At 60.4% G+C, this 42,929-nt stretch carries 34 protein-coding genes and 3 pseudogenes; 19 read left to right on the forward strand and 18 right to left on the reverse strand.

The window, feature by feature from the left end:
* Positions 1 to 275, reverse strand: a pseudogene (locus ACI3K3_RS18645) (histone deacetylase); the annotation flags it as partial.
* A gap of 146 nt (positions 276 to 421) precedes the next feature.
* Between ACI3K3_RS18645 and ACI3K3_RS18650 the strand changes: the two are divergent.
* From ACI3K3_RS18650 to amyA, 5 genes and pseudogenes are all read left to right on the forward strand, one after another.
* Positions 422 to 1,615 carry a PAS domain-containing protein gene (locus ACI3K3_RS18650; protein ID WP_404916364.1) on the forward strand — a complete coding sequence of 398 codons (1,194 nt, stop codon included), beginning with the start codon at positions 422 to 424 and terminating at the stop codon, positions 1,613 to 1,615.
* Entirely contained in the window at positions 1,612 to 2,058 is a 447-nt protein-coding gene (locus ACI3K3_RS18655; protein WP_404916366.1) for a response regulator, read from the forward strand. The genes ACI3K3_RS18650 and ACI3K3_RS18655 overlap by 4 nt, the downstream gene beginning before the upstream one ends.
* Positions 2,059 to 2,096: 38 nt before the next feature.
* Positions 2,097 to 2,235: pseudogene (locus ACI3K3_RS18660) on the forward strand (DUF2256 domain-containing protein); the annotation flags it as partial.
* A 194-nt stretch (positions 2,236 to 2,429) separates the two neighbouring features.
* Positions 2,430 to 3,011: a DUF4142 domain-containing protein gene (locus ACI3K3_RS18665; protein WP_404916368.1), complete on the forward strand. Its 582-nt coding sequence runs from the start codon at positions 2,430 to 2,432 to the stop codon at positions 3,009 to 3,011.
* 83 nt (positions 3,012 to 3,094) lie between these two features.
* On the forward strand, positions 3,095 to 4,582 hold the full coding sequence (gene amyA, locus ACI3K3_RS18670) for an alpha-amylase (protein WP_404916370.1): 1,488 nt from the start codon (positions 3,095 to 3,097) through the stop codon (positions 4,580 to 4,582).
* 6 nt (positions 4,583 to 4,588) lie between these two features.
* On the opposite strand, the gene ACI3K3_RS18675 is transcribed toward amyA, so the two are convergent.
* The gene (locus ACI3K3_RS18675; RefSeq protein ID WP_404916375.1) at positions 4,589 to 4,900 is read right to left on the reverse strand and encodes a hypothetical protein; all 312 of its coding nucleotides are present in this window, start codon (positions 4,898 to 4,900) and stop codon (positions 4,589 to 4,591) included.
* Between the two features lie 179 nt (positions 4,901 to 5,079).
* Complete coding sequence (locus tag ACI3K3_RS18680; protein WP_404916377.1) at positions 5,080 to 6,141, reverse strand: SDR family oxidoreductase; 1,062 nt, start codon at positions 6,139 to 6,141, stop codon at positions 5,080 to 5,082.
* 91 nt (positions 6,142 to 6,232) lie between these two features.
* Here ACI3K3_RS18680 and ACI3K3_RS18685 point away from each other — a divergent pair, with 91 nt between their 5' ends.
* Together ACI3K3_RS18685 and ACI3K3_RS18690 are read left to right on the forward strand one after the other, a co-directional pair.
* Complete coding sequence (locus tag ACI3K3_RS18685) at positions 6,233 to 6,613, forward strand: winged helix-turn-helix transcriptional regulator (RefSeq protein WP_404916379.1); 381 nt, start codon at positions 6,233 to 6,235, stop codon at positions 6,611 to 6,613.
* 266 nt (positions 6,614 to 6,879) lie between these two features.
* Positions 6,880 to 7,101: a DUF6766 family protein gene (locus tag ACI3K3_RS18690; protein WP_404916381.1), complete on the forward strand. Its 222-nt coding sequence runs from the start codon at positions 6,880 to 6,882 to the stop codon at positions 7,099 to 7,101.
* Between the two features lie 41 nt (positions 7,102 to 7,142).
* On the opposite strand, the gene ACI3K3_RS18695 is transcribed toward ACI3K3_RS18690, so the two are convergent.
* Positions 7,143 to 8,960, reverse strand: coding sequence for a glycoside hydrolase family 15 protein (locus ACI3K3_RS18695; protein WP_404916433.1), 1,818 nt, complete (start codon positions 8,958 to 8,960; stop codon positions 7,143 to 7,145).
* An 11-nt stretch (positions 8,961 to 8,971) separates the two neighbouring features.
* Positions 8,972 to 10,087, reverse strand: coding sequence for a Gfo/Idh/MocA family protein (locus tag ACI3K3_RS18700; protein WP_404916383.1), 1,116 nt, complete (start codon positions 10,085 to 10,087; stop codon positions 8,972 to 8,974).
* A gap of 170 nt (positions 10,088 to 10,257) precedes the next feature.
* Here ACI3K3_RS18700 and ACI3K3_RS18705 point away from each other — a divergent pair.
* Positions 10,258 to 11,239: pseudogene (locus ACI3K3_RS18705) on the forward strand (SDR family oxidoreductase).
* A 304-nt stretch (positions 11,240 to 11,543) separates the two neighbouring features.
* Here the strand turns inward: ACI3K3_RS18705 and ACI3K3_RS18710 are convergent.
* A complete protein-coding gene (locus tag ACI3K3_RS18710; RefSeq protein WP_404916385.1) occupies positions 11,544 to 11,903 on the reverse strand; it encodes an SDR family oxidoreductase in 360 nt (119 codons plus the stop codon).
* A gap of 294 nt (positions 11,904 to 12,197) precedes the next feature.
* On the opposite strand from ACI3K3_RS18710, the gene ACI3K3_RS18715 reads away from it, so the two are divergent.
* The 6 genes from ACI3K3_RS18715 (at position 12,198) to ACI3K3_RS18740 (ending at position 23,544) form a co-directional block, all read left to right on the forward strand.
* A complete protein-coding gene (locus ACI3K3_RS18715; protein WP_404916387.1) occupies positions 12,198 to 15,005 on the forward strand; it encodes a TonB-dependent receptor in 2,808 nt (935 codons plus the stop codon).
* 12 nt (positions 15,006 to 15,017) lie between these two features.
* Positions 15,018 to 16,583 (forward strand): sulfatase, encoded by a 1,566-nt coding sequence (locus tag ACI3K3_RS18720; protein ID WP_404916389.1) that lies wholly within the window; start codon positions 15,018 to 15,020, stop codon positions 16,581 to 16,583.
* A gap of 721 nt (positions 16,584 to 17,304) precedes the next feature.
* Positions 17,305 to 17,748 (forward strand): ATP-binding protein, encoded by a 444-nt coding sequence (locus ACI3K3_RS18725; protein WP_404916391.1) that lies wholly within the window; start codon positions 17,305 to 17,307, stop codon positions 17,746 to 17,748.
* A gap of 455 nt (positions 17,749 to 18,203) precedes the next feature.
* Positions 18,204 to 19,715 (forward strand): ATPase domain-containing protein, encoded by a 1,512-nt coding sequence (locus ACI3K3_RS18730; protein ID WP_404916393.1) that lies wholly within the window; start codon positions 18,204 to 18,206, stop codon positions 19,713 to 19,715.
* A 1-nt stretch (position 19,716) separates the two neighbouring features.
* The gene (locus ACI3K3_RS18735; protein ID WP_404916395.1) at positions 19,717 to 23,103 is read left to right on the forward strand and encodes a PAS domain S-box protein; all 3,387 of its coding nucleotides are present in this window, start codon (positions 19,717 to 19,719) and stop codon (positions 23,101 to 23,103) included.
* 234 nt (positions 23,104 to 23,337) lie between these two features.
* Positions 23,338 to 23,544 carry a hypothetical protein gene (locus ACI3K3_RS18740; RefSeq protein WP_404916397.1) on the forward strand — a complete coding sequence of 69 codons (207 nt, stop codon included), beginning with the start codon at positions 23,338 to 23,340 and terminating at the stop codon, positions 23,542 to 23,544.
* Positions 23,545 to 23,713: 169 nt separating this feature from the next.
* On the opposite strand, the gene ACI3K3_RS18745 is transcribed toward ACI3K3_RS18740, so the two are convergent.
* On the reverse strand, positions 23,714 to 23,857 hold the full coding sequence (locus tag ACI3K3_RS18745) for a hypothetical protein (RefSeq protein ID WP_404916399.1): 144 nt from the start codon (positions 23,855 to 23,857) through the stop codon (positions 23,714 to 23,716).
* Between the two features lie 167 nt (positions 23,858 to 24,024).
* Here ACI3K3_RS18745 and ACI3K3_RS18750 point away from each other — a divergent pair, with 167 nt between their 5' ends.
* Positions 24,025 to 24,150, forward strand: coding sequence for a hypothetical protein (locus tag ACI3K3_RS18750; protein WP_404916401.1), 126 nt, complete (start codon positions 24,025 to 24,027; stop codon positions 24,148 to 24,150).
* A gap of 826 nt (positions 24,151 to 24,976) precedes the next feature.
* Here the strand turns inward: ACI3K3_RS18750 and ACI3K3_RS18755 are convergent.
* The 5 genes from ACI3K3_RS18755 to ACI3K3_RS18775 form a co-directional block, all read right to left on the reverse strand.
* Positions 24,977 to 25,432 carry a hypothetical protein gene (locus ACI3K3_RS18755; RefSeq protein ID WP_404916403.1) on the reverse strand — a complete coding sequence of 152 codons (456 nt, stop codon included), beginning with the start codon at positions 25,430 to 25,432 and terminating at the stop codon, positions 24,977 to 24,979.
* Positions 25,433 to 25,489: 57 nt separating this feature from the next.
* A complete protein-coding gene (locus tag ACI3K3_RS18760; RefSeq protein WP_404916405.1) occupies positions 25,490 to 25,714 on the reverse strand; it encodes a hypothetical protein in 225 nt (74 codons plus the stop codon).
* Positions 25,711 to 25,935 carry a hypothetical protein gene (locus ACI3K3_RS18765; protein WP_404916407.1) on the reverse strand — a complete coding sequence of 75 codons (225 nt, stop codon included), beginning with the start codon at positions 25,933 to 25,935 and terminating at the stop codon, positions 25,711 to 25,713. Before ACI3K3_RS18765 ends, ACI3K3_RS18760 begins: the two co-directional genes overlap by 4 nt.
* A 368-nt stretch (positions 25,936 to 26,303) precedes the next feature.
* On the reverse strand, positions 26,304 to 27,419 hold the full coding sequence (locus tag ACI3K3_RS18770) for an FAD-dependent oxidoreductase (RefSeq protein WP_404916409.1): 1,116 nt from the start codon (positions 27,417 to 27,419) through the stop codon (positions 26,304 to 26,306).
* 100 nt (positions 27,420 to 27,519) lie between these two features.
* Positions 27,520 to 29,889, reverse strand: coding sequence for a TonB-dependent receptor (locus ACI3K3_RS18775; RefSeq protein WP_404916411.1), 2,370 nt, complete (start codon positions 29,887 to 29,889; stop codon positions 27,520 to 27,522).
* A 131-nt stretch (positions 29,890 to 30,020) separates the two neighbouring features.
* Between ACI3K3_RS18775 and ACI3K3_RS18780 the strand changes: the two genes are divergently transcribed.
* Positions 30,021 to 30,938: a LysR family transcriptional regulator gene (locus tag ACI3K3_RS18780; RefSeq protein WP_404916413.1), complete on the forward strand. Its 918-nt coding sequence runs from the start codon at positions 30,021 to 30,023 to the stop codon at positions 30,936 to 30,938.
* Positions 30,939 to 30,964: 26 nt separating this feature from the next.
* Here ACI3K3_RS18780 and ACI3K3_RS18785 read toward each other — a convergent pair whose 3' ends face one another.
* The 4 genes from ACI3K3_RS18785 to uxaC all read right to left on the reverse strand — a co-directional run bounded on the left by ACI3K3_RS18785 (position 30,965) and on the right by uxaC (position 37,828).
* Positions 30,965 to 32,191, reverse strand: a complete 1,227-nt coding sequence (locus ACI3K3_RS18785) for an MFS transporter (RefSeq protein ID WP_404916415.1) — start codon at positions 32,189 to 32,191, stop codon at positions 30,965 to 30,967.
* Between the two features lie 35 nt (positions 32,192 to 32,226).
* Complete coding sequence (locus tag ACI3K3_RS18790; RefSeq protein WP_404916417.1) at positions 32,227 to 34,929, reverse strand: glycoside hydrolase family 2 TIM barrel-domain containing protein; 2,703 nt, start codon at positions 34,927 to 34,929, stop codon at positions 32,227 to 32,229.
* A gap of 74 nt (positions 34,930 to 35,003) precedes the next feature.
* Positions 35,004 to 36,347 (reverse strand): mannitol dehydrogenase family protein, encoded by a 1,344-nt coding sequence (locus tag ACI3K3_RS18795; protein ID WP_404916419.1) that lies wholly within the window; start codon positions 36,345 to 36,347, stop codon positions 35,004 to 35,006.
* A 62-nt stretch (positions 36,348 to 36,409) separates the two neighbouring features.
* Positions 36,410 to 37,828, reverse strand: coding sequence for a glucuronate isomerase (uxaC, locus tag ACI3K3_RS18800; protein ID WP_404916421.1), 1,419 nt, complete (start codon positions 37,826 to 37,828; stop codon positions 36,410 to 36,412).
* Between the two features lie 151 nt (positions 37,829 to 37,979).
* On the opposite strand from uxaC, the gene manD reads away from it, so the two are divergent.
* The 3 genes from manD to ACI3K3_RS18815 are packed head-to-tail and all read left to right on the forward strand — an operon-like array spanning position 37,980 to position 40,946.
* Positions 37,980 to 39,188 (forward strand): D-mannonate dehydratase ManD, encoded by a 1,209-nt coding sequence (gene manD, locus ACI3K3_RS18805; RefSeq protein ID WP_404916423.1) that lies wholly within the window; start codon positions 37,980 to 37,982, stop codon positions 39,186 to 39,188.
* Positions 39,189 to 39,212: 24 nt separating this feature from the next.
* Complete coding sequence (locus ACI3K3_RS18810; RefSeq protein WP_404916425.1) at positions 39,213 to 40,181, forward strand: sugar kinase; 969 nt, start codon at positions 39,213 to 39,215, stop codon at positions 40,179 to 40,181.
* Positions 40,182 to 40,193: 12 nt separating this feature from the next.
* Positions 40,194 to 40,946, forward strand: a complete 753-nt coding sequence (locus ACI3K3_RS18815; RefSeq protein ID WP_404916427.1) for a FadR/GntR family transcriptional regulator — start codon at positions 40,194 to 40,196, stop codon at positions 40,944 to 40,946.
* 461 nt (positions 40,947 to 41,407) lie between these two features.
* Here ACI3K3_RS18815 and ACI3K3_RS18820 read toward each other — a convergent pair whose 3' ends face one another.
* Both ACI3K3_RS18820 and ACI3K3_RS18825 read right to left on the reverse strand, forming a co-directional pair.
* Entirely contained in the window at positions 41,408 to 41,647 is a 240-nt protein-coding gene (locus tag ACI3K3_RS18820; RefSeq protein ID WP_404916429.1) for a hypothetical protein, read from the reverse strand.
* Positions 41,648 to 41,693: 46 nt separating this feature from the next.
* Positions 41,694 to 42,884 carry a DUF932 domain-containing protein gene (locus tag ACI3K3_RS18825; protein WP_404916431.1) on the reverse strand — a complete coding sequence of 397 codons (1,191 nt, stop codon included), beginning with the start codon at positions 42,882 to 42,884 and terminating at the stop codon, positions 41,694 to 41,696.
* Positions 42,885 to 42,929 lie beyond the last annotated feature (45 nt).

Here is a 42,929-nt window from a genome sequence, read left to right on the forward strand (position 1 = left end):
GAGAGCTGTGATCGCCGGGATATGCGCTTGTCGATCGCGAAACCGATCCGCCGCTGCTTGGCCATGGGCACCGAACAACCGATCACCTCGTCGACATAAATGGGGTCGTGGACAGCCTCGAGCCACTTTCGCGGCATCACTTCGGGCGTGTGGACCGTCATCGTCGCGCCGCTCTCGCCCAGCATCCGCATGACCAGCGCATACTTGTCATGCGGAAAAGTGCCCGCGCACTCGGTTTCGACCACGTAGCCAGGATGATGGACGACATGAAGCATGGCCTTACGGGTAGAACGCCTGGGCAACCAGGTCGAGCAGCATTGCACCCGCCTCGTTGCAGGCGGCCGGCTGCCTTGCGAGGCTTCCAGGAAAGCGAACCGCGCTCGATCGAGATCTGCCTCCTATCCTCGTGCCCTGTTATGCTTTGAAGGCAACCCGCCAAGGGAACCAACGTCGGCATATTCTGTTTGAGAAATTGCGCGATGCCCTCTGGCCTTCGCTGGAGGCGAAATTGAAGCAGAGTGACGACTGGCATCTAACCGACATTCTTAGCTACGAGCATGGACGCGGGGACCCGTTTGCCGCGGCGGTGCGCGCGACCCGCATGCCGATGGTCATTACTGATCCGGCGAAGGCCGATAATCCGATCGTTTTTTGCAACGAAGCGTTCCAAGCACTCACCGGCTATACCCGGGAGGAGATTGTCGGTCGCAATTGCCGATTCCTTCAAGGACCGGATACCAACGCCGACGCTGTCGCGCGCGTCCGCGAGGCGATAGAAAGCGGCCATGATGTCGATGTCGACCTCTTAAATTACCGCAAGGACGGCTCGACGTTCTGGAACGCTTTGTACATGTCGCCAGTACGCGATGACAAAGGCGTAATCCGTTTCTTTTTCGCGTCACAGATGGACGTTTCCGACCGCATCGAGGCGCAGCAGATCATCAGCGATCAGAAACTGCTCGTAGAACGCGAGGTTGATCGGCGCACGGCAGATTTGCGCGCTGCACTCGATGCGAGGACGCTCCTGCTTCACGAGGTCGATCACCGGGTAAAAAATAACCTGACAATGATCGGCTCCTTGCTGCGCCTCCAGGTGCGCACGATCGATGATCCCGGGGTCGCGGCAATTCTCGACTCCATGCTGGAGCGTGTCGATGCCTTGGCGGTCGTTCATCGCCAGCTTTACCAATCGACCGACCTGGCGCGCTTCGATCTGGGTACATTCGTCCATGGCCTCGCTACCGACGTAGTGGGCGCGAGCGGACGCAGCGATATCGTGCTGGACCTGACCACCCAGCCCTTGTTCGTGGATGCGGCCCATGCCTCCGCACTTGGGCTGATCCTCAATGAGATTCTGACCAATGCCATCAAACATGCGTTCGCCGACGGCCGATCAGGCCGGCTCAGCGTCCATGTCGAGCACAATATCGACCGCGGGATCATTCGGATTTGTGACGATGGCCCCGGCATTCCCTCAATCCACCGTACCAAAAGCATCGGCACTTCGATGATCACCCGGCTTGCCCGTCAGGCCCGGGCTGAAGCGACATGGGGCGACAACGCTCCTGGCACCTGTGTGACGATTACCTTTCCCCGTAGTGAGACGGAAGTATGAACGACGCCATGAACGTCCTGATAGTCGAAGACGAAATCCTCTTGGCCATGGACATCGAGGCCATAGTCGAAGACAGCGGCCACAGTGTGTTGGCCGAAGCCGGTGGCCTGAAGGATGTCGAGGCCCTGCCCGACGATATCGATCCCCAGCTCGCCTTCGTCGATATCCATCTCACCAACGGATCGAACGGTCTAGATGTTGCAAAAGTCATTCAAAAGCGCTGGCCCGAAGCGTTGATCATCTTTGTTACCGCCAACGTCGCCAAGATTCCGGAGGATTTCTCCGGCGCCCACGGCGTCATCGCCAAGCCGTTCTCCCATGCCGGCATCAAGCATGCACTCAGATATCTGGCTAATGGCGTCTTCGATCCGCCGCCCAGCTCCCCCATGCCTGCCAGCCTCATTCCATCGCCTCATCTGGAGCAGCGCTGGGCAGTGGCGTGAGGTTGGGCCAGTAGCATTCGGCGCAAAACAAACGCCACCTTCCGACCAAGACCTGCCTGACTTGCGGTCGTCTTTTCGCATGGCGAAAAATGGAAGCGCGAATGGGAGCAGGTGAAGTCCTGCTCTAATCGCTGTCGCAAAAACAAGAATTCATTGAACCCCGATGTTGGCCGATAAAGCGCATTTAAAAAGCATAGATGCCGAATTGACGGTATGCTTATCAATCTTGAATCATCACAACGTGCGCTTTTATAAATAGATCCAGACAGAAATACGATTGATAATTTTTCATGTTGACTATTTAGTTCATGGAACCTGCGCATTCCAAGATGCTTTTACCACCATCTACACAACAGATGCGGAGTATCTAAATGCGTTATGCGCTTGCTGCGGCTATGGCCGCCACCCTTCTCTCCCCCGCCGCCATGGCCCAGACGGTTTCGGGCATCGCGCATACCAATGCCGCCGGCGAAACGACGACCGTCTTCTCGGTCCAGCCCCGCACCCAGGTCTCGGCAACCGACTATGTGAAGATGACCGCCGATGCGCTCAATTACCGCATTGCCGCTTCGACGCTGGCCATGCGCAAGGCTGAGCGCGCCGATGTGAAGGCCTATGCCAAGGCGGACCTGATGACGGCGAAGAAGGAGCGCGATGCCCTCTACGCGGCGCTGTCGAACAAGGATCGCAAGATCACCCGGCCTTCGCTGACGCTGTCGTCGCAGAACGCCGCCTCGCTCGAACTGCTCAAGAAGAGCGACTCCAGCTTCGACAACCTTTACCTGACGCAGATGGCCGATGCTTCACCATCGATGTGGGCGCTTCAGAAGGGCTATGCGATGACCGGCAGCGATCCTGCGCTCAAGCAGGTCGCGGCCCTCGCCGTCCCCTCGGTCGAGACCGGCTATACCACCGCGCGTGGCCTGACACCGGCGGCGGTCGCAGCAAACTAAGCAGATCTGCCGCGGCAGAGAAAACGCCCGCTGTTCCCCGGCGGGCGTTTTCACGTCCACGCTCCTTGCTAGGAAAAATTTCGATGCTCGCTCGCACGCTCCTGCAGTTTTTCCACTGGTACACTCCCGAGGGCGGAAAGCTCTGGAGCGAGGTTGCCGATCAGGCCGAAAGCCTCTCGCAGATGGGCGTCACCGATGTGTGGCTACCCCCTGCCTACAAAGGCGCCTCGGGCGCCGCGTCGATCGGCTACGATACATACGATCTGTTCGACCTGGGCGAGTTTGACCAGAAAGGAACTGTTGCCACCAAATACGGTGATCTTGCCAGCCTGCAGAAGGCGACCCGATCTCTCACCGACGCCGGCGTCGGTGTGATCCATGATGTCGTTTTCAATCACAAGATGGGGGCTGACGAGACCGAGCGGGTCCATGTGCGCCGGGCGAACCCGGATGATCGTAACCAGATCGAGGACGAGGCTTTCGAAGCCTCGGCCTATACCCGCTTTACCTTCCCCGGGCGGCAGGGCAAGCACTCCAAGTTCATCTGGGACATGAAGTGCTTCAGCGGCGTTGATCATCTCGAGGACCCGGACGAGAACGGCGTGTTCCGCATCGCCAATGAATATGGCGCTGGCGAATGGAACGCGGAAGTCGACGATGAAGTGGGCAATTTCGATTACCTTATGGGATCGGATATCGAGTTTCGGAACAACGCCGTCTACGAGGAGCTCAAATTCTGGGGCCGCTGGCTGCCCGAGCAGGTAGCCTGCACCGGCTTCCGCCTCGATGCCGCCAAGCATATCCCTGCCTGGTTCTTTCGTGACTGGGTCGGTCATGTCCGCGAAACAGTGCACCCCGAGCTGTTCGTGGTTGCGGAATACTGGCATCCCGACATGGATGTCCTGCAGCGCTATCTCGATCAGGTCGACAAGCAGCTGATGCTTTTCGATGTCGCATTGCATCACCATTTCTACGAAGCTTCCAAAGCGGGCGGCGGCTTCGACCTGCGCACGATCTTCGATGGCAGCCTGACCGCCTCGATCCCGGATCATGCGGTGACACTCGTCTCCAATCACGACACCCAGCCACTGCAAGCGATGGAAGCCTCGGTTGAACCATGGTTCAAACCGCTGGCCTACGCTCTCATTCTGATGCGCGAGCAAGGCACGCCGTGCATCTTCTATCCCGACCTTTACGGCGCGAAGTACAGGGATAGCGGCGATGACGGAGAGACCCACGAGGTGGAAATGCCGGCGATCCCGTGCCTTCCCAAGCTCATCGAAGCGCGCAAGCGGTTTGCCCACGGCGCCCAGACCGACATCTTCGATGATCCGCATTGCATCGCGATCATCCGGGCCGGGACAGCTGAGGAACAGGGCAGTGTCACCATTTTGTCGAATGGCGAAGAGGCTCGCAAGACGGTGCCGGTGGGCGAAGGGCATGCCGGACAAGGCTTCCGCGATTATCTTGGTCATTGCGAGGAAGAGATTTTTACAGACGATGCCGGCAATCTCGAGGTGCGGGTAAATGGCGGCAGTGTTAGCGTCTGGGTCCGGAGCGACGCGATGTGAGCACGTTCACGGCGACGTCTTATCATAGCGTCCGGCAAAGCGCAGTTGGCGCACGATGCCGTTGAAAGCGGCGGTGACGCCCTGTGCCCTTCCGATCTCTTTTTTCTGCTGGGCCGCGTTCCTAGTGGAGTTCGATAGGGTAGTGCTCCGGGCATGCGCAAGGAGGCAGCACCGCGCCAGGCGTACCTCGCCGTCGACGCGCCTTTGCGCCGAAAGATTGACGGCCGGGCGCAGGATAGCGCCCCGGTCGGAGCCGTGCACATGGCGCAGCTCTGCCAGCGCGCCATAGACCTGCGAACTGCAGGTTATGGCCGTCACCCTTGCATATTCATCCGGTGCGATCGCCCGAGAACATTTCGTTTGGCCCCTCGGGCAAGTCATCCCGGTTTCAAGCGGATTGCGGATTTTGGCGCAATCGGCCGTTCACTGGCGGCTTAAGTAGTGACGGAATTGGTCGACTGTTGCCAGAAGGTTGGGAGCCAGATCCGGCAACGCGCTCAGGGGATCAGCCGATCAGCGCGAAGTCGCTGAAACAGAGCGAAGAAGGCATCAAGGGTCGGTTGATATCTTTCGAAACCAAGACGCCGGCTCTTGGACATGTCTGTCACGACCTCGATCGGCCTGCCCAAATCGGCATCGGTATGCCAGGGTGACGCAAGCCGTGAGAGATCCGGCTCCGTCAGCCCCTCGCGGATGGCGATCTCGCGCCACAGCGCAACGTCGCCGGCCATCTGCTGCTCCAGCGGCCGAACCGTGCCATCGAACGGCGTAGCCTCGATGCCGAACCATTCGGCGATGCGGGCCCACATCCACTGCCAGCGAAAGATGTCACCGTTGACCACATTGAATGCCTCGTCATGTGCGGCTTCGGTTTCCGTCGCCCACAGCAGGTGACGAGCAAGTTGACCGGCGTCGGTCATATCAGTGAGCCCAGACCACTGCGCGGCGGAACCCGGAAAGGTGAAAGGCCGCCCGGTCTCGCGGCATAGCGTCGCATAGACTGCCAGCGTCGTGCCCATGTTCATCGCGTTGCCCACCGCCAGGCCGATCACTGTATGCGGACGGTGTACGCTCCACGTGAACCCATCGCGCGCGGCAGCGGCGAAGAGTTCGTCTTCCTGCGCATAGTAGAAATTCTCGACGTCAAGGCGGCCCTGTTCTTCGCGAAACGGGGTCTGCGGCAGCATACCCTTCCCGTAGGATTCGAACGGCCCGAGATAATGCTTCAGACCGGTAACCAACGCGACGTGACGCGGTCCCTTAGGCTTTGGCAAGCCATCCAGCAGATTGCGGACCATGGCCGAATTGACGCGGATATTCTCCGCCTCGCTGTTCTGCCGGAGCCAGGTAGTGAGGAATACAGCGTCGGCGTCGATGTTCCGCAGTGCCTCGGCGGTCGCGGCGGCATCCTGCAGATCCGCCGCAACCGGCTGGACGCCCGCCTGGTCGATGGGCCGCCGCGCCAGGCCATGCACCGCCCAGCCTTGCTCGACCAAGAGCTCTGCGGTCGCGCTGCCGACGATGCCGCTAGCACCAACCACCAATGCCGTTTTCGTCATGAGTATCTCCTTACCGTCTACGAGCTAGGCATTCTCGCGCGGGAGGTCTAGACGGCACCATTCACGACCCCAGGCACCTAAAGGTAACCACATGAAGCCCGGAACGGCAGACGATGAATGGCGGGAGGATTGCGCGCCCCGCCGTGTGCTGGAATTGTTCGCCACCAAATGGACCAGCATGGTCCTGCACACGCTTCACGCCCGTCACGGCGGGAGAGCGCGCACTGGCGTGTTGCTGCGTAGTCTACCGGGAATTTCAAAGAAGATGCTGACGCAGACGGTGCGAGATATGGAGGCGAGCGGGTTGATCAGCCGGCATGTTCAGAGCGCCATTCCGCCGATGGTGGAATATCACCTGACGGATCTCGGTCGACGCTTCGTCGAGCCGGTCGAACTGCTGTATGGTTGGGGCAGAGAGAATGCAGACGCGCTGGACCTGCTGGTTCCCCGCGCCAGCTCACGGCGTTCCTAGCTTACTCCAGAAATCTACGCTGAACTGATCCGCCCTTCGCATAGACCCAATGACCTATCCTGCTGTGCGCGGATGTTAAGCGCGGCTTCCATGAACGACGTATATTTCCAGCGTTTCCAGAGCACAGCGCTTTTCGAAGTTAACGGATTTACCTTAGTTGTCTCGCTGCTGTTTGCCGGCTCGATGCTTGGCCAATGCCTCCCAGGCTGGCCGTCCCGATCGAATATGCGCGGCGTCACTGCAGCCGATCATAAGCCCTTTAGCCTATGGCAAGTCCGGAATTTCTCTCGAGCGTCTTCGTGAATTGGGAAGGCGAGCTTCTGCAGATCGCGACCTATCTCGTCTTCACTGCCCCCCTCATCCAGCGCGGTTCAGCCGGATCGGAGGATCCCGGCGCACCAGCGCGCCAGCAATCCTGCACTCAAGCCCGGTTCGGCAGCACCTTTTCGTACGGTCTTTGGGAATTGTTCTGGCGGCCCCGTTCCTAATGCTTTTTGGTCCCGGACTTGCTGGGGCGACCTTGGCCGCCTCAGCACTTGCTTTGCGCGCTCAATGTATCGAGCGCCATGATGTGGGCGAGGTGCGAAAGCCCCTGCGGCAGATTGCCGAGATAAGTTGCGGTATCCGGATCGACCATCTCGGAAAGAACGCCCAGGCCGCGCTGGATGGTCGGATCCAGTCGGGCGAGCATCGCCTCGGCCTGTTCGCGTCGACCCAGCAGGAGATGAGCTTCGATGATCCAGAAGGTGCATGCGAGGAAGCAGCCTTCTTCCTCCTCTGCCCCGCTATAGCGGTAATGCCAGGCTCCCCGGCCAAGCTCCCGGTCGATGGCATCGATCGTTTGCTCCATCCGGGAGTCTCCATCGAACCCGAACCGGACCATGAGCGCGAGTGAGGCGTCCAGGCGATCGGAACCGGGATGAAGCACGTAGGCTCCAAGCTTTTCCGACCAGCAGTTTCCGGTGATCCACTCGGCAATGCGGTCGCGTTCGCGCGACCACCGATCGCGGCAGGTGGTGGGAAGCTGGCCGGCATCGGCCAGATTCACGGCCCGGGCGAGCGCCTGCCAGCAGCTTACCTTGGACATTGTGTAATGCTGCAGGTCTTCAAGCTCCCAGATGCCGGAATCCTTCCGGCGCCAGCTATCCGCGCATTGATCTGCAAGATGGGAGAGCGTTTCGGCGCTGGAGGGATCGAGCACGTTTCCGCAGTCCACGAACCGCGCGGCGGTTTCAAAAATGTCCCCGTACACGCCGTGCTGGATTTGATCCGTCGCCACATTGCCGACCCGCACAAGTTCCGACCGGCGATAGCCAGGAACGTCGATCTCCCTCACTTGGGGCACGATCTCGCCGCCCAAGGTATAGCAGACGCGGTAGCCATGCTGGTCCAGCCTTTTCAGCAGCCAGGTGAAAGCCGCCTTGGCTTCAGGTTGCGCGCCGGCGGCCAGGTATGCCTTGATCGTGTAGCCGGCGTCGCGGATCCATGCATAGCGATAGTCGTAGTTCTTGCCGCCACCCGGACCCTCGGGAAGAGAGGTGGTAGCCGCTGCGGCGATAGCGCCCGAAGGCGAGAACAGTAACAGTTTCAGGGCCAGAACGCTGCGGATGAAGGCCGGCCGGTGTGGACCATTGTGGTCGATACGCTGCGCCCATACGCGCCATTCCGCATCGGAGATGTCGATCCGCTCATCGATCTCCGCAATAGGCGGCACAACCAGCGGCTCACCTTCGCCGGCGATTACCGCTATGATCTCGCGCTGGCCCGCTACAACGTCGAAAGCGCCGATTACCGAGTCGTCACTGCGGCTTACGTCAACGCCGCCAGAATGAAGCAGAAGACCCAGTACGTCGCCGACATGGAAAACCGCGTGACGCCCGATCTGCGACTGATAGGGGCTGGCGGCATGCCCGCGCCGACCCGGTCGCATCTCCACGTCGAAACGCATGCTTCCCTCGATACCATCGATCCGCCGGGCCAGTTCAGCCCAAGGCAGCCGCCCTGCCGTGCCGCTGTTGATGGACTCCGTCAGCTTCGCGCGGCCGGACATCGTCGTGAATACGGTTTCCAGGACGTTGCTGTCGGGAAGATAGCGACGCTCCGTTTCGAAAGGTTCGGCCGGGGTGATCGAAAAGCGGCCACCTTCCTCAGGGTCCAACAGCCTGTCGAACAGCGGAGGTGAATCCAGATTGGGCACACACCACCAGTCTATCGAGCCGTCGGAACCCGAAAGGGCGACGGTCCGGCCGTCGCCCAGGGCACCATACTGTTCCAGCGCGAGATACCCGTCCTGGCGAAGCTCCACTTGTCCACGACCGCGAGCGGCGGCCCGCACCTTTTCCAGCAGATGAGCCACGGTCAGGCCGACTGCGGAACGACGCTGATCAGCTTTTCTTTGGTCGGTTCCTTAGCGGGCTTCAAATGCAGAGCCTGATCCGCGTCGATCCGGCGATCCCGGCTGCGCGGCTCCAGCGTAACCGCATCGCCTGTTTGAAGCGAACGCTCGACCGCATCGAGAACGCGCATGTCGAGATAGCCTTCCTCGGCGTCGGCTTCAGGCTGACGATCCTGAAGGATGCAATCGGAGAAATACTGGGTCTCGTTGCCGAACTGCTCGACCGGGTCGAACTTGTGGACCTTGCTGCCTTCGGCTGTGGTCTCGGTGTAGGAGATGCCGACCTTGGGACCGAACATGAAACAGGGCGAGGCTTCGATCGTGGCTTTGGTGCCGATCAGCGTGAACCGTTCTGCGGGCGCGGTGGCATAGCTGACGGTGAACTGCGCCAGACGATCGCCGGGGAAGCGCAGCGTCACGGCGACGGTGTCGTCGAAATTGAACCCTCGGCCCGGCGTCTTCGTACCGATCGCATGCACCCAGACCGGCTCTTCCCCGAAGAGGTTGCGCACGGCATTAAGCGGGTAAGTACCCATGTCCGGGACGGGCCCGCCCCAATACCCGTTGTGCCCGCGTGAGTTTGCCTCGGCCACGTTCTGCGCGAATGTCGCGGTGAAAGCCCGCAGGTCGCCGAAATCGCCGTTGTGCGCGCGTGTGACCATTTCGACGGTCCCGGGCTCGTGGTGCAGACGATAGGCGATCATCAGCTTGGCCTTCGAGCGTTGCTGCAGAGCAAGGATCTGTTCCGCGTCGGCCAGGCTGGCCGCCGCGGGCTTCTCCAGCAAAACGTGGATGCCCGCTTCAAGCGCCGCGATGACGTAAGGTGTGTGCAGGGCATTTGGGGTTGCGATGTAAACTGCGTCGATTTCTCCGGAATTCAGCAGAGCCCCATAGTCGTCATATGACCAGGCTTTGATACCGTAAGCCTTGGCGAGGTCTTCTGCCTTGACCGGGTCGCCTGTTACCAGTGCGGTGAGTACAGAGTTGTGGGTGCGGGCGATGCCGGGCATGAACGCTTGCTGCGAGATCTGACCGCCGCCGACCACGGCATAGCGCACCTTTTCTTTGCTTCCGAACATGACAAAATCCTGTGCTGCGGGAGAGGTATCAGAGGCTAACGCTGCCTCTGCGCCATTGGTTGCGGTGCACAATGAACAGAGCCCAGGTCGGCTATTTTCGAGGAATGCGTCATGCGGCGAATGCATTCCAGCCTCGCTGCGTTGCAGAACAACCACCGGAGCAGAACACGATGAGCAATTTTCCAACTTCGCGTCGGGCTATACTGGGTAGCGCGGCGCTGGGACTGACCACCGCCGGAACCTCGATGCCGGGCATCGCAAAGGTAAGCGGCAGTAGAGCCCCGAGCCTCAGCGACCCGCGCACCAAGTACCGGCGTGAACCGTTCGCCGAGCAGCGCCAGCCCTGGCCGGCGCTCGCCGGCAGGATGGACCCAGGCCCGACCATGGCGAGACGAGCTACGAGGGATCGGGCAGGCTTACGGGTCGCAAAGCATTGATCACCGGTGGCAACAGCGGGATCGGCCGTGCGGCCGCCATTGCGTTCGCGCGGCAAGGGGCTGACGTCGCTATCAATTATCATCCTTCGGAAGAACCCGACGCACATGAAGTGGTCGATCTCATCCGCAAGGCGGGACGAAAGGCAGTAGCGTTGCCCCCGACATTTGCACGCGGGCCGCTTGTGAACAAACTGTGCGCCAAGCGATCGCTGAACTCGGCGGCATCGACATCCTCGTCAACAATGCGGCTTACCAGCAAAGCAAGGCGGACATCATGGACATCTCGGACGATCAGTTCGTGCGCACATACGAAACCAATGTCTATCACGTGTTCCGTTTCAGCAAGGCAGCGATGCCGCCCGGCGCCGTCATCATAAACACGGTGTCGGTCAACGCCTATGACCCGGGCGAGGAACTGACAGATTACGCCTCCACCAAGGCTGCAATCCTCAATCTCACCAAGGGCATGGCGAAGCAGCTGGCAAAGAAAGGCATCCGCGTGAACGCCGTATCCCAGGGTCCGATCTGGATTCCGCTACAGGTCGCGGGCGGACAACTGCCAGGGAAAATGGGAGAATTCGGGCAGGACACGCCCCTCGGCCGCGCTGGTCAGCCTGCGGAACTGGCCACGCTATTTGTCACCCTCGCCGCGGATCAGGCTAGCTACTCGACTGGAACGGTGGTCGGCGCTCACGGCGGTAAGGGTAATCCATGATCGCTACCCTGCGGCAACAAACTTCGCCTAAGTGGTCCCTTTGGCTGCCCCTTGAAACCCAGGCAACCTGATGGGCATCGGAGCGTGCGCAGCCAGGTTCAACAAATCATGGTCTGAACGCCGTGAGAGAGCTGTTTGGTTGGGACCAAAAGCGATGAACGAGACAAGAAGCTGCCATAAGCAAACATAATGACGAGCGACGCGTCTCAGCCGAAACCCGTCGCTCGTCTCAAGGCCGCAGGTACGACTTTTCGGCGGCCGACTTATCGGAGTGATGAGATCGAATGGAAGAGCGAAACGCCGCTCAGATCTGCGCGAGCCCGCCATCGGCGAACACTTCACTGCCGGTCATGAAGCTGCTGTCCGACATTGCGAGGAAGGCCGCGAGCGCGCGAATCTCAGACGGATCCCCGACATGGCCGATCGGCGTACCAGCTCTCATCTCGATCATCGCCTTTCTGCCGACCGCAGCGCTCGCGAGCTCGGTCAGCGTCGGCCCAGGCGGCAGCACGTTCACCCGGATGCCGGTGCCGCGCAGATCCTGCGCCCAGCTCCGCGCGAGATTGCGCACCGCCGCCTTGCTCGCCGAATAGACGCTGAACGCTGGCGTTCCCATGACGCCCGTCGTCGATCCAGCCAGGATGATCGAGCCACCCGGTGCCATCAGTCGATGGGAAACGCCCTGGTCCCTAATCCGCCGTGAAGTGGAAGAACCGCTTCTCGCAGAACAAGATTTCCTGTGGTGAGTTGAAATTTTCCTGCGATATCTGTGGCCCTGTCGAGGCGACAGCGTCAGACACCCCCCCTTCCGCTCAACTGACCGAAGACTCCAGCCTTGGAGTCATGGTGCGTGCAAAGGATAGCCATGTCTCTCTTAGTCGTCGCGGGTCCCCGCGCCGGGCGCTGTTCAGTGCCTGCAACATCCAGGCGATCGCCTGTCTCTTCCGGCGCTCGTTCCATGCACAATCACGCCGCCTCGAAATCGGTCCAGCAATCGCGGTGGCTGATCGGCGTGGCAGCCTCGGGACTGCTGTTCGCCTCCCCCGATGCAAACGCCGCGACAATTGACGAACGGGTCGGACAACCTCAGGGATCGGCGCAAACGCTGCCCGTCGCGGACGACGACCCGGGCCAGGACATCGTCGTCACTGGAATTCGCAGCGGTATCGAACAGGCCGTCCGGATCAAGCGCGACGCAGACAGCATCGTTGATGTCATAAGTTCGGAAGACATCGGCCGCTACCCGGACGTCAACGTTGCGGAATCGGTTCAGCGTATCAGCGGCGTGCAGATCAACCGAACGCGCGGCGAAGGGCGCAGCGTCAACATTCGCGGGCTTCCCGATACTTTCACGCTGGTCGCGCTAAATGGGCGCAGCGTGCCGAACGCGCTGAATGATCTTTTCGCGGGGTTCTCGCGGTCCTTCGATTTTTCGGCGTTGCCGCCGGAGTTCGTGCGCACGCTGGAGGTTTACAAATCTCCCACCGCCGATCTCGAGGATGGCGGCCTGTCAGGCACCGTAAACGTTCGCACGCCGCGCGCGCTGGACATCGGCCGCCGAGTGCTGACGCTCTCGGCGCAAGCGGAACATGAGAGCAATTCCGGTAAGGTTTCTCCCAGGCTTTCCGGCTTGTTCGCCGACAGCTTTCTGGACGGGAGGCTGGGTGTCACGCTTGGAGGATCCTACACCGAGCGTCGCCCACAAACCCATCAGGTCGAGACCGGTTGGAACACCGTTACCGAAGGGCAGGGCGTACCACTCGGCGGGGGCGCCGACGATCTCAACGGGGACGGCCGCATCGATCCAGGCCGTCTGGTGCGCATCCCCGGGCTCATCATCCACGACATGTTCACTGAGCGAAACCGGCGCCTCAGCGGCATCGCTTCGGTGCAATTCCGGCCGAGCGACCAACTCGAACTCTATGCCGACGCCTTCTACACCCGGGTCAAGGTAGAGGCGGTACGCCAGGAAAATTGGCAGAACTTCGCAGGATCCGGCGGTGTGATTGCATCAAAGACCCAGATCCTGGACGGAGTGGAAACGGCGACCGACTTCACCGTCAGCAATATCGATCTGCGCGACGGCGGGCGCTATCAAGACCGCAACGGCTATATCCGCTCCTTCGTGCTCGGCGGCAAGTTCGAGAGCGACGGCTGGACCATCGTCCTCGACGGATCCGAGCAGCGTTCCCGTCAGGTTCGCAACACGCTCAACATCGCCGACAGCATCACCGGTACCGTGCGCGTCGTGGCCCAACCCGGAGACTCAATCCCTAGCATCACCTATCTCGACGGCTTCGACGCTCGCAAACTCGATCCGAACAACTTCCGCCTGCTCAGCCTCAACGGCGAACTCGATCGCGTAACAAGTGACCGGCTCCGGGACGTCAAACTGGACGTTCGCCGCGACCTTGGCGACCGGGGCGTGACCTCGCTTCGGGCAGGTGTTAAGTACAGCGACCGCGCGGTCTATGCCGACAACAAGACCCTGACGATCGCCGCCGCCGGGGTTTCACAGCTTTATGGCGGTCTTCCGGCAGGGCCGCTGGCAGGATCTTATAGCGCGGCGCCCTTTATGATCCCGATCCGGCCGGGCTCCGGTTCGTTCCTGGGCAGCTACGACGGCGACGCTTCGTTTCCGCAATCCTGGCTGGGCTCCGACGCCAGGGGATTCGTGAAGAACTTCAGCAAGGAGCAGCTGATCGCGGCGGGCACGTACACCAACGACGCTACCGGGATTCTCGACGTCCAGGAGAAGACCCTGGCCCTCTATGGGCGGGCGGATCTGGCTTTCGGCAAGCTGACCGGCAACATTGGCCTGCGGGCGGTACGGACCAGCCAGACCACTTCGGGCGTAAGTCCCGATCTCAACGGCATCACCGTGGAGGTTGAAACGGGCATGACCACGCGTGTCCCCGCCGCGGCCCCGCTTGTGGTCAAGCGTTCCTATTGGGACTTCCTGCCGAGCGTGAACCTGAAGTTCGAGGCGACCGACAAGCTGCAACTGCGCTTCTCCGCCTCGCGCACGATCACGCGGCCGAACCTGGGGGACATATCTCCCACCACCACGGCCAACGGCAACGGCCTGACCGTTACCCGGAACAATCCCTATCTCGATCCATTCCGCGCCAACAACGTAGATGCCACGGTGGAATACTACTTCGGCCAGGACGCTCTGGTCGGCGCCTCCGTTTTCTACAAGAACCTCGAAAGCCTGATCAGGCGCGAAATCAGCATCCAGTCGCTGCCCGTCTCCTACATCCGCACGACGGGCACGACGACGATCCAGACCGATTTCACCGTCAGCCAGTTAGTCAATGGATCAGGCGTCGATCTGAAGGGTATCGAACTCTACTTCCAGCAGGCCTTCACCTGGCTGCCTGGTCCACTCGACGGCCTGGGCGTGATCGCCAACTACACCTTCATCGACAACAGCGATCCGAACCAGCTTACGGCCGCCTCAAAGCACAATTACAACCTGATCGGCTACTACGAGAAGGGGCCGGTGGCAGCGCGCCTGTCTTACTCTTGGCGCAGCAAGTATCTCGCCTCGGCGGCTACAGCCCCGGTCATGGGCCGGATAAACCGGGCTTTTGGCACACTGGATGCCAGCGTCAGTTTCCGGGTGACCCCGCAAGCGTCGATCGTGCTTGAAGCGGTGAACCTGCTCGATCGCGACGAGATCGTGGAATACACCACGGGACTGCCCGCGAACTACCTCGATTCCGGACGGCGCCTGTTCGGCGGCGTGCGCATGACTTTCTAAGGGAGACACGACATGGCTGACAGCTTCGATCGCCGCGGCATATTGCTGGGAGGCACCGGCGGTGCGTTTGGGCTCTACTCGTGGGCAGCGGGCGCCAAGACGGCGGGTGTAAACCCCTCCACGCAGGACCTCCGCCTAAAGCGCCGTCCTGGCGTGAAGCCGAAGAACATCCTGTTCATCCTCACCGACGATCATCGCTACGACGCAATGGGCTTCATGAAAGCTCAGGATTTTGGTGAGACGCCAACGCTCGACCGTCTGGCGCGCGAAGGGGCGCACTTCCGCAATGCTTTCGTCACGACGGCGCTGTGTTCTCCTTCCCGCGCCTCGATCCTGACCGGCCTCTATGCCCACCAGCACAAGGTCGTCGACAACAACCACCCGATCCCGTCCGACCTGATCTTCTATCCGCAGTTCCTGCAGAAGGCCGGCTACGACACGGCCTTCATCGGCAAGTGGCACATGGGAACCGAAGGTGACGATCCGCAGCCGGGCTTCGATCACTGGGTAAGCTTCAAGGGTCAGGGGACCTACCTGCCCAGCCAGAATGGTCTGAACGTCGATGGCCGCAAGGTGCCGCAGAAGGGCTACATCACCGACGAACTGACCGACTACGCGATCGACTGGATCGACAAGCGCGATCCGTCCAGGCCCTGGATGATGCACCTCGCGCACAAGGCGGTTCATGCCGAATTCCTGCCTGCGGAGCGTCACAAGGGCCGCTACGACAAGGAGATTTTCCGCTATCCCGAGAACATGAAGGCCGGTGCGCCGGGTAGGCCGATGTGGGTCGAAAATCAGCGCAACAGCTGGCATGGGGTTGACTATGCCTACCACGGCGACCTGGATATCGCCGATTACTACAAGCGCTACATGGAAACGCTGCTGGCCGTCGACGAGGGCATCGCGCGCATCATGGACCTGCTCGAGAAGCGCGGTGAACTTGATGATACGCTGATCATCTACATGGGCGACAACGGCTTCATGTTCGGCGAGCATGGATTGATCGACAAGCGCACCGCCTATGAGGAATCGATGCGCGTCCCCTTGCTGGCACGGTGCCCATCCCTGTTCGATGCCGGCAGCACGGTGGAGAACGTCGTGGCGAACATCGACATCGCCCCAACCATCCTGGCCGCTGCTGGACTTGAGGCGCCTTCCTACATGGCCGGTTCCAACGTTCTTCCCCTGGCGCGCGACAGGAACGCGCCGTGGCGTCAGGAATTGCTCTACGAATACTATTGGGAACGCAATTTCCCGCAGACGCCCACCGTTCATGCCGTTCGCGAGGATCGCTACAAATACGTCCACTTCCACGGCATCTGGGATCTGGACGAACTCTACGACCTAACCGCCGACCCTCACGAGAACGACAACCTCCTTGCCCGGCCAGGGCACGAGGCGCTGGCCGAACGGATGAGCCACAAGCTGTTTGCGCTTCTGGAAGAGACCGGTGGCATGCAGATACCTCTCAGCGCGGATGCGGGAGGGCGTAACGAATTGCGCAGTCCGTCAGGTTCGGGGCAGGCACCGTTCCCACCGTCGTTCTTCCTGCCGCAGAAGAAGCGCGGCGCCTGAAGACAATCAGAAGAATTAGGCGGCCTGCCATCGTTGTGCCGAGATCCGTAGCTGTTGCTGCCAGGGTCCGACCCTCGGCCAGTCGATGGCAGGTTCCCAATCTTGGTTCCTGATTTGGGAACGTCCGCAAGCGCCTGCGCGACACTGCCATGTGCCCGGATAGCGAAATTCGTTCACGAACGGGCGGCCGGCCGCGGCAAACCTTCACATTTGCGGCCGTTCGGCGCCACGTTCTTCGTTCCAGTCGTGGAAGTTCCGCTTTGCGAGCAGGTCGCGACGCACCTTCGGTCGTTCGCTCATCGCCCTGTCAACGTCTCTCATACCAAAAGCCAACGCCGACGCGGCGAGCAGGCTCAGCACGTTCAGCCTGTCGATGTGTCCATGCAAAGATTGCTGGCGAAGCCGGCGACAAACCAAATCGGCGGTGCGGGAGGGATTCGGACTCTTGATTGATCTTCACCAGAAGAGTCGAGGTTTCTAACCGCGTGCCATCATGTGCAATCCCAAGTAGTCTATGCAAAGTATGAGAATCGGTGCGGATTCGGTCAGTTGCGCCGCTTCTCACAGGATTCAGGCGCTCGCCGTCACCCGCGGCTCGTCCTTGCCAAAGGGAGCGATTAGCTTTCGAAACTCGGCTTCCGGTCGCCCATAACCGTCACCCGCCAGTTCTTCCAACTACTCGCGATCGAGGATGAGTATCCGGCCGCGACTGGACCGGATCATGCCGGCTACTTCGCTCGCGGATGCCATGGAGCGCGTCTCGATCCTCGCCAATGCGCGGCGGGCTCTGAATCAAGGCAGCCCAGCGAGCCTTGAAATTGCGCTAGGCCAGGTGTGCGATGCGTTGCGGGCGCAGAAAGAGCCGCGCTCGATCGCGGTGTCCCTGGAGGTTATGGACGTGACCGGCCTGCCCGAGACCTACATCACTACTATTGCGCTCGTGGTGAACGAACTTGCGACCAATGCGATCAAGCATGCCTTCGAAGAGGGCATGTCTGGGCATATTCGGGTGTCGATAACGGAGAAGCGTGGCGGAGAGGCCGTCATCCTCGTCGATGATGATGGGCTTCCCATGCCCGAGCCGGGCGAAAGTGGTTTGGGAATGAGGATCGCGAAAAAATTGATGGGATCGATTGGCGGCATATTCATCCTACCGCAACCCTGAACGAAAGTGTTCGAACTGCGCGTGCCTGCGTTAGCCCCGCGCTTTTCAGCGTGGCTTCCGTCCAGCAGGTTCGCCGGGTGTCAAAGCCAGCTACGGACAGATGAAGACGTCGACGCCGGCGGATGCTTACCCTAATTCGCCGGCTGGCAATGCCCTGGTGAGTTCCCCTCAAGCGCCAACGGCATTCTGCAGGTGACTGATTCAGCCATAAGAGAATGGCCAAGGAGATGCCTGGTCGATTTTTCACGGCACCATCGTCTTGGTGTGAACGCGCCGAGAACGGCGCGAAGCCCACTTAAGCGCGCACAGATCGGGGGTGCGGCGGGTGAGATGGGTGCTGTTAATCACTCCGGTCGCATCGAAGGCAGTGGACGTGGAACAATTATGAGCGCAGTCGGTCTCATAAGCGGCAACTGAACCTTTCAGGCGCCTGCCGTTGACCGCCGGGGAAAAAGATGTCGCCGAATATTTCGCAACCTATGTTAGCTTCCACCGGAATTTCAGGCCTCGATAATATATTGTTTGGCGGCCTGACGCCCCATCGCATGTATCTCGTCGAAGGGACGCCTGGCACAGGCAAGACCACGCTTGGACTTGGCTTTTTGCTTGCGGGGGCGCAGGCGGGGGAAGCCGGACTCTACATTACCCTGGCTGAGACGGAGGTGGAACTGCGCGCGGTTGGTAAGGCCCATGGCTGGTCGCTGGACGTCTTGGAATTGTTCGAAATGGTCCCGGCAGACGGCTTCAACGAGGATCAGGAGCAGACGCTGTTGCATCCCAGCGAGGTTGAGCTCGGAGAGACGGTTCGCAACATCATGGCGAAGGTCGAGGAATTCCGACCGGCGCGGGTGGTCCTCGACAGCCTGTCCGAATTGCGCCTGCTCTCTCAGAGCCCGATCCGCTACCGACGCCAGATCCTGGCGCTCAAGCACTATTTCTCGACACGTCAGTGCACTGTCCTTCTTCTTGATGATCAGGGAAGCTCCGGCGGCGATCTGCAGCTGCATAGCATCGCGCATGGCGTGATCTCTCTCAGCCAGTCGCTGGCGACTTTCGGCGGGCAGCGGAGGCGCCTCAATATCGTGAAGATGCGGGAAAAGCCCTTCCGGGGCGGCTATCATGATTTTGAGATCGAGCGCGGTGGCTTGCGCGTCTTCCCGCGTCTCGTCGCGCTCGATCATGACACCGAAGACTGCGGGGATGCTGTCACGACCGGATCGCCAGAACTGGATGCTCTGCTCGGCGGCGGCCTGGTGCCAGGCACCGCCACACTCCTGACAGGACCGGCCGGTGTTGGCAAGACGACCACATCCGTCCAATGCATCGTGGCGGCGCTACAGCGTGGCGAGAGGGCCGCCTATTTCCTGTTCGATGAGCGCCCCCCGACCCTAATCGCGCGTAGCGCCGCGCTTGGCATGGATCTCAGGCCCTATATCAAAAACGGGCAATTGCAACTGCGCTCGATCGATCCTGCGGAGATATCTCCTGGTCAATTCAGTACTGCGGTCCAATCCGCAGTCGAGGACCTCGGCGCGGCCATCGTCGTGATCGACAGTCTCAACGCCTACCTTCAGGCCATGCCAAACGAGCAGTTCCTGGTACTTCAGATGCACGAGATGCTGAGTTTCCTTGGCCAGAAGGGCGTGGTGAGCCTGCTCATCCTCGGCCTGCATGGCATAATGGGCGACATCCGTTCGGATGTCGACCTGAGCTATCTTTCCGATACAGTCCTCCAGCTTCGCTATTTCGAGGCGCATGGCGAGGTCCGTCAGGCCATATCCGTCATTAAGACGCGAACGGCCCGGCACGAACGCACGATCCGGGAGTTTCAGATAGACACTAATGGGTTGCAGCTCGGCGAACCGCTTCGGAACTTCCAGGGCGTGTTGACCGGGGTGCCGAAATTCTCGGGCGAAGGAAAGATGTTGATGGCTGGCCAGATGGACCCCGAAGCGCCGCGCGGGTAGGATGAAGACCCCGGTACTGATCCTCGCACCGCGTGGCCGGGACGCCACGATCGCCGCCGAACTGCTCAATCGCAACGCGATACCGTCTCAAATCTGCTCGGATCAAACGGAGCTTGTCGACGAACTCGGCAACGGCGCCGGCGCCATCCTCCTCACCGAAGAGGCCCTCGTGATGACGGGCTCTTCGGCCCTGGCGTCATGGGTTTCGAATCAGCCAACGTGGTCGGACATTCCGTTCGTGGTTCTGGCCAACGGCTCTCGCTCGCCCCGATCGGTTACCGCAACCCAGCGGCTCGCCGAACTCGGCAACGTCGTCTTGCTGGAGCGGCCGTTGCACGCCGAAGCGATGCTCGGCGCAATCCGCTCGTCCCTGAAAGCGCGCGCTCGTCAATTTGAGGTCAGGGATGCAGCTGCGCTTAGTGCAGCGCAGAACCATATTCTTGAACTTGCCGTCCAGGAGGCCCCCCTCGAAGCAACGCTGAATGCGATCGTCCTCGAGGTAGAAGCTCTTTCGACTTCGGGGATCATGGCGTCGATCCTACTGGTCACCGAGGACGGTAGGCACCTGCGTCATGGAGCCGGGCCGAGCCTGCCGGATGCCTATAACGACGCCATCGACGGAATAGCGGTCGGAGCGGCCGTGGGATCCTGCGGTACTGCGGTCTATCGAAACAAGCCGGTCTTCGTCGCGGACATCGCATCCGATCCTTTGTGGGCCGATTTCCGCGATCTCGCGATCGGGCACGGGCTTCGCGCCTGCTGGTCGCTTCCGATCAGGTCTGTCCAGGGCGAGGTCCTCGGCACCTTTGCAATGTATCATCGGGAACCGCGCGAGCCGGTCGCGGCGGATCTCGCGATTGTCGACTTCGTCGTTCGCACCGCGGGCATCGTGATCGCGCGTGCGCGGGCTGAAGCCAATCTCCGCTCAAGTGAAGCGCGCTACCGCCAGATCGTGGAAGGCGCCGAGGACTTTGCCATCGTGACGCTCGACCCCGGCGGCGTGATCCGAGGATGGAACAGCGGGGCCGAGCGGCTCGTGGGGCACAGCCCTGGCGAGGCGTTAGGGCAGCCAGGGGCGCTCTTCTTCACGCCCGAGGACCGGGCGAACCATGCGCCGGAGCAGGAGATGGATCGGGCCGCGAGGCAGGGGCGCGCGGTCAACGAGCGCTGGCATCTCCGCCGCGACGGCAGCCGGTTCTGGGGTTCGGGGCTGACGATGCCGCTGGCCGGTGGCGACGGTGGTTACGTTAAGATTTTCCGCGACCGCACTGCTGAGCATGAGGCGGACGCCGCCTTACGCGAAAGCGAAGCGCGGCTGCGCTTTTTCGGTGAAATGGAAGAGCGGTTGTTCAGAGCCGCGGATGCGTCGGAAGCGATGCGGGCCGCCACCCGGCTGCTGGGTGAAAAGCTTGCAGTGTCGCGCTGCGCATATGCCGATGTGGGCGCGGACACGGATCGTTTCTGGATCCGCAGCGACTACACCGCCCCCGGCATCGAGAGTTCCGCAGGAGCCTACAGTCTCGATCTTTTCGGACCCCGCGCTGCCGCCGACATGCGATCGGGCGACACCCTGATCGTGCGCGATGTCGTCGCGGAGCTCCAGCCCGGCCAAGGACGAGAGATGTTCGCCGCGATAGGTGTAGAGGCGATCATCTGTTGCCCGCTCATCAAGGAGGGGCGGCTCGCGGCGATGATGGCGGTCCATCACGATCGTGCCCGCGACTGGACGGACGGCGAGATCGCCCTCGTCCGGGAGGTCGTCGAGCGCTGCTGGGCGCATGTCGAGCGGGTCGGCGCAGAAGCGCGACTTCGCGACAGCGAGGAGCGGCTGCGTCTCGCTGTGGAGAATGCCGAGGTCGGCTTCTGGGACGTCGATGTTGTTAACGATCGGCTGATCTGGCCGCCTCGCACAAAGGGGATGTTCGGCATCTCACCTGAGGTCCCTGTTACCTTACAGGATTTCTACGACGGGCTGCACCCCGACGATCGCGCGGCGACCACTGCGGCCTATCTGGCCGCCGCAGATCCAGCAGTCCGCGCGCTCTATGATGTAGATTATCGTACGATCGGCCGGGAAGACGGCGCCGAGCGCTGGATCGCCGCGAAGGGGCGCGGCGTCTTCGACGCCTCCGGCCGATGCCTTAGGGTTGCCGGCACCGTACTCGACATCACCGCACGGAAAGCTGCGGAGGAGAAGCTCCGCGACCTTAACGTGACGCTCGAGATTCGGGTCGCCAATGCGATTGCGGAACGCGAGCTAGCTCACGAGGCCTTGCGTCAAAGCCAGAAAATGGAAGCGATGGGCCAGCTGACGGGCGGCGTCGCGCATGATTTCAACAATCTGCTCACTCCCATTGTCGGCTCCCTCGACATGCTTCATCGCAAGGGCGTCGGCACCGAACGTGAGCAGCGACTTATTGTTGGCGCCATGCAGTCGGCCGAGCGGGCGCGAGTTCTGGTGCAGCGCCTCCTGGCCTTCGCCCGGCGCCAGCCACTCCAGGCGGTCGCCGTTGACATTGCGAAGCTCATCCATGGCATGGGCGGCCTTATCGAAAGCACGACGGGACCACAGATCAAGGTCGTCGTCGAAGCGGCCGAAGATCTGCCGCCCGCTAAAGCCGATCCCAATCAACTCGAGATGTCGCTTCTGAACCTGGCCGTGAACGCGCGAGACGCGATGCCCGACGGGGGCACATTGCGAATCTCAGCGACTACCGAGACCATTGCTGGTGCACATCGGTCGCGTTTGACGTCCGGCGCCTACGTCAGATTGTCGGTGGCCGACACGGGCATTGGCATGGATCATGAAACGATTGCGCGAGCGATAGAGCCGTTCTTTTCGACGAAGGGGATTGGCAAGGGCACTGGACTGGGCCTCTCGTCGGTGCATGGCTTGGTGTCTCAGCTTGGCGGGGCCATGACCATCCAAAGCGTGCAGGGCGTCGGGACCAATGTCGAGCTGTGGCTCCCTGTCAGCAAGGTGTCTGTTAAAGAGGCGCCCGTCCCCCGCATGGAAACCGACCATGACGCGCGCCGAGGCGTGGCGCTTCTCGTCGACGACGAGGATCTGGTTCGGATGAGCACGGCCGACATGCTATCGGACCTCGGTTATACCGTCATCGAGGCAGGGTCCGCCGAAGAGGCGGTAAAGGTTCTTGCCGAGGGGCGGCCGATTGAGGTTGTGGTAACGGATCATTTGATGCCGGGCATGACGGGGACAGAACTCGCCCGACATGTGCAGGACTCCCACCCTAAGCTCCCCGTCCTCCTCGTGTCGGGTTATGCCGAACTTGAAGGCATCGATGCAGATTGTCCAAGACTGACGAAACCATTCCGCAAGGACGAACTTGCCGAGGCGCTTCTGAGTTCGGTCAAGGGGGCACTCTGACTACGCGCATTCGCGTCCTCACAGGCGCATCCCCGCGCAAGAACTGCCTAACCTATGATGGCGACCGCGCTAATCGGATGATACCTCCCTGTGGAAGCTAGTGTTTCTTCGCCAACATGTGGGTTGTGTGATAGGCAAGAAAAGCTGCGGCCGGCGATTACTCAGTTGGCTGCCGGTTCTTCGATCTCGCTTCGCTAACGCGAACCCTGCAGCCTGACTGAAGGGTTCGTAGTGATGGCAGACGACACGGCGAACACCCCTGCAATCGAGTGGATCGCGCGAGTGCTCGCAGGACGCGCTGCTAGCGCGAATGCCGACGGCGATCAGGTCTTGGCCCCGGCGACGGTCAACCAGATATGGCCTCGCCATCTCGATGAAGCGATCTCGATCCTCAAGGCGCTGCTCAAACCTGATGCGGCGGTTGTGAGTGTCGGCGACTGACAGCTCTGGACGAGCATGAGGCCGCACTTCGCCGGAGTTGCCGGCCACCACGCCCTTTCAAGCGAAAGACGGGGGCCAACCGCCCTTGATTGGCTCAGCCCCGCTGATCGAGGGGGCCTTGATCGATGGCGGCTAGCAAGGTCAAGGCTGTGTCCCTTCCCGCAAGTCCCTATGTGCTCGCTCTACCCCGCTCGCTCGCGAAGAAGTCTGGCAGGACGATCGCGAGGTTCGATTGCAGCGCGCTCTCTGTCGAGATCAGCGCCAGCGGGAATTCGCTCTGGGCGCTGATCCGGCGTGCGGATTCCGGAGCCATTCCGGCCACCATTCCGAGTAATTCCCGGCCACCCGGGAGGGAATGAGAAACCCGATTGTTGGTTCCATCCTATCAGCACAGCAGCAGGAGGATGGAGATGCCAACGAGGAGGCCGAGATGCCCATGTGCGCGAAGTAATGAGAATGCATCGGGAGGCTACTGTCCCGATGCGCGAGATCGCCCGGCTGACTGACCTTGCTCGTTCCACAGTGCGCGACATGATCGTGCGGTTCGATCCCTCGGGATTAGCATGGCCGGTTCCATACGAGATCGGCGGCATGGATCTGGAGTGACGCCTTTATGGCGTCTCCGGCGTTAAAACCGGTGGCTTAATCTTGGCCGTGCCTCGGCGCGGCAGCGGATCGCCCATCTCCTGTGTAAACTTGCGCTGCGTTATGCAGCAACCGGGTGCAATGGCCAGCGTTTCGACTTTCCTGCGACGCAGACCCACATCCGCGATGCGACCGGCTGACAAATGTCCACGTCAATTGCGTGCTCCTTGAGCTTGGTGAGGATAGCTTGGCGCGCGTGCGGAGCGGGCGGGTCGAAATCCTTGATCTGGGGCTCGTGAAACAGGGCGACTTCGACGATTCCTATCTACATCTGTGCGACGTTTCGACGGTTTCGCGCCTTGATAGCGCAGGATGGTCTGATTGATGGTTGGGTAGTGTTTTCAGCCCGCATCGTTGAGTGTTTTACCTACGCAACGCGAATGAGCGATACGAAAAGCCACGATCAGCTAGATGAGCGGCAGATGCCGCTTCTTGCACCCGACCTCTTGCCAGCATTCCCGAGCCGACATTCGAACGCTGGTTCCGACCGGTAAGCTATTTCGCGGCATTCGACCGGACCTGACCGTGCCGGTACGGGTGCTGGAATGTGCATTGACACCGGAACCAGTCCTTCGTCCGGTGAACGGCTGCCGGTCCATTGATCGCTCATTCTCGTCGCCGTTCAGTGCACCACTCTACATTCTCGGGACGGACACTCGAGAGGTTAGGTGGCTAATCAGGCCTCCTAATGATGGATACACATTGAATTGGAACAGAATGTGCAGCAATCATCCGTCTGTGGCGATGTCAGAATTTGCCGGGTTCTGTGGTATCCAACTTGCCGAGGCTACCCGTGAGTGCTGCCGAAACCGGGACGGATGCGATGGGCATCTTCCCCTACCTCAATGGCGCGTTGACCTGTCACCACGTCCACCATGCAGTTGAAAAATTCCAGGGCTTCGTAAGGCGTTGTCAGCGGCAAGTGCACTTTTGCGCCGAGTAAGGCATCCGCCGCGTCTTCTTCGGTTGCATCCCGAAGCTGTATCAGCAGAATATCCTTGCGCGCCTTTCGGTCATCAAGCGCGCTGCTGAGTAAATCAGCGACCAGCCTCACGAAGTCCTGCCGTTCAGGCGCTTCCAGATTGATACGCAGGAAGTCCTCGATCGAAGTGCTCGTGACGGTGCCGCCTGATGAGCGGTTCGCTTCATGCACCACCGTGGTTTTGTCAGGGCCGTCTCCGCGGGCCAGATACCATTGGTCGCCGTTGGAGCTGACAGAGAATCGCAGCGCAGGATGGATCATGGCAAATCAAACTCCGCAAGGGTCACGGGAAAGCGCCGGAAAGGGTCCTGTTCGTCATCACCAAGGCCCTCGCGCGCGATAAAAGGGATAACGCTGGACGATGCCGACGATCAGCTTTGCCGAGAAAAGCTGACGCATCTCCTCGGCCCCCTCCGGCCTGACGCAGACAAGATGAGTGCCGCCGCCTGGCAGAGGCTCGATTGCACTGATTGACACGTGGTGCTCGGCGCATTGCCGCTCGACGTCTGCCTGCGGGAGATCGATGTTAAGCAGACGGCTCATGATGCGATCGTAAAATCGCGATTAATCCACAAATCAACGTTGTGCGCGCTTCTGCTCCACCCGACCGCAGCGTCTGCTCCAATGTCGGATTGATGGTTGCTGATCCGGTTCGCCGTGACGCCAGCTGCGGCGATGTGCCGCGTTTTTGCAAGACGCGTTCTGGCAGCGCCTGCACGCATTAGCGATAATTGGTGCTCGAAGTACTGGTGATTGAGATCCATGGCAATGCTCCCTTCTAATAAGCGGGAGCACTATGGTCTCTCAGTCGCCGGTGCTTAATTTTGTTTGCCAGCGATTGCACTTATGTAGGAGCAGAATCTTATTCTTCAATGGGACGCGTCTCAATTCCGAGTGAAATTTTCACGGCTTTTGCGCTGGCCATTCTCATCCGCTCAGTCCTCAATTCTCGGTCCCCAGGTACGGACGGTCCGTCGCTCCGGCAGCTGGCGACCAGAACAGGTCGTTACAGTCACTCACCTCCGATGTCTGAACCATATGAAAGCCGTCGTTCGATCTCACGGAAGTATTATTCACCACCTGCTCAAGGGGTGAGATGCTCGTCATGGCCATAGGTCTTAAATTTGGTAGATTAGATAGGCTGGCTGATGAGCGCGAACATCTCGCCGGTCGCTTTGTGATTATCGACGGGCGGACCTTTGCCGATCTGCCCGTGGCAAATCGCCAGTGAGGCCTCGACGATGTAGCGGCAGCGCTCGTAGCGGCGCGCGCGATAGGCCTCGAAGGCCGCTTCGGGCTCGGCGTGGGAAGAGAGTTCTTCGGCCAGCACCAGCGCGTCTTCGATTGCCATGCCCGCTCCCTGGCCCAAATGCGGCGTGGTGGCGTGGACGGCATCGCCCAGCAGCACGACCCGGCCCTTGTGCCACGGCCCGTGTACCATCAGGCCTTCGAGCGGGCGGTAGACCACTGCGGCATCGTCGGTGATTCTGTCAGCCAACGCCTGGATCTGCGGCGCGGCATTCTCCAGCTTGGAACGCATAACGGCTGCCAAACCCTCTCGCGAATAGAGAGGGTTTCCCGGCTCGGGACTTGTTGCAAACAGGTACATCTCATCCGAGCTCATCGGCACGAGGCCAACGCCAACAGGCCCATTATAGACATGAAGGGCATCCAGGTCGCTAGGGCGAGGAAAGGAATAGCGCCACACCCCTTGACCGGTGAATTCCGGTATTTCCGCATCGGGCAGAACGGAAGCGCGGGTCTGCGAATAAACGCCGTCAGCGCCAATGACGAGATCGTACTGCTCCTGATCACCGTGGGAGAAGTTTACAATCATGTGCTCTCCGGTATCGTCCAGCCCTGTCGCGGTGACACCCAGTCGAATGGTAACGCCCTGGGCCAGCGCACTGTCGCCCAGCACCTTCTGAAGCGCCCGGCGGCCGATGCCGACATTGGCAGGCTTTCCCGGGACTAGCCTGGGCGTGGGTACTCTAGCTACTCGTGCACCGGACGGGATGTAGATCTCGACCGCATCGAAGCCGCAGGCCGCATCGAGGAAGGTGTCGAGCACGCCAAGCTGGTTCATGGCGCGCACCACGTTGGCCTGCTGGATGATGCCAACACCATAAACCGACCATTCCGGGTCACGCTCGATTACCGTGATACGGTGGCCCTTCCGCGAAAGTGCAATCGCCGCGGACAAGCCGCCGATGCCAGCACCAATGATGAGGACCTTGAGATCATTCATACCGATATCCCTGAAACAGGAGATGGCGTCTCGTCGCGCCTAGATCTTGCGGAACTCTTCGCGGTCCGGCGATTTGCCGGACCGCGAAAAGCTGCCTGCTTTAAAAATCAAAGCCCAAGTTGAGGCCGAAACTACGCACCGAATCCAAGCCGAACTGCTGCGTGTAGGACAACTTCGGCGTTGCTGCGCCTCGCGCGTTCCTGGAGTTGGCATCGCCGGAATCGATGCCGATGGCAGTCGGGTTGATCTTGTTCGTGCAGTTTTTGCAGAACAGGGAGATGCGTAGCTGATCACCAATCTTGGCGCCGATGCTGGCCCCAAAGATGTCAATCGCACCCAGTCCAGCGCCTGGCGCCTGGTTCACTACGTAGTTGATGGACGAGCGGTGGTACCAGTTCCCCTGGATGAAAGGCCGCACGTTGCCATCCGTCGGTACTTCGTACTGCACCTGCACGGTCGAAGTGAACTTGGGCGCTGCGGGCAGGCGCAAGCCTGACGCATCGAACGTGCTGACCGTCGGCGAGCACCCCATCGTGGTCTGAGTGGGATAGCACTGCGCGCCCAGGAACGTGTCGAACTTTGAGGACAGCAGCGAAAGCGAGCTGTTAATCGTCAGGCCCTGGAACGGCGCGGCGATTATGCTGGCCTCGATGCCCTTGGACGTGACGGCGGCGGCGTTCTGCACCAAGAAGGTCGCCAGGTTGGGGTCGAAGGACTGCACCTGGAAATTGTCGAACTTGGTGTGGAAAGCAGAGAGGTTAAACGTCAAGCGACGGTCGAGGAAGCTGGACTTCACGCCGATTTCGGCCGTGTTCGAGGTTTCCTCACGCACGACAACGTCCGCCGTGGCTGTCGGGAAGCTATCGTTGAAGCCGGGCCCCTTATAGCCGCGACCATAGAAGCCATAAAACATCACTGTCGGCGTCGCCTGATACTGAGCGCCCACCTTCCAGCTGAAATCCGTGTTGTCATAGCTGGAGGTGAACGTACCGCGCGGGCCGCTTAGCGTCTGGAAGTAATTGAGCTGGTTTTGCGAGAGATCGAGATCGATCTTGTCATGCGTCACACGGCCGCCAGCAATGAGCTTGAACCCATCCACGAGCTCATAGGTCAGCTGCCCGAAAGCAGCATAGCTCTGCGTGTCGAGCACATAGTCGCGATCGCTGCCGACTTGCGCAACGTTAGTGCGGGTGCACCTCGCCGCAACAACGGAACCGACGCAGAAGGGGAAGCCCGCCAGTGTCGCGGCGGAGTTGTAGCTATTTCCGCCAAGCTGGCGAGAAGTGTCGAGCTGCGACTTGAACCAATAGAGACCGACTTGGCCGCTAAGCCTGTTTTCTGCCGGCAGTGCCACGCGCAGTTCGTTTGAGAACTGATCGTAGCGAGCCTGCGTCGCATTGATGTTAAGACCGTCGGAAGAGAGGTAATCCCCATCCAGCGACTGGTCCTGCGTATAGAAGCGCCAGGCGAAGATATTGCTGATCTCCAAGCCGGAATCCAGCGCGTAGCTGACTTGCGCCTGAGCCCCGCCGGTCTTGATATCGCGGAACTGGGCAGCGTCGCCGCCGAACAGCAGGTTCTTGCTACCTGGCGTGATCCCGTCAGCGGCGAGTGGGCCGAGGTTCGTACTGTCGGAAGCGACTTGCCTGTAGGTATTGTCGCCAAGACCTGCGATGCCGTGGTTTTCGTTATAGTCAGCAATCGCGTAGAAGGTGAGCTTGTCAGTGAGCTCGGCAAGATACTTGCCCTTAAGCGAGTAGCTACGCGCGTTCAAATCGTGACGTGTTCCAGGCAGGCGGGTGCCAACGTACGTCGTGCCCGGCTCCTGGTACGAATAAAGCCCGCTCAGGCGGAGAGCCGAATTTGCCGTTACCGGGATGTTGATTGCCTCGCGCAGGATCAGACCCGGCGCGGTGCGGTTCGCACCGGGTGTCGCGCGCGACGCCAATTCGATGTTGGTCGAGCTGGAAAATTCGCCGACCTTGGGACGCGTGGTGACGATGCTGAGAAGACCGGCCGATGCGTTTTTTCCGAACAGCAGACCTTGCGGGCCATTGAGCACTTCAACACGGGCGATGTCGTTCAGCATCGGGCTGTTGAGCAGCGGACGCCCGAGATTGACCTCATCGATGGCGAGCGCGACGCTGCTGTCGATCGTCCCCGCAAACGCCAGCGTACCTACGCCGCGGACCGCGAATGAATTGTCGACGCCCACCTGCAGTGAGGGCGCGGCTCGCGAAACCTGGGTCAAGTCGTTGAGGTTCTGCGAGCGGATAGTTTCCTCACTCACGGCGGTTAGGCTAACCGGAACACGCTGGATGCTTTCGCTTCGGCGTTGCGCGGTCACCACGATGTCGGTCGGCGAACTGGCAGCGGGATCACCGGACGATGGATCGGCGACTTGCGCGAAAGCGGCAGGTGCAGTGAGCATGGTTGCTGACAGCAGAATGATGGCTGCGGATTGGCGCACAGGATCCTCCTCTTTTCCCAACGGTCTTGCAAATTGACCTTACCAAAATCCTCTACGCCTTCTTTGGAGCCATGAGAAATTGATTGTTCAACTTGATGTCGATAAATGAAACGAATTGAGAGGAAGTTGCCATGCGTTTCAAGGGAATGGATTTAAACCTCTTCGTAGTGTTCGATGCACTCATGGAGACACGCAGCACCGCGCGCGCGGGCGACCGGATCGGCATCAGCCAACCTGCCGCGAGTTCAGCCTTGGCCAGGCTTAGGGATTACTTCGGGGATGAACTGCTGGTGGTCCAGGGCCGTAAAATGTTCCCTACCCCTTTCGCCGAGTCGCTGCTGCCACGGGTGCGCGAATGCCTGCGCCAAGCGGAAGAAGCTCTGACCAGTTCATCAGGCTTCTTCGCTGAGACTGCGGAACGAGAGTTCAGGATCGTCGCGTCTGACTATGTCGTAGCTGCAATCCTCGCGCCTCTAGCCAGTTCCTGGGCCGAGCGTGCACCTGGCCTCCGGTTCCACTTCATCCTGACGGATGAGCATGCCACCGAAAAACTAAGGCGCGGCCAAGTTGATTTACAGGTGACGCCGACGGAGTACGCTATTCCTGGTGTGCCTACCGAGCCGCTGTATGATGAACGCTATGTCCTTGCCGGATGGCGGCATCATCCGATTTTCGAAACCGACTTCGATCTCGGGCGAATCTTTGAGTACGGTCATGTCGCGGTGGCAGTGGGCAGTGAGCGATTGGCGACGGTCGGCGATCGCCAGATCGAACAATTGGGTTATCGCCGCCGCGTCGAAGTGACGGCCTCAGCTTTCACGGTGCTGCCTTGGCTGTTGGTCGGCACCCAGAGACTTGCGCTTATGCACCGGAGGTTGGCGGCGCTTTGTGCGGAACATTTCGATATAACCTACGCCGAGATCCCTGCTGCCCTGCAACCGCTCAAACAATTGGTGCAGTACCATCAAACCCGCGCGTCAGACCCCGGAATCCGCTGGCTGATCGATGAGATCAAGCAACGCGCGGGCGAGGGCACGGCAGCTCGGTAATGCGCTGCCGCGGCCATGCACGGAGGTCAGCTTCGAGCGGGCGCGGTCTTATTCCTGAGCAGACTCCAGAGCACTGCAGCGCCGACGAGATCGAGCAATCCCAGCGCAACAAACAGCGGATTGTAGCCTACAAGATCAACGCTCTGGCCGATGATAAGCGTGAAGATCATGCCCCCGATCCAAGCGATGCTGCCCGCCATCCCGCTGGCCGTGCCGACAGCACTGGTTTCGAAACTGTCGGCGCAAAGTGTGATCAGAGCACCGTTCAGCATCTGATGGGCAAATCCGCCGATGCAGAACAGCAGGATCGCCAGTCCAGGAGATCCCGCCCAACCGATGCAGGCAGGCCCCAACATGCATAGGGCGCCAGTGGTCATGGTGATTTTTCGAGATGTGATAACGCCGATCCCGCGCTTCATCAGCCAGCCCGGCAACAGTCCGGCTGCCAAGGATCCGAAATCGGCCGCGAGAAAAGGCATCCAAGCCCAGAGGGCCACGTCCTTGAGGTCGAGACGCCAGACCGAGACGAGGTAGAGCGGAATGAAGAAATTGAAAGTCTGCCAGGCTGGCTCAGCAAGGAAGCGCGGGACGGCGATTCCCCAGAAGCTGCGGCTGCGCAGCACATCGATCTTGCGGGCTGGGCGGCTGACACCTTCCTCGGCGCTTTTGGATTCCTCTAGCAGTGCCCGTTCATCGGACGTGAGACGGGGGTGGTCGGCAGGGGAGCGATAAGCGAACCACCAGAGAATGGCCCAGACCAGGCTGAGCGCGCCAGTGACGAGGAAGGCGGCCTGCCAGTTCCACCATAGGATGCAGAACGCTACGAGCGGAGGTGCCACCATGCTCCCGACGCTTGTGCCCATCTGGAAGCAACTGGTAGCCAGGGGGCGCTCATTGGCAGGGAACCATTCTGAAGTCACTTTGGCGCCGGCGGGTATTGCCGCTGCTTCGGTTGCGCCCAGGACTGCGCGGAAAAGCGCCAGGCTCTGCCAGCCCGTGGCAAAGACGTGGCCAATGTTGGACAGGGCCCAGCCAAGCGCGAATACGAAGAAGCCGAGCCGCGTGCCCATGACGTCGAGCAGGGTGCCAGCCACAGTCTGCATCACCGTGTAGCTAGCCTGAAACGCCAGTACAACCCAGCTGTACTGTTCTGTAGTCAGACCGAATTCGCCTTTTAGCGTCGGCGCAGCCACGGACAGCGTGGAGCGCGCCAGATAGTTCATGATCGTGCCCAGCGTAACCAGCCCGATCATCCACCAGCGCAATTTGCCTCGCAAGACGGCCATTCCTATCGGGCCTTCCTTTGTGCGGAGACTGGAACAACCTCGATCGCGGAAACGATGGCCTTGCCCTTGCGCGGCGTAAAAGCGAGATCGAGCGCGCCGCTGCGTGCTTCCACTTGGAAGGTTCGCACCAGGGGCTTAAGTGCGCCGCCTGCCAGCTTGGCGACATCGACATTTTCCAGCATGACCTTGCCATTGGCAGCCACGTCGAACGCTCGTTCTCCTTCAACGGCAGTGCCCTCCACGAATGTGACAGTCACGGTGTATCGCCCGGCTTCAAGCGGCAGGTGATAGCTGAAGGTGCCTTCGCGGAACGTGGCAAGCAGGTCGCGGCGATCGGGCGACTGGATAGCGGAGAGAATCGGCGGACGCCCCCGAGGGCGCTTGTCGAGCGAGGCCGCCTCGCCGCCCTTGAAGAACGCATCGGAGCCGAAGCCTTCGCCAGAAACCTGTGCTGCGATCAGCGCGCCAGCATCAATCCGGTAAGCATTGCGCCGGAATGACGCGAGTTGCCAGGTCACGACATCACGGGTTTCACCGTTGTCGAACTTGCCGATCGCTTCCAGCCGGTTTTCGCCAGGTTCAAGCCGCACTTCCGACCATATGCAAGTTCCGTTGTCGCAGCGGTTCATGGTGCCGATGCTACGACCATTCAAACGCAGTTCGGTCGCTGGAGCGTTACTGTAAGCCCGGACATCCACGCTCTGGTATGCGCGGTCAGTGTAGCGCCGGCCGGCCAAGTGCACAGTAGGTTCCGGCGACCAGTTGGCACGGTAGTAATAGAAAGCGTCCTTGCGGATCTTGCCGTCGTAGCTCACCAGCCCCTTGGTATTGATGTCACGCGCGTCCCCCTCGGTTCGGGTGGACGTGGCGAAATCAAAACTGTTCCAGATCCAGCTTGCCCAGATGAAAGGCCGGTCGGCGATGATCGGCCAGGTCTTTTCATGAAGCCAGGATTGATATTCTTCAGGCTGGTTCCGACCGCCCATATCGATCGGACCGCCCAGTGGATCATCCGTATGCAGCGAAAGGGCGCCTCCGGCACCGTATTCGGTGAGGGACTGAGGTTGTCCAGGCCGTTTCGCATGCAGCGCATCTAGATGCGGCGCCAAGCCTTCTGGCTTGCCGTAGTACCATCCAAAGTAGCGGTTGGCGCCAGAGGTCTGTGTGATGCCGGCAACGTCTGGAACGTCCGGCATGTCACGGTCTTCGCAGCAAGTCGCCAGGGTGGTCCGCCGGGAAGGATCCTCGGCTATAGCCAAAGCATTCAGTTCACGCAGGAAGGGTGACGGGTCGCTCGGCTTGACGACGAGTCCGCGCCCCAGGAAGTCGGGACGGCCGGGACCGAAGTCGACCTCGTTGGCTATGCCCCAAACCGCAACCGAGGGGTGGTTGTAGTTCTGCCGGATCATTTCCTGCAACTGCTGCCTCGCCTGAGCACGAATGCCGGCGGGCGCAGCTCCCTGAGCTTCTTCGAGCGTCCATGCGGTAACGAGTGCAATCTCGTCCCAGAGGATGAGACCATAGCGATCAGCCAGATCGTGAACCGTCTGGCCATGCTGGTAGTGGGTGAGGCGAATGGTGTTCGCGCCCATGTTACGAATGGTGGCAACGCGATCGGCGATCTCCGCTTCTGTCATGCCCCAGCCCGATTCCATGCTGTCCTGGTGGAAGCCGACGCCGCGGAGCGGAACGTGCTTTCCGTTCAGGAAGAAGCCCTTGGCCGGATCGATGCGGATCTCGCGAATCCCGTAAGTCTGCCGCCGCACATCTACAACCTGGCCTTTGCGATCTCGTAGCTCCACTTCGAGATTGTAGAGGTAGGGATCGCTGGTGCCTTGCCATAAATGAGGTTTCGGAACTGTAAGCTGCTGGTGAATTTCTGCTTTCGTCTTGGTTCCGAGGCGCACCGGGGTGCTGGTCTCCGCTGCCACTGTTCCGTCCGCAGCGACCAACCGGGCGCGAGCGGTGCCCGAGAAAGCCGCCCCGCCATCGTTAGCAAATTTTGAGAGAAGCGACACGGACGCCCTGGCAGCATCGATCCGATCTGTACGTGCGTAAATGCCGGGGCCGCCATGATCGGTCATATCGACATGCGCGGCGTTCGTGACCACCATGCGAACCGGACGATAGAGGCCCCCCTGGACCACAAAATCGCCGAGCAGGGGAAGCGAATCTGCTGTGGCGCTGCCGAGCTTCGGTGCACTGTTGTCCACTTTAACCGCCAGCAGGTTCTTAGTACCCGGCTTGATGAGGTCGGTGGCGTCGAGGCGGAAGCGGGAAAAGCCGCTGTCATGCATGCCAAGCTTGCGGCCGTTCACCCAAATCTCCGCGCGTCGGCTTGCCGCATCAAACTCGAGCCAAAGCCGTTGTCCGTTCCGGAGCAAGGGCGCATCGAAATTCAGCCGATACCAGGCGACTCCCTGATAGGTATCCAAGGACCGGACCGTCTCGACCTTTGCCGCCGCTTCATATTCGCCGATCCGGTTCCACGAATGCGGCACTTTAACGATCTGCCAGTTTGCATCGGAGAACTCGGGTGCTTGGGCGGCATCGTCACCTTTGTGGAAACGCCATCCCTCGCTCAAGTCCACTACGGAGCGAATAACGCCCGCATCTTGGGAGACTGGAGCGGGCTTACCTTGCGCCAGGGCGGCGGAAGGGATCAATGCGGAGAGGGCAAGGCCCGCCAGCCATTCGTAGCGCATCCTCGGTTTCCTTCTGTTCTGCTGATTTTCAGGCCATCGCATGGAGAATAGCCCAAATTAGAAAATTGGCTAGGTCACATTCGCTTCGCGTCAATAAGCGCAAGCAATTCCTTTGCATCGCTTGACCGGAGCGCGCTTTCTCCGCAGATCACTCCATCGTGGCCCAAGATGGCATGCACAGCTTCCGCAGAGGTGCGGCCTTTCCATGCAAGTGCCAAGGCTTCCGCCATGGGATCGTCGACAGCTCCCCATATTGCCGTATTGTCGCCGCGGACATGCCGCAGCCACGCGGCCAAGGCGGTCAGAATAGCCGGGCAACGATTGCGGCTTTCCAAGAGTGTTTCCAACCAGCGCTGTGTGATCTTCTGACTTCCGTCCATCGCAATCTGGATCAGTCGGTGGTTGAGCGCAGGATTGGCGAAACGGTGGAGCAAGGCGTCTGCATATGCGCCGAGATCCTGACCAGGCGCGGCTGGAATGGTTGGAGCAGCCTCATCACGCATCAATTGCTCGATCACGGGCCTGATCGCCGGGTCAGCCACGGCTTCGTGGACGAAAGTGTGGCCTTGCTCCAGCCCGAGGTACGCCAGTGCCGAATGTGCACCGTTGAGCAGCCGCAGTTTCGCCGTCTCATACGGCGTTACATCGGCGACCAATTCAGCGCCTACCCTCTCCCAGGCGGGTCGCTGGCCGGCAAACCGGTCCTCGATCACCCATTGGCTGAACGGCTCGGTTACGACCGCCCCCCGGTCTTCCATGTCGATCGCAGCAGCCACGGCGTCGAGATCGGCAATCGTAGTGGCCGGGACGATCCGGTCCACCATCGAGCAAGGGAACGTGCAGGTTCGCGCCGTCCATTCAGCGAGTTCCGGGTCCTGCTTCCGCAAGTATGCGGTCAGCAGATTTTCGAGCTGCCGGCCATTGTGTGCAAGATTGTCGCAGGAGAGGAGCGTAAGCCCGGGAAGGCCCGCGTCCAGGCGGCGGCGAAGTCCTCGGCCGAGGAATGGATAAATACTGCCTTCTTGGGCCAGTTCGGGATCCAGCGACCCCTCGGCGGTGCGACAGTACCCTTTTTCGGTCACGGTGAATGTGATGATGTGGGTTTCCGGCGCTGCGATCGCGGCCGCGACGGCTTCCGGTTGCTCGCTTGCTGTCAGAACCTGCCGGACCGAACCGATTACCCGCACGGCTCGGCCCCCGGGCGAGCATTCGGTAACCGTATAGAGCCCGTCCTGCGGATTAAGTTGCTGCGCTACGGTTGCGGAGCGCAGCGAGATGCCGACGATGCTCCAGCCGGCGCCGTCTTGCTTCTGGTCTTGCGCTTTGTCTGTGTACCAAGCCTGGTGCGCTCGGTGGAACGCGCCTATCCCGAAGTGCACGATGCCGAAGCGTGCAGTCTGGACATTCTTTGCACCCATATCTCTGACTGGAGGAGTGACGCTTGCTGGCAGAGAGCCGACCGTTGCGAAGGAAAGCCGGGTCACAGCTTGTACGCCCTCTTCGCAAGGTTGTAGGCAAGATCCTGCGCCAGTTCGGCCGCCTCCCAGTCCGCTATCCGGTGCTCGGCCACCAACTGTGCCAGAACACCGCAGTCGATCCGTCGAGCAACGTCGTGGCGGGCCGGAATGGAGAGGAATGCGCGGGTATCGTCATTGAAGCCGACGGTATTGTAAAAGCCCGCCGTCTCCGTCGTCATCAGGCGGAAGCGCCGCATGCCTTCGGGACTGTCGTGGAACCACCATGCCGGGCCGAGCTTCAGGCTGGGATAATGACCGGCCAAGGGTGCAAGTTCGCGAGCGTACGTGCTTTCATCCAAGGTAAACAGGATGATCGAAAGGCGCGGATCGTTGCCGAAGCGGTCCAGCAGCGGCTTCAGGTTGGCCACGAACTCCGCGCGGACCGGTATATCCGCACCCTTGTCTCGCCCGAAACGCTCGAAAACGCTGGCGTTGTGGTTACGGAAAGAGCCAGGGTGAATCTGCATGACCAACCCGTCGTCGAGGCTCATCGCCGCCATCTCGGTGAGCATCTGCGCTCGGAACAGTTCGGCATCCTCGTGCGTGAAATTACCTATTGAAACGCGTGTGAACAGCGCCTCCGCTTCCGCCAGGGTAAGATCTGCCGTGCGGGGAGTGGGGTGACCGTGGTCGGTCGACGTAGCGCCCATGGCTGCGAAAAACGCTCGCCTCTGGCGATGGGCCGCGAGGTAGCCAGTCCAAGTCATGCAGTCTTCTCCGGTAATTTCAGAGAAGCGGCGTAAATTGTCGCGAAAACCCTCAAACTCGGGGTCAACCACTGGGTCAGGACGATAGGCGGTCACGACCCGGCCTTGCCAGCCGGTTGAACGACTGTTCTCCACCTTCACCGCAGCATGGTGCTCCAACGATTCCAGTGGACTTTCCGTCGTTGCAATCACCTCAATCCGGTAGCGGTCGAACAAGGCGCGCGGGCGGAACGAATCAGTCTCGAGCATTTCGGTTATGGTGTCGAAGTAGAGGTCGCTCGTATCCTTGCTGAGCTGGACGCCCATGCCGAACACCTCGGCGAAGACCCAGTCCAGCCACATGCGTGACGGGGTGCCGCGAAACAGATGATAATTCTGTGCCAGAAGTCGCCAGGCCTCTCGCGGGTTCGCCAAGCGGTTGCCAATGCCCAGCGATTCGAGCGCCACGCCTTGCGAATAGAGCATCCGGAAGACGTAGTGATCTGGGGTCAACAGCATGTCGGCCGCGTTGCCGAAGGGCTCATTGCCCGCGAACCAGGAGGGATCGGTATGGCCGTGCGGGCTGACGATCGGGAGCTTCTCGACACTCTGATGAAGCGCGCGCGCGATCCGGCGGATGGAAGGATCGGCCGGGAACAGGCGATCGGAGTGAAGTTCGAGAGATCGCGGGAACATGTCTTCAGGCTCCTGGCACGTGTTGTCTCTCCCTTGTAAGGCTTTTCCAATCGTTAGCAAGTGGACATACCACTTGATGATATATGGCAAGGGCAATATACGAATGACATTACGCCAGGTGGGCTGGCGACAGCACAAGCGGAGATCGCCAGTGAAGATCACATCGGCCAAAGTTATCGTGACATGCCCGGGACGGAATTTCGTGACGCTGAAGATCATGACCGATCAAGGTGTCTACGGCATCGGCGATGCGACCATGAACGGGCGCGAGAAGGCAGTGGTCTCCTATCTCGAAGATCACGTGGCGCCTTGTTTGATCGGCATGGATCCCCGGCGGATCGAGGATATCTGGCAGTATCTCTACAAGGGTGCCTACTGGCGCCGCGGACCGGTAACGATGCGAGCCATCGCTGCAGTGGACGTCGCGCTGTGGGACATCAAGGCCAAGATGGCGAACATGCCTCTCTACCAGTTGTTGGGTGGTCGCAGCCGCGACGGCGTAATGGTCTACGGCCACGCGAACGGTGGCGATATCGCGGAAACGGTAGATGCGGTAGGGCATTACATCGATCTTGGTTACAAAGCCATTCGCGCCCAAACCGGCGTCCCCGGCATCAAGGATGCCTATGGGGTCGGTCGCGGCAAGCTCTACTACGAGCCCGCTGACGCTGCACTTCCCTCGGTCACTGGCTGGGACACGCGAAAAGCGCTCAACTACGTCCCTAAGATGTTCGAGAAGCTGCGCGAAACTTACGGCTTCGACCATCATCTGCTGCATGATGGCCACCACCGTTATACCCCGCAGGAGGCGGCGAACCTCGGCAAGATGCTGGAGCCTTATCAGTTGTTCTGGCTGGAAGACTGCACTCCGGCGGAGAACCAGGAAGCGTTCAAGCTGGTGCGGCAGCACACGGTGACGCCGCTCGCCGTCGGAGAGATTTTCAACACGATCTGGGATGCCAAGGACCTGATCCAGAACCAGCTCATCGACTATATCCGATGCACGATCGTCAGCGCGGGCGGCGTCACCCACTTGCGGCGGATCGCCGATTTCGCAAGTCTGTACCAGATCCGCACCGGCAGCCACGGCGCCACCGACCTCTCTCCCGTCACCATGGGCACGGCACTGCATTTCGATACCTGGGTTCCGAACTTCGGCATTCAGGAATACATGCGGCATACCGAAGAGACGGATGCCGTTTTCCCGCACGACTACCACTTCGAAAAAGGCGAGCTGTTCTGCGGCGACACGCCGGGTCACGGTGTTGACATCGATGAAGAACTTGCCGCGAAGTACCCCTACAAGCCTGCCTATCTGCCGGTCGCCCGGCTTGAGGACGGGACGATGTGGAGCTGGTAATCGAAATCAGGAAAGTCGATTGAAATGGCAAGGATCGTCTGCCTCGGTGAGGGCATGGTGGAGCTTTCAAACGAAGCAGGCGCGTGGAGCGTCGGGTTCGGCGGGGATACGCTGAACACCGCAATCCACCTTGCCCGGGCGGGGCATGATGTCGCCTACCTGACGGCGATCGGCAACGATGCATTCAGCCGAACGCTGCGCGCGGCGTGGGAAGCGGAGGGGATCGACTGCGACCTTGTTCTCACTCACCCGACGCGGCAGGTGGGCCTCTACGCCATTGCGACGGATGCTGCCGGCGAACGGAGCTTTGGCTACTGGCGTGACACCAGCGCCGCACGCGCATTGTTCGAGCTGGAGGCTGCGGAAGCGACCCTGCTCATCGCTGAGAAAGCCGATCTGCTCTGCTTCTCACTCATCTCGCTGGCAATCCTGCCTCCGGAAGGACGAGAGCGCTTGTTGCGACTAGCGGCAGGCGTGCGGGCGCGCGGCGGTCGGGTCGCTTTCGACGGCAATTATCGCGCGCGCTTATGGGAAAGCCCGGAAGCTGCTGCCCACTGGCGTGATCGGGCGATAGCCACGGCGTCCTTTGGTCTGCCTACCCTGGAAGACGAGGCTGCAATCGCGCGCGACAATGGCGCTTCGGACGAGTGTGAGCACCGCGCAGCGCAAGTTGAGGCCCATTGGCAGAGCCTCGGCTGCAGCGAAGTGATCGTCAAGTTGGGCGCTCGAGGATGCCGGCTGCCTGACGGGGAGGACTGCCCGGTCCCGCAAGTGCTGCACCCGGTGGACACCAGCGGCGCGGGGGACGCATTCAATGGCGGCTATCTCGGCGCCCGAATGAATGACGCTCCAATCATAGAGGCGGCTAAGGCAGGTCATGCTCTCGCGGGATGGAATGTAATGCGGAAAGGAGCCATCCCATGCTGGGATGGGGATGCGCCGTACGTGTCTTGCCAAGAGGTAAGATATCTTGCGCCTCGAAACTTCTTGTGACAACCAAACTGGATGGCTGAACGGTTAAAATTGTACCAGCGCGTCGCGCGCGATATAGAACAGACTATCCGAGATGGAATTTATCCATCAGGAACGCGTCTGCCGCCCGAGCGCGATCTTGCCGAGCGATTTCAGGTCAGCCGCCCCACGATCCGTGAGGCCATGATCGCGCTCGAAATGCGCAATCTCGTGGAGGTGCGGCACGGCTCCGGCGTCTATATCGTGGAGCAGCTTCCGATAGACCCTGAAATCTCCGAACTAAACGTCGGAGCTTTCGAACTGATAGAAGCGCGCATTATGTTCGAGGGCGAAGCCGCCGCGTTGGCCGCCACTGTTATGTCCGACGAGGAGATAGCACGGCTGCGGATCATCCTCGAAAGGATGGAGGCACTTGATCCTGCTTCTGCCGAGGAACTCACCTTTGACCGACAATTTCACATGGCGATTGCCGAAGGGACGCAGAGTTCCCTCGTGGCGCAGGCGATCGAGCATTTGTGGGATCTGCGCGAACAGTCACCGCTTTGCCGACACATGTTCGAACAGGCTCGACGCGAGGGTATAAACCCTCGGCCGGAGGAACATAGGCGTATCTATGATGCTTTGGTTGATCGTAACAGTGAGGAAGCCCGCAGCGCAATGCGTTCCCATCTCATCCGCGTGTCAGAGGACCTGCTGGTGGTAACGGAGTTGCAGTTGATCGAAAACGCCAAACGGGAAATAGGCGAGAAGCGTCGACGCCTCGTATCACGAGAGGCGCGACAATAATCAGTTTTTCGAAATCGCATTACCTAACCTGGGGGGCCTAAATAAGAGGGGATCGCCGTTTTTGGCAGCACCATTCAGAAATCGAAACGGCAGAAATGCAGATGAAAGCTGACGTTACGGGCGTTAGCTCTGAACGACTGCTTTGTCCCAAGCCAAGGCATAAGCTGCGATATGCGACAAGCAGGCGTTTCCCGAGCCCAAGGACGCCACCGTATATCTGCGCCGGTGGGACGTAGCGCCCCCATTTCAGAACAAAGGATCGCTACGGCCAATTGCCGCCTTGGACCCGTCCGCACCTAGGCGGACGGAGTGCCGGAGTTTCAGGCACAATCCGCCTGATGGAGGAGGATGAACTCAGCTTTCGTTACGATCTAAGCGTCTTCGACGCAGAAGCATCGAAGGCCAACGGTCAGGTTGTGACTGAATGCAACGCCGGCTTTCGAATTCAACGAGATTCGGCCTTACAAATCTGGGAGACCCGGCGGGAAGGGATATTGCCGGACCCGAACAAGACAGGCCAGATGGGGTATCCCTAGATTGAAGTATGGGCTTTGCTCGGCATACATCCGAGCGAGCGCAAGCGCCTCCCCGCAGCTCTCGGCCTTAATGAGGAATGTCTCGATCGCGAAGAGAAAGTCGGCGCTATAGAACTCCGCGCAGCCGAGCCGGTAGCTGCGCGAAAACTCCAGGAAGGCGTCCATAATGGTATCCTCCCGTGAGGCAGACTATGCGGTCGCGGTCTGGCCATCAATTCGCACGCTCGAGGATCCTGCGAGCCCTGGTCTCGTACTCGAGCCGGTCGTCCTGATGCGATTTGCTCCGGGCAACCGCGGTAATGCCCTGCACGAAATCGTAGAGGGAAGACGGCGAATGGCCTTCTTCGTCGAGCACTGCCGCGATTATGCGCGAGGTGTCGACTTTGGAAAAGCCACGTTCCCGCAGGAATGTCGTCCGATCCTCGTCGGTACGGGCCACGAGGCGCTCACGTGCTGTCTTCACGCCTTCGACAAAGCTCCGCGGCGAGGAATTGGCGAAGCGCGTCAGCGCTGGCCCGGCCTGCTCGGCGAAGCGGTTGGCGGCAAATTTCGAGTGACGCAGACTGATCTCTTTGAAATCCTCGACGCCCCAGAGGTTCCGGTTCATGCACACGGCGCGCAGATAGAAAGTCGCGATCCCTATCGTCTTCGAGCCGACCTCGCTGTTCCAACAGTAGAAGCCGGGAAAAAAGAGGTCCGGCTCACCGCCCGGAAGCCTACCGGCTTCAATCGGATGGGTGTCGTCAACGAGGAAAACGAACACGTCGCGGTCGGATGCGTAAAGCGTCGTCGTGCCGGAAGTGACGTCAACGTGCGGGTTATAAGTCATCGTCGACCAGTCGAGCACGCCCGGCACTTTCCAGCGTGTGTCACCGGTACCGTTCCCGGCAATGCGCATGACGGCAGATACCAGCTCATGATCCCAGATCCTGCCATAGTCGGGCCCCGTCACGGCGCGCAGTTCAGTTCGATGCTCCGAGGTCTCGAGCAGCTTCACGTGTTCGCCTCTGTGCGAGAGCAACCCGTGCTGGAGGTTAATGCCTGCAAGGGCCGCCGGTAGTTGGCGCAAATAAGCCGCCGGCGCGCCGATCAGGCTGCAAAGCTGACCGAACGACCAATTGGTCGGCGCGACAGCTTCGCCGCCGGGGACCAGCAGTTCCAACCGGCCCGCACCGGACGACTCCGCTCGAACCTCGATAGCACGGGTTTCCACGATGCGTGTCGAGGCTGTCTGTCCTCGCGCAAGCACCCGGGCATAGAGCTCATCAAGTGAAAGAAAGCGCTCATCGGCAGGGCGGGCAAACCATTCGGACGATACGCGCGAAATGTTTTGCCCCTTGCTGATATCGACGCGGTATGGCGCGCGGGCGGGAGTGCCCTGGTAGGCAGATGTATTGGACATGGCGGATCTCCTTTGTTGCAAGAGCGCAAACCCACGCTCCACCCT

Source organism: Novosphingobium sp. ZW T3_23 (assembly GCF_044987305.1).
Classification (GTDB): Bacteria; Pseudomonadota; Alphaproteobacteria; order Sphingomonadales; family Sphingomonadaceae; genus Novosphingobium.

Bases quoted from the DNA above. Each gene is read 5' to 3' on its own strand.
- ACI3K3_RS18825 (WP_404916431.1), bottom strand. From the start codon at position 42,884: ATGTCCAATACATCTGCCTACCAGGGCACTCCCGCCCGCGCGCCATAC.
- ACI3K3_RS18735 (WP_404916395.1), top strand. From the start codon at position 19,717: ATGAAGACCCCGGTACTGATCCTCGCACCGCGTGGCCGGGACGCCACG.
- ACI3K3_RS18725 (WP_404916391.1), top strand. From the start codon at position 17,305: ATGCCGGCTACTTCGCTCGCGGATGCCATGGAGCGCGTCTCGATCCTC.
- ACI3K3_RS18690 (WP_404916381.1), top strand. From the start codon at position 6,880: ATGGCAAGTCCGGAATTTCTCTCGAGCGTCTTCGTGAATTGGGAAGGC.
- ACI3K3_RS18820 (WP_404916429.1), bottom strand. From the start codon at position 41,647: ATGGACGCCTTCCTGGAGTTTTCGCGCAGCTACCGGCTCGGCTGCGCG.
- ACI3K3_RS18810 (WP_404916425.1), top strand. From the start codon at position 39,213: ATGGCAAGGATCGTCTGCCTCGGTGAGGGCATGGTGGAGCTTTCAAAC.
- ACI3K3_RS18750 (WP_404916401.1), top strand. From the start codon at position 24,025: ATGCGCGAGATCGCCCGGCTGACTGACCTTGCTCGTTCCACAGTGCGC.
- ACI3K3_RS18710 (WP_404916385.1), bottom strand. From the start codon at position 11,903: ATGGCACCGGGTGGCTCGATCATCCTGGCTGGATCGACGACGGGCGTC.
- ACI3K3_RS18790 (WP_404916417.1), bottom strand. From the start codon at position 34,929: ATGCGCTACGAATGGCTGGCGGGCCTTGCCCTCTCCGCATTGATCCCT.
- ACI3K3_RS18795 (WP_404916419.1), bottom strand. From the start codon at position 36,347: ATGGGTGCAAAGAATGTCCAGACTGCACGCTTCGGCATCGTGCACTTC.
- ACI3K3_RS18765 (WP_404916407.1), bottom strand. From the start codon at position 25,935: ATGGATCTCAATCACCAGTACTTCGAGCACCAATTATCGCTAATGCGT.
- ACI3K3_RS18780 (WP_404916413.1), top strand. From the start codon at position 30,021: ATGCGTTTCAAGGGAATGGATTTAAACCTCTTCGTAGTGTTCGATGCA.
- ACI3K3_RS18760 (WP_404916405.1), bottom strand. From the start codon at position 25,714: ATGAGCCGTCTGCTTAACATCGATCTCCCGCAGGCAGACGTCGAGCGG.
- ACI3K3_RS18740 (WP_404916397.1), top strand. From the start codon at position 23,338: ATGGCAGACGACACGGCGAACACCCCTGCAATCGAGTGGATCGCGCGA.
- ACI3K3_RS18700 (WP_404916383.1), bottom strand. From the start codon at position 10,087: ATGTTCGGAAGCAAAGAAAAGGTGCGCTATGCCGTGGTCGGCGGCGGT.
- amyA (WP_404916370.1), top strand. From the start codon at position 3,095: ATGCTCGCTCGCACGCTCCTGCAGTTTTTCCACTGGTACACTCCCGAG.
- ACI3K3_RS18755 (WP_404916403.1), bottom strand. From the start codon at position 25,432: ATGATCCATCCTGCGCTGCGATTCTCTGTCAGCTCCAACGGCGACCAA.
- ACI3K3_RS18745 (WP_404916399.1), bottom strand. From the start codon at position 23,857: ATGGCTCCGGAATCCGCACGCCGGATCAGCGCCCAGAGCGAATTCCCG.
- ACI3K3_RS18665 (WP_404916368.1), top strand. From the start codon at position 2,430: ATGCGTTATGCGCTTGCTGCGGCTATGGCCGCCACCCTTCTCTCCCCC.
- ACI3K3_RS18720 (WP_404916389.1), top strand. From the start codon at position 15,018: ATGGCTGACAGCTTCGATCGCCGCGGCATATTGCTGGGAGGCACCGGC.
- ACI3K3_RS18785 (WP_404916415.1), bottom strand. From the start codon at position 32,191: ATGATCGGGCTGGTTACGCTGGGCACGATCATGAACTATCTGGCGCGC.
- ACI3K3_RS18680 (WP_404916377.1), bottom strand. From the start codon at position 6,141: ATGACGAAAACGGCATTGGTGGTTGGTGCTAGCGGCATCGTCGGCAGC.
- ACI3K3_RS18815 (WP_404916427.1), top strand. From the start codon at position 40,194: ATGGCTGAACGGTTAAAATTGTACCAGCGCGTCGCGCGCGATATAGAA.
- uxaC (WP_404916421.1), bottom strand. From the start codon at position 37,828: ATGTTCCCGCGATCTCTCGAACTTCACTCCGATCGCCTGTTCCCGGCC.
- ACI3K3_RS18730 (WP_404916393.1), top strand. From the start codon at position 18,204: ATGTCGCCGAATATTTCGCAACCTATGTTAGCTTCCACCGGAATTTCA.
- ACI3K3_RS18655 (WP_404916366.1), top strand. From the start codon at position 1,612: ATGAACGACGCCATGAACGTCCTGATAGTCGAAGACGAAATCCTCTTG.
- ACI3K3_RS18685 (WP_404916379.1), top strand. From the start codon at position 6,233: ATGAAGCCCGGAACGGCAGACGATGAATGGCGGGAGGATTGCGCGCCC.
- ACI3K3_RS18715 (WP_404916387.1), top strand. From the start codon at position 12,198: ATGCACAATCACGCCGCCTCGAAATCGGTCCAGCAATCGCGGTGGCTG.
- ACI3K3_RS18770 (WP_404916409.1), bottom strand. From the start codon at position 27,419: ATGAATGATCTCAAGGTCCTCATCATTGGTGCTGGCATCGGCGGCTTG.